This is a genomic window from Acidovorax sp. WCS2018Noco2-16 (assembly GCF_031843945.1).
In the GTDB taxonomy this organism is placed as follows: domain Bacteria; phylum Pseudomonadota; class Gammaproteobacteria; order Burkholderiales; family Burkholderiaceae_C; genus Paracidovorax.
Genome location: NZ_JAVTJJ010000003.1, coordinates 282,193 through 339,863 on the forward strand (window position 1 = coordinate 282,193; position 57,671 = coordinate 339,863).

Annotated in this window: 41 protein-coding genes, 3 pseudogenes and 1 riboswitch (2 of these 45 only partly in view); of the genes and pseudogenes, 25 read left to right on the forward strand and 19 right to left on the reverse strand. The window is 67.7% G+C overall.

What is annotated here, in order from left to right; translation table 11 throughout:
- The 3 genes from RQI28_RS10790 to mnmG all read right to left on the reverse strand — a co-directional run.
- Window positions 1-371: the 5' portion of a LysE family transporter gene (locus RQI28_RS10790; RefSeq protein WP_311222138.1), read on the reverse strand. Its footprint begins 244 nt before the window's first position; only the first 371 of its 615 coding nucleotides appear in the window; the start codon lies at window positions 369-371; the stop codon falls past the left edge of the window.
- 97 nt (window positions 372-468) lie between these two features.
- Window positions 469-1,137, reverse strand: a complete 669-nt coding sequence (gene rsmG, locus RQI28_RS10795; protein WP_311222139.1) for a 16S rRNA (guanine(527)-N(7))-methyltransferase RsmG — start codon at window positions 1,135-1,137, stop codon at window positions 469-471.
- On the reverse strand, window positions 1,134-3,116 hold the full coding sequence (mnmG, locus tag RQI28_RS10800; protein WP_311222140.1) for a tRNA uridine-5-carboxymethylaminomethyl(34) synthesis enzyme MnmG: 1,983 nt from the start codon (window positions 3,114-3,116) through the stop codon (window positions 1,134-1,136). Before mnmG ends, rsmG begins: the two co-directional genes overlap by 4 nt.
- Window positions 3,117-3,296: 180 nt before the next feature.
- Between mnmG and RQI28_RS10805 the strand changes: the two genes are divergently transcribed.
- The 3 genes from RQI28_RS10805 (at window position 3,297) to gstA (ending at window position 5,278) form a co-directional block, all read left to right on the forward strand.
- Window positions 3,297-3,893, forward strand: a complete 597-nt coding sequence (locus RQI28_RS10805; RefSeq protein ID WP_311222141.1) for an NAD(P)H-dependent oxidoreductase — start codon at window positions 3,297-3,299, stop codon at window positions 3,891-3,893.
- Window positions 3,894-4,094: 201 nt separating this feature from the next.
- A complete protein-coding gene (locus RQI28_RS10810) occupies window positions 4,095-4,514 on the forward strand; it encodes a BLUF domain-containing protein (RefSeq protein ID WP_311222142.1) in 420 nt (139 codons plus the stop codon).
- A 155-nt stretch (window positions 4,515-4,669) separates the two neighbouring features.
- The gene (gstA, locus tag RQI28_RS10815) at window positions 4,670-5,278 is read left to right on the forward strand and encodes a glutathione transferase GstA (RefSeq protein WP_311222143.1); all 609 of its coding nucleotides are present in this window, start codon (window positions 4,670-4,672) and stop codon (window positions 5,276-5,278) included.
- Here gstA and RQI28_RS10820 read toward each other — a convergent pair.
- From RQI28_RS10820 to RQI28_RS10830, 3 genes and pseudogenes are all read right to left on the reverse strand, one after another.
- Window positions 5,279-6,131, reverse strand: a pseudogene (locus tag RQI28_RS10820) (ABC transporter permease subunit).
- A gap of 30 nt (window positions 6,132-6,161) precedes the next feature.
- Window positions 6,162-6,985, reverse strand: a pseudogene (locus RQI28_RS10825) (taurine ABC transporter ATP-binding protein).
- An 18-nt stretch (window positions 6,986-7,003) separates the two neighbouring features.
- Window positions 7,004-7,318, reverse strand: coding sequence for a hypothetical protein (locus tag RQI28_RS10830; protein ID WP_404976886.1), 315 nt, complete (start codon window positions 7,316-7,318; stop codon window positions 7,004-7,006).
- A 348-nt stretch (window positions 7,319-7,666) separates the two neighbouring features.
- Here RQI28_RS10830 and RQI28_RS10835 point away from each other — a divergent pair, with 348 nt between their 5' ends.
- Window positions 7,667-8,785 (forward strand): alkene reductase, encoded by a 1,119-nt coding sequence (locus RQI28_RS10835; RefSeq protein WP_311222144.1) that lies wholly within the window; start codon window positions 7,667-7,669, stop codon window positions 8,783-8,785.
- A gap of 208 nt (window positions 8,786-8,993) precedes the next feature.
- Here the strand turns inward: RQI28_RS10835 and RQI28_RS10840 are convergent, their stop codons facing one another.
- Window positions 8,994-10,658, reverse strand: a complete 1,665-nt coding sequence (locus RQI28_RS10840; protein ID WP_311222145.1) for a methyl-accepting chemotaxis protein — start codon at window positions 10,656-10,658, stop codon at window positions 8,994-8,996.
- Between the two features lie 138 nt (window positions 10,659-10,796).
- Entirely contained in the window at window positions 10,797-13,085 is a 2,289-nt protein-coding gene (locus tag RQI28_RS10845; RefSeq protein ID WP_311222146.1) for a heavy metal translocating P-type ATPase, read from the reverse strand.
- A 132-nt stretch (window positions 13,086-13,217) separates the two neighbouring features.
- On the opposite strand from RQI28_RS10845, the gene RQI28_RS10850 reads away from it, so the two are divergent.
- From RQI28_RS10850 to RQI28_RS10885, 8 genes are all read left to right on the forward strand, one after another.
- Entirely contained in the window at window positions 13,218-13,415 is a 198-nt protein-coding gene (locus RQI28_RS10850; RefSeq protein WP_311222147.1) for a cation transporter, read from the forward strand.
- The gene (gene cueR / locus RQI28_RS10855; protein WP_311222148.1) at window positions 13,412-13,882 is read left to right on the forward strand and encodes a Cu(I)-responsive transcriptional regulator; all 471 of its coding nucleotides are present in this window, start codon (window positions 13,412-13,414) and stop codon (window positions 13,880-13,882) included. The genes RQI28_RS10850 and cueR overlap by 4 nt, the downstream gene beginning before the upstream one ends.
- Before the next feature lie 127 nt (window positions 13,883-14,009).
- Window positions 14,010-15,617, forward strand: coding sequence for a class I SAM-dependent DNA methyltransferase (locus RQI28_RS10860; RefSeq protein ID WP_311222149.1), 1,608 nt, complete (start codon window positions 14,010-14,012; stop codon window positions 15,615-15,617).
- Window positions 15,614-17,293 (forward strand): restriction endonuclease subunit S, encoded by a 1,680-nt coding sequence (locus RQI28_RS10865; protein WP_311222150.1) that lies wholly within the window; start codon window positions 15,614-15,616, stop codon window positions 17,291-17,293. Before RQI28_RS10860 ends, RQI28_RS10865 begins: the two co-directional genes overlap by 4 nt.
- A 24-nt stretch (window positions 17,294-17,317) precedes the next feature.
- A complete protein-coding gene (locus tag RQI28_RS10870) occupies window positions 17,318-18,955 on the forward strand; it encodes an ATP-binding protein (protein ID WP_311222151.1) in 1,638 nt (545 codons plus the stop codon).
- 211 nt (window positions 18,956-19,166) lie between these two features.
- On the forward strand, window positions 19,167-22,577 hold the full coding sequence (locus RQI28_RS10875) for a DEAD/DEAH box helicase family protein (protein WP_404976897.1): 3,411 nt from the start codon (window positions 19,167-19,169) through the stop codon (window positions 22,575-22,577).
- 13 nt (window positions 22,578-22,590) lie between these two features.
- A complete protein-coding gene (locus RQI28_RS10880) occupies window positions 22,591-23,379 on the forward strand; it encodes an enoyl-CoA hydratase-related protein (RefSeq protein WP_311222153.1) in 789 nt (262 codons plus the stop codon).
- Between the two features lie 137 nt (window positions 23,380-23,516).
- Window positions 23,517-24,707, forward strand: a complete 1,191-nt coding sequence (locus RQI28_RS10885; RefSeq protein WP_311222154.1) for an acetyl-CoA C-acyltransferase family protein — start codon at window positions 23,517-23,519, stop codon at window positions 24,705-24,707.
- Between the two features lie 151 nt (window positions 24,708-24,858).
- Here RQI28_RS10885 and RQI28_RS10890 read toward each other — a convergent pair whose 3' ends face one another.
- Window positions 24,859-25,107: a DUF3297 family protein gene (locus tag RQI28_RS10890; protein ID WP_311222155.1), complete on the reverse strand. Its 249-nt coding sequence runs from the start codon at window positions 25,105-25,107 to the stop codon at window positions 24,859-24,861.
- 288 nt (window positions 25,108-25,395) lie between these two features.
- Between RQI28_RS10890 and RQI28_RS10895 the strand changes: the two genes are divergently transcribed.
- Window positions 25,396-25,869 carry a hypothetical protein gene (locus tag RQI28_RS10895; protein WP_311222156.1) on the forward strand — a complete coding sequence of 158 codons (474 nt, stop codon included), beginning with the start codon at window positions 25,396-25,398 and terminating at the stop codon, window positions 25,867-25,869.
- A 90-nt stretch (window positions 25,870-25,959) separates the two neighbouring features.
- On the opposite strand, the gene RQI28_RS10900 is transcribed toward RQI28_RS10895, so the two are convergent.
- From RQI28_RS10900 to RQI28_RS10910, 3 genes are all read right to left on the reverse strand, one after another.
- Complete coding sequence (locus RQI28_RS10900) at window positions 25,960-26,304, reverse strand: hypothetical protein (RefSeq protein ID WP_311222157.1); 345 nt, start codon at window positions 26,302-26,304, stop codon at window positions 25,960-25,962.
- A gap of 93 nt (window positions 26,305-26,397) precedes the next feature.
- Window positions 26,398-29,136 (reverse strand): methionine synthase, encoded by a 2,739-nt coding sequence (gene metH, locus RQI28_RS10905; protein WP_311222158.1) that lies wholly within the window; start codon window positions 29,134-29,136, stop codon window positions 26,398-26,400.
- A 32-nt stretch (window positions 29,137-29,168) separates the two neighbouring features.
- Window positions 29,169-29,271, reverse strand: a riboswitch (S-adenosyl-L-homocysteine riboswitch).
- Window positions 29,272-29,308: 37 nt separating this feature from the next.
- On the reverse strand, window positions 29,309-30,064 hold the full coding sequence (locus tag RQI28_RS10910; RefSeq protein WP_311222159.1) for a hypothetical protein: 756 nt from the start codon (window positions 30,062-30,064) through the stop codon (window positions 29,309-29,311).
- A 556-nt stretch (window positions 30,065-30,620) separates the two neighbouring features.
- On the opposite strand from RQI28_RS10910, the gene RQI28_RS10915 reads away from it, so the two are divergent.
- From RQI28_RS10915 to RQI28_RS10945, 7 genes are read left to right on the forward strand one after another with little or no spacing between them, the layout of a single operon-like run.
- Window positions 30,621-34,940 (forward strand): WGR and DUF4132 domain-containing protein, encoded by a 4,320-nt coding sequence (locus tag RQI28_RS10915; protein ID WP_311222160.1) that lies wholly within the window; start codon window positions 30,621-30,623, stop codon window positions 34,938-34,940.
- Window positions 34,937-38,413, forward strand: a complete 3,477-nt coding sequence (locus tag RQI28_RS10920) for a DUF4132 domain-containing protein (protein WP_311222161.1) — start codon at window positions 34,937-34,939, stop codon at window positions 38,411-38,413. Before RQI28_RS10915 ends, RQI28_RS10920 begins: the two co-directional genes overlap by 4 nt.
- A 37-nt stretch (window positions 38,414-38,450) precedes the next feature.
- Window positions 38,451-39,590: an AAA family ATPase gene (locus RQI28_RS10925; protein WP_311222162.1), complete on the forward strand. Its 1,140-nt coding sequence runs from the start codon at window positions 38,451-38,453 to the stop codon at window positions 39,588-39,590.
- 45 nt (window positions 39,591-39,635) lie between these two features.
- Window positions 39,636-40,181, forward strand: a complete 546-nt coding sequence (locus RQI28_RS10930) for a CbrC family protein (RefSeq protein ID WP_311222163.1) — start codon at window positions 39,636-39,638, stop codon at window positions 40,179-40,181.
- 12 nt (window positions 40,182-40,193) lie between these two features.
- Window positions 40,194-42,641, forward strand: coding sequence for a DUF5682 family protein (locus RQI28_RS10935; RefSeq protein WP_311222164.1), 2,448 nt, complete (start codon window positions 40,194-40,196; stop codon window positions 42,639-42,641).
- A gap of 7 nt (window positions 42,642-42,648) precedes the next feature.
- Window positions 42,649-43,773: a VWA domain-containing protein gene (locus RQI28_RS10940; RefSeq protein ID WP_311222165.1), complete on the forward strand. Its 1,125-nt coding sequence runs from the start codon at window positions 42,649-42,651 to the stop codon at window positions 43,771-43,773.
- 1 nt (window position 43,774) lies between these two features.
- Complete coding sequence (locus tag RQI28_RS10945) at window positions 43,775-46,063, forward strand: SWIM zinc finger family protein (protein WP_311222166.1); 2,289 nt, start codon at window positions 43,775-43,777, stop codon at window positions 46,061-46,063.
- A 436-nt stretch (window positions 46,064-46,499) separates the two neighbouring features.
- Here the strand turns inward: RQI28_RS10945 and RQI28_RS10950 are convergent, their stop codons facing one another.
- Window positions 46,500-47,864 carry an aminotransferase class V-fold PLP-dependent enzyme gene (locus RQI28_RS10950; protein ID WP_311222167.1) on the reverse strand — a complete coding sequence of 455 codons (1,365 nt, stop codon included), beginning with the start codon at window positions 47,862-47,864 and terminating at the stop codon, window positions 46,500-46,502.
- Window positions 47,864-48,778, reverse strand: a complete 915-nt coding sequence (locus tag RQI28_RS10955; protein WP_311222168.1) for an amino acid ABC transporter substrate-binding protein — start codon at window positions 48,776-48,778, stop codon at window positions 47,864-47,866. The genes RQI28_RS10950 and RQI28_RS10955 overlap by 1 nt, the downstream gene beginning before the upstream one ends.
- A 148-nt stretch (window positions 48,779-48,926) precedes the next feature.
- Here RQI28_RS10955 and RQI28_RS10960 point away from each other — a divergent pair, with 148 nt between their 5' ends.
- The gene (locus tag RQI28_RS10960; protein ID WP_311222169.1) at window positions 48,927-49,892 is read left to right on the forward strand and encodes a LysR family transcriptional regulator; all 966 of its coding nucleotides are present in this window, start codon (window positions 48,927-48,929) and stop codon (window positions 49,890-49,892) included.
- Between the two features lie 60 nt (window positions 49,893-49,952).
- Here the strand turns inward: RQI28_RS10960 and chrA are convergent, their stop codons facing one another.
- On the reverse strand, window positions 49,953-51,338 hold the full coding sequence (gene chrA / locus RQI28_RS10965; protein ID WP_311222170.1) for a chromate efflux transporter: 1,386 nt from the start codon (window positions 51,336-51,338) through the stop codon (window positions 49,953-49,955).
- A 124-nt stretch (window positions 51,339-51,462) separates the two neighbouring features.
- Entirely contained in the window at window positions 51,463-52,371 is a 909-nt protein-coding gene (locus RQI28_RS10970; protein ID WP_311222171.1) for a LysR family transcriptional regulator, read from the reverse strand.
- A 78-nt stretch (window positions 52,372-52,449) separates the two neighbouring features.
- Here RQI28_RS10970 and RQI28_RS10975 point away from each other — a divergent pair, with 78 nt between their 5' ends.
- Window positions 52,450-53,349, forward strand: coding sequence for an aldo/keto reductase family oxidoreductase (locus RQI28_RS10975; protein ID WP_311222172.1), 900 nt, complete (start codon window positions 52,450-52,452; stop codon window positions 53,347-53,349).
- A gap of 82 nt (window positions 53,350-53,431) precedes the next feature.
- On the opposite strand, the pseudogene RQI28_RS10980 reads toward RQI28_RS10975, so the two are convergent.
- A pseudogene (locus RQI28_RS10980) lies at window positions 53,432-54,325 on the reverse strand (rhodanese-like domain-containing protein); the annotation flags it as partial.
- Window positions 54,326-54,620: 295 nt separating this feature from the next.
- Here RQI28_RS10980 and RQI28_RS10985 point away from each other — a divergent pair.
- The 3 genes from RQI28_RS10985 to RQI28_RS10995 are packed head-to-tail and all read left to right on the forward strand — an operon-like array spanning window position 54,621 to window position 57,037.
- Window positions 54,621-55,631, forward strand: a complete 1,011-nt coding sequence (locus RQI28_RS10985; RefSeq protein WP_311222173.1) for an EamA family transporter — start codon at window positions 54,621-54,623, stop codon at window positions 55,629-55,631.
- Window positions 55,632-55,637: 6 nt separating this feature from the next.
- Window positions 55,638-56,483 carry an ureidoglycolate lyase gene (locus RQI28_RS10990; RefSeq protein ID WP_311222174.1) on the forward strand — a complete coding sequence of 282 codons (846 nt, stop codon included), beginning with the start codon at window positions 55,638-55,640 and terminating at the stop codon, window positions 56,481-56,483.
- 38 nt (window positions 56,484-56,521) lie between these two features.
- The gene (locus RQI28_RS10995) at window positions 56,522-57,037 is read left to right on the forward strand and encodes a hypothetical protein (RefSeq protein WP_311222175.1); all 516 of its coding nucleotides are present in this window, start codon (window positions 56,522-56,524) and stop codon (window positions 57,035-57,037) included.
- Between the two features lie 16 nt (window positions 57,038-57,053).
- Here RQI28_RS10995 and RQI28_RS11000 read toward each other — a convergent pair whose 3' ends face one another.
- Together RQI28_RS11000 and fmdA are read right to left on the reverse strand one after the other, a co-directional pair.
- Window positions 57,054-57,413, reverse strand: a complete 360-nt coding sequence (locus RQI28_RS11000) for a zinc ribbon domain-containing protein (protein WP_311222176.1) — start codon at window positions 57,411-57,413, stop codon at window positions 57,054-57,056.
- A gap of 18 nt (window positions 57,414-57,431) precedes the next feature.
- Window positions 57,432-57,671, reverse strand: the 3' portion of a protein-coding gene (fmdA, locus tag RQI28_RS11005) for a formamidase (protein ID WP_311222177.1). 993 nt of this gene lie beyond the right edge of the window; 240 of the gene's 1,233 nt are visible here — the last part of the coding sequence; its start codon lies off the right edge, out of view; it ends in the stop codon at window positions 57,432-57,434.

Consider the following 57,671-nt stretch of genomic DNA (forward strand, 5'->3'; position numbering starts at 1 on the left):
ATGGCCTTGGGGTTCAGCAACGTGATGACCGCCGCCTGACGAAAGTATTGGCGCGGGTGAATGGTGATGGCAGGCGCGTCGCCCGGCTTGGCGGTCAGCAGCTTCCAGCCCAGCCAGGCGAGATACGCGGCGCCCAGCCACTGCACGGCATGGAAGGCTGTTGGGTAAGTGGACAGCAGCGCGGCGACCCCCGCCACTGCCAGCCACATCAACACCTGGTCACCGGCGATCACGCCCAGGGTAGCAGCCACACCGCCATGCATGCCGCCTTTGCCGGTGGAGGTGATGAGCGCCAGATTGCCCGGGCCGGGGATGGCCAGAAACAGCACGATGGCGGCAACGAACGCGCCATAGTCAGCGACTCCAAACATCAGACACCCCCTTGCGCGAAACGGATGCCGAGTTTACGCGACCGATCTGCGTGTGACGGTTGCGCGGTGTAAGGCTGACGCAGCGACGGGTGGATTTTCACGCGGACGCGCGACGCATCCAGACGATGCAGCGCTCGGCGTCCAGCCCGGGAACGGTCAATGGTTCCACGTGAAACACAGACACGGTGGGCGGCAGCGTGGCGATTTCGTCGGCCGGATGCTTGCCCTTCATCGCAAGCCAGACGCCATCGGCCGCGAGCGCCGCGCCTGACCACGTGGTGAAGTCAGGCAACGAGGCAAAGGCACGGCAGCTGACCACATCGAACGGCTGCGCCAAGCTTTCTACCCGCGCATGCAGGCCGTGCAGGTTGGGAAGGCGCAGGGTAGCGGCCGTCTGCTGAATGAAGGCGGCCTTCTTGGCCACCGTGTCCACACAGCTCACATCCACTGCCGGGCAGCAGATGGCGAACACCACGCCCGGCAGACCGCCGCCGGAGCCGACATCGAGCAAACGCGCCCCGCCCTGCCCCGTGGGCCTTTGGGCCAGATGGCGCTGCAAGGGTGCTACGGCGGCCAGGCTGTCCAGCAGATGATGCGTCAGCATCTCCTGCGGGTCACGCACCGAGGTCAGGTTGTAGACCTTGTTCCACTTTTGCAGCAGCGCCAGGAATTCAAGCAGTTGCTGCTGCTGGTGCTCAGACAGTTCGAGCCCCAGGGTCTGTGCGCCCCGTTGCAGCGGCTCTTGAAGCGGGTGACCCTGGCTCATGCCGCAGCTTCCGTTTCCGCAGCATGCACCGCAAAACCCTTGAAGCCGCTTTTCTTCAAATGCACCAGCAGCAAGGAGATGGCTGCGGGCGTCACGCCCGAGATGCGCGATGCCTGGCCCAACGTCTCTGGCCGATGCTTTTGCAGTTTCTGGCGCACTTCGATGGACAGTGCGGGCACCTGCAGATAGTCCAGCGCATCAGGCAATCGCAGGGCTTCGAAATGGGCAGAGCGCTGCACCTCGTCCTTCTGGCGGTCTATGTAGCCGGAGTACTTGGCGGCAATTTCCACCTGTTCGACCACTGGAACGCTCAGATCACCCAGCGTTTCACGTGAAACATCGGTCGATTGGAATTTGCCGCCATCCAGGCTCATCAGGCTTTGGTAAGCCACATCGGGGCGGCGCAGCAGATCGAACAGGTTGTATTCGTGCTCGATGGCCTTGCCCAGTACGCGCTCTGATTCGCTTGCGGCCAGGTTGCGCGGGTTCACCCAGGTGCTCTTGAGGCGCTCTGTTTCACGTGAAACAGCATCACGCTTGCGGCTGAAGGCATCCCACCTTGCGTCGTCCACCAGACCCATGCGGCGCCCTGCTTCGGTCAGGCGCAGGTCGGCGTTGTCTTCGCGCAGCTGCAGGCGGAACTCGGCCCTGCTGGTAAACATGCGGTAGGGCTCGGTCACGCCCTTGGTAATGAGGTCGTCCACCATCACGCCCAGATAGGCCTCGTCGCGGCCCGGCATCCAAGGCGCTTCTCCTCGGCATTGCAGGGCGGCGTTGATGCCGGCGAACAGGCCCTGCGCGGCGGCCTCTTCGTAGCCCGTGGTGCCATTGATCTGTCCGGCGAAGTACAAGCCTTGGATTTGCCGCGTCTCGAAGCTGCTCTTGAGCGATCGCGGGTCGAAGTAGTCGTATTCGATGGCGTAGCCCGGGCGCAGGATATGGGCGTTCTCCAGCCCTTTCATGCTGCGCACCAGGTCGTACTGAACGTCGAACGGCAAGCTGGTGGAGATGCCGTTGGGGTAGAACTCGTGCGTGGTCAGCCCTTCGGGCTCCAGAAAGATCTGGTGGCTGTCCTTGTCGGCGAAGCGATTGATCTTGTCTTCCACACTAGGGCAATAGCGCGGACCCACGCCCTCGATCTTGCCGGTGAACATGGGGCTGCGGTCGAAGCCCGAGCGGATGATCTCGTGCGTGCGCTCGTTGGTGTGGGTGGTCCAGCAGGGCATCTGGCGCGGGTGCATGTCCGCGTGGCCCATGAAGCTGAAGACCGGCACGGTGCCTTCGTTCAGCCCGCCGGGCATGCCGTCGCCTGGTTGCTCTTCGCACTGAGAGAAGTCGATGCTGCGCCCGTCGATGCGCGGCGGCGTGCCTGTCTTCAGTCGTCCTTGCGGCAGCTGCAGCTCTTTCAATCGCGCTGACAGGCTCACGGCCGGCGGGTCGCCTGCGCGGCCGGCGGCATAGTTGTTCAGGCCCACGTGGATCTTGCCGTCCAGGAAGGTGCCGGCTGTCAACACCACGGCGCGCGCGCGAAAGGAAATGCCGACCTGCGTGACGGCGCCCACGACGCGGTCGCCAGAACCTGTGGATTCAACCATCAGATCGTCCACCGCCTGCTGGAACAGCCACAGATTGGGCTGATTTTCCAGCATGCGGCGGATGGCGGCCTTGTACAGCACGCGGTCGGCCTGCGCCCGGGTGGCGCGCACGGCCGGCCCTTTGGAGCCATTGAGGATGCGAAACTGGATGCCTCCCTCGTCCGTAGCAAGGGCCATCGCCCCACCCAGGGCATCTACTTCCTTGACCAAGTGGCCCTTGCCGATGCCGCCGATGCTGGGGTTGCAGCTCATCTGCCCCAGGGTTTCGATGTTGTGCGTGAGCAGCAGCGTTTTGCTGCCCATACGGGCGGCCGCCAGCGCAGCTTCAGTGCCGGCATGGCCGCCGCCGACGACGATGACATCAAATTCCTGTGGGTACAACATGGTGCTTCACTCCGGGCCGGCAGCTTGCGGCCCTCTTCAATCCAAGGGGTAACCGGGGATTTTCCCACGTTGCCTTATTTCTGTCCGCACCAGGGCTGCAGCCGCTGTTTCACGTGAAACAAAAGCGGTGCTGCGATTGCAGGATTCCTGTCGGCACTGCGTGCTTCAATGCCGAGCATCATGCAAAAACTACTCGTCTTCGCGGGCAGCACCCGCTCTCAGTCCTTCAACCGCCGGCTGGCGCATGCCGCCGCCGATCTGGCATGCGACCTGGGTGCGCAAGCTACCGTACTGGAGCTGTCGGACTACGACATCCCAATGTACAACGCCGACCTGGAAGCCCAAGGTACACCGCCCGACGTGGTGCGGCTCAAGGAGGCCCTGCACGCGCATGCCGGCTGGGTCATCTGCTCGCCGGAATACAACGGCAGCTACACCGCGTTGCTGAAGAACACGCTCGACTGGGCATCCAGCCCCGTGGCTGGTCATGCCAAGTGGAGCGATGGCACCCTGCCCTTCCGTGGCAAGGTCGTGGGCATGCTGAGTGCTTCCAACGGCGGCCTGGGTGGTTTGCGGTCTCAAGGCCATCTGGCGCCTCTGCTGCTGAATCTGGAATGCTGGGTGGCACCTCAGACGTTCGCGCTGTCCCAGGCAGCCACGGCGTTCGATGAGGCCGGTGCTTTGGTGCACGAATCTCACAGAATCCGGGTGACTGCCGTGTTGAAGCAGTTGATCTGGGCGGCCCAGCGGTTGCAGGTGGTTGCAAATGAGGCATAACCGTGCAATGAGGCGGTAGCGCCCGCACAGCGGTGCTTTGGTGCTATCAAAACAGAGATCGATGGCCGGTGTTAACGCTACCTGTGCAAATCCCGGCATCAGCGGGAAGATTGTGTCGCACGGGGCGGGGTGATTGCTGCGAACATGGGGACTCCTCTTTCGCACCTAACTCGCTGCACTTTGCCCATTACCGTCCCCTTCATGCCCCATCCTGTGCTCTCGCAGTTTCTCTACACCAGCCTTCTTTGCGCCGATGTGCCCGCGACGTGCGTTGCCGATATCGTGCGCCATGCTCGCCAGGCGAATGCGGTGCTGGGAATGACGGGCATTTTGGTGTTTGATGGCCAGGCGTTCTGCCAATATGTGGAAGGGCCAAAGGAATCGACCGATGCCCTGCTGCAGCGGTTACAGCGCGATTCGCGCCACACCCGCTTCACCTTGCAGCACCAAGGCAGCTCGGTGAGCGTGCGGCGCTTTGGCCAATGGTCGATGGGATACGCACTGGCGGCCGATCTGGAGCCGCTGGAGCGCCTGCACCCACTGCGGGGGCCGGCAGCGGTCGATGCGCTGCAGTCGATGATTCCCGATCTCGATCTGGGCCCTGTCCAATTCGCAGGCTGATCCCCTTGTGAGGGTGGGGTAGCCGCTGTCTGTCGCCACGCCAGGGCGCCGTCCTTCGCCCTTGGCCTGCACCAAGACGCGCTTCGCGCTAGCATGTTGGGCGTTGCCTTTCTTCCTTTCACAGACCGCTTTACCGGCCCTTTCGGGCTCGACACATGAAACTCTATTACAGCCCCGGCGCCTGCTCGCTTTCCGCCCATATCGCCCTGCATGAAGCCGGCCTGGCCTGCACGCCCGTGCTCGCTTCGACCAAAAGCCACAAGCTGCAGGACGGCACCGATTACTACGAAATCAACCCCCTGGGCTACGTGCCCCTGCTGGAGCTGGACGACGGCACCCGCCTGCGCGAAGGCCCGGCCATCGTGCAATACATCGCGGACCAAGCCCCGCACAAGAATCTGGCGCCGGCCAACGGCACGCTGGCGCGCTACCGCCTGCAGGAATGGCTGAACTTCATCGGCACCGAACTGCACAAGGGTTTCGGCCCCTTGTTCAACCCGGCCACGCCAGAAGAGTTCAAGACGGCCAGCCGCGAGAAGCTGTTGTCGCGCCTGAAGTGGGTCGACGGCCAACTGGAGGGCCGTGACTGGTTGATGGGCGAGCATTTCTCCGTCGCCGACGGCTATCTGTTCACGGTGGCTGGCTGGGGCAAGCACACCGGCGTGGACATCACCAGCTTCGCCAACCTGTCGGCCTATGTGGCCCGCGTGGGTGCCCGTCCAGGTGTGCAGGCGGCGCTCAAGGCCGAAGGCCTGCTGAAGTAATCAGTTGAGGAAGAACAGGGGCGCGGGGGTATCCATCACACCCCGCCCCTTCCAGGGCACGGCGCGGGCTTCTACCCAGCGCATGCCCAGATCGAATGTCCAGGCCACCAAGCCGATGACCAGAATGCTGGCCACCACCAGGTCGGTGCGCAGGAAGTTGGAGGCATTGAGCACCATCTGCCCAATGCCGACCGTCGCTGCCACCATTTCGGCGGCCACCAGCGTGGTCCAGCCAAAGCCGATGGCGATGCGCAAGCCCACCAAAATTTCCGGCAACGCGGCCGGCACGATTACGTGCTGCACCAGTTGCCAGCGGCTTGCGCCCAGCGACAGCACAGCGTTGATCTGTTCCACGCTCCCGCTGCGCACGCCGGCCCTTGCCGCCAGGGCGATGGGCGCGAAGCGGGCCAGGTAGATCAGCAGGATCTTGGCGGTCTCGTCAATGCCGAACCAGATCACCATCAGTGGCAGATAGGCCAGCGGCGGCAGCGGCCGGCAGAACTCGATCGGCGGGTCGAACACGCCACGTGCCACCCGGCTCACGCCCATCGCGATGCCGACCGGCATGGCGCTCCACTGCAGGTGGCGCCACAGCGGCTGTCCACCTTGAATGCGGCCATCCCAGGCGTCGCGCAGCGCCCCAGCACCGCACCGGGTACGGCAAAAACAAAGGCTTGACCCACTGCAACTGGGTGGCCAGCCACCACAGCAGCACCAGCGCGGCGATGCAGCCGGCGCTCAACGCCCGGCTGGGCCCCTGGCCGGGCTGCCGGAAGGCCGCGACGGTGCGCAAGGGGGGCGTTGGCTCCGTGGGGCGCGATGGTGCAGGCGTATACACCCCGGCCCCGATCATCAGAGCGCCTTCAGACATGGGCTGGCTCCGTCACTTCGCGCTCCCCACTGGCTGTAACGGCGCCACCTCGTCCAGCACCCGCTCACCCCACGCGCTGAAATCGGCGCGCGACTTCACCGCCCGCGCCGGCTGCCCGCCCCAGAAGTCGTGGTTGAACGCCAGCGCATGCTGCCAGGCAATGCGCCCGGGGCGCGGCGTCATCACCACCAGGCGCGACGCGAGAAACAGCGCCTCTTCCACGTCGTGGGGGATGAAGAAAATCGTCTTGCCTGTGCCCTGCCACAGCCGCAGCACCAGCTCTTGCAATGACTCACGCGAGATGGCGTCCAGCGCGCTGAAGGGCTCGACCATCAGCAACACCTGCGGGTCACTGTCCAGCGCCCGTGCGATGCCCACGCACTGCGGCATGCCGTCCGACAGCTGCCGCACGGGCGACTGTACAAAGCTGTCCAGCTCCACCTGCGCCAGCTGCTCGACCGCGAACCGCTGCGGTGTTTCACGTGAAACGCCGCGCAGTCGCAGCCCCAGAGCCACGTTGCCGATCACGTTCAGCCAGGGCATGAGCGCGTGCTGTTGGAACACTACGCCGCACTGGGCCCCGGCCCGGTCACTGGCTGGCCGTCGGGCGCGATGTTGCCGGCCGATGCGTCGGTGAAGCCGGCCATGCAGTTGAGCAGCGTCGTCTTGCCGCAGCCCGAGGCGCCCAGCGCCACCACCAGTTCGCCGCTGGCAATGTCCAGATCCACGTCCTGCAGCGCCGGCTCTGTGCCACCGGCGTACTGCACGCTCAGGCCACGAATGGCGATGGCGCCGGCACTTCCATGTGCACCGGCGGCTCCTCGATCAGCGGGCACGCTGCACCCAGGTGGGGTTCACGCCGACAGCGCAGCCGCAAAGGGCGACGAGCCGGCCTCGCCGATGTGGATGGCTCCGGATGCCGGCGCTCGCGCGATCTCAGCCCCGCTGCCCAGTTCACGGTAGCTCACCTGGTAGCCGGTGCGGCGCTCCACCTCCTTCGTTTCCTGCGCGTAGCGCCAGGGCACCACTATGTCCTGATAGCCGATGACGACTTTCTTCTTGGCCTGGGCCAGCGCGGGGCCGCCCGACAACAGGGCGCCGGCCAGCAGCAGTGCCGCCTGCAAGGTGGTGCGGCGGCGAGCGGTGGAATGCAGTGGTGCGGATGGCATGAGCGGACTCCCTCTGATGGCTTGAATAGCTGGTTTTGGGTGTCTCGGCGAGTGCCCCGACGGGTAGCCGACGGAGCGATGCCGGAAATTCGAGAAATGTGCAGCCCGTTCGCCCAAGCGCCGCTTGCAAGCATGCTTACGCGCGCAGCAGATAAGCAAAATAGCCGTCCAGCGCTTATCCCGTGGGCGCAGGATGCTGCAAATTTCCTAGCACGCATCGCATAACCTGTGGCGGCGCCGTCCCACTGCAGACATTGCGCATTGGGGTTAACGTGAGTGCCTCGACAGCGATGGCGCGCGCGCCACGCTGCAACCCTCAACCCCTCCATCACCACAGGAAGAAGTTCGATGTCCGACACGCTTTTCGATCCCGTCCAGGCCGGCGACCTACAGCTGGCCAACCGCGTTGCCATGGCGCCGCTCACGCGCAACCGCTCGCCCAATGCCGTGCCGCGCGACATCACCGCCACCTACTACGCCCAGCGCGCCAGCGCCGGCCTGTTGATCACCGAGGCCACCGCCATCAGCCACCAGGGCCAGGGCTATGCCGACGTGCCGGGCCTCTACGGCACCGACCAGCTCGACGGCTGGAAGAAGGTGACCGCGGCCGTGCACGAGCGCGGCGGCAAGATCGTCACGCAGCTGTGGCACGTGGGCCGCATCTCGCACGTCGATCTGCAACCGGACGGCGGCCAGCCCGTGGCGCCCTCGGCCATCACGGCCAAGGCCAAGACCTATCTGGTGGACCGCGCATCGGGCAAGGGCCAGTTCGTGCCCACGTCGGAGCCCCGCGCGCTGGACGCGTCCGAGCTGCCCGGCATCGTGCATGACTTCGCCGCCGCCGCGCGCAATGCGGTGGAAACGGCCGGCTTCGATGGCGTGGAACTGCACGGCGCCAACGGCTACCTGCTGGACCAGTTCCTGAAGACGGGCGCCAACCAGCGCACCGACGACTACGGCGGCAGCATCGAAAACCGTGCCCGCCTGCTGCTGGAAGCCACCCGTGCAGTGGTGGACGCGGTGGGCGGCGGCAAGGTCGGCATTCGCCTGTCGCCCGTCACGCCCGCCAACGACATCGAAGACGCCGACCCGCAGCCGCTGTTCGACTATGTGATCCGCCAGCTGGCACCGTTGGGCTTGGCTTATGTGCACGTCATTGAAGGCGCCACGGGCGGGCCGCGCGACGTCGAGGGTCGCCCCTTCGACTACGCCGCGCTCAAAGCCGCGTACCGCGAAGCCGGCGGCAAGGGCGCCTGGGTGGTCAATAACGCCTACGACCGCGCGCTGGCGCTGGAGGCGGTGCAAAGCGGCCGCGCCGACATCGTGGCCTTCGGCAAGGCCTACATCTCCAACCCCGATCTGGTCGAGCGCCTGCGTCAAGACGCACCGTTGAATGCCTGGGACCAAGCCACCTTCTACGGCGGCGGCGAAAAGGGTTACACCGACTACCCAACGCTTCAGGGTTGATGGTGGTGGATGCGGGCCGCTGTACTGGCAACGCCAGGATCGGCTCGCAAAAATTCAAGCAAAATCGGTCTCTAGCGCTTATTGCATAAGCGCTAGTAGCTATAAAAAATATAGCAAACAGACCAAGGCCAAGAGTAATGGCACCAACAAAAAAGCAGACCCTGAGGTCTGCTTTTTTGATGTCCAAAGCGCCGGGCGCGGCGGGACTTCAGGCCGCTGCCAGCAGCGTCTGCCCGCGTCCTCCCCCGCCCAGGCGGGCCGAGGGGGCGGACGACGCTGCGGACAGCGTGCCCATGTGCGGAGCGGCGTCGTCGCCCAGATGGAACTGCTGCACGATCTGCGACAGCCGCGCGGCCTGCTCGCGCAGGGACTCGGCAGCGGCGGCGGACTCTTCCACCAGCGCCGCGTTCTGCTGCGTCATGCGGTCGATCTCGCCCACCGAGCCGTTCACCTGGCCGATGCCGCCGGCTTGCTCGGTGGCGGCGGAATTGATCTCGCCAATGATGTCGGAGACACGCTGCACGCTGTCCACGATCTCCGTCATGGCCTTGCCCGCGTCTTCCACGTGGCGCACGCCGCCGTTCACGGCCGTCACGCTGGAGCTGATCAGCCCCTTGATCTCCTTGGCCGCTTCGGCACTGCGCTGCGCCAGGCTGCGCACTTCGCCGGCCACCACCGCAAAGCCCCGGCCCTGCTCGCCCGCGCGGGCCGCTTCCACGGCGGCGTTCAGCGCCAGGATGTTGGTCTGGAAGGCAATGCCGTCGATCACGCCGATGATGTCGCCGATCTTGCGGCTGGAGGTCGAGATCTCGTGCATGCTGGAAATCGCCTGCTGCACCACCGAGCCGCTGCGCGTGGCAATGCCCGACGCCGAGCTGACCAGCTGGTTGGCCACCTGCGACGACGACGCCGTCTGCTGCACCGTGGCGGTCAGCTGCGACAGCGAGCCCACGGCTTCCTGCGCGTTGCTGGCCGTCTGCTCGGTGCGGGCCGACAGGTCCTGGTTGCCTGTGGCGATCTCGGCGCTGGCCGTGGCGATGTTGCCGCTTGCGTCGCGCACCTGCGCCACCAGGGCACTCAGGCGGCTTTGCATGTCCACCAGCGAACGCTGCAGGTCGGCCACCTCGTCGCTGCCATCGACCTGCAGGCGCTGCGACAGATCACCGCCGGCAATCGACTGCGCCAGGCTGCGCGCGGCCACCATGGGGCGCACGATGGACACCATGTTCAAGAGCGTCAGCGGCACCACCACCAGCACGGTGATCAGCACTGCCAGCAAAAAGAGCCACTTGGTCTGGCTGGAGATGCTGTTTTGCTGCTCGATCACGCCCTGCACTTCGGCGCGCAGGCGCGTGTCCAGCGCGGCCAGCTGCTTGTCGGCCTCGGCAAACTCGGCGATGGCCTTGCCGCTCATGCGGTTGGCGATGGTGGCGGTGTCGTAGCCGCCGGCTTCCAGCTGGCGCGCCACATGCGCGAACTGGTCGCGGTAGCTGTCCAGACGCTTGCCGATGTTGGCGGCCGTGTCGCCCTCGGCGCCCGCCGACGTCTGCTGCAGGTCGGCCGTGACCTTCTTGGCACGATCGAGCGCGGCCAGCCATTGCGTGCGCGAAGCCTTCACACCTTCGGGCTTCTCGTACTGGATGATCATGTCTTTCTCGTTCCCGCGGATGGCGCCCATCTCGCCGCGCAGCTGCGCCAGGTGGCCGATCGCCGTGTGTTCGTTGGCGATGAATTCCTCACTCATGTCGTGAATGCGGAACATGCCCAGCATGCCCGCGCCACCCAGCAGCCCGAGAAGCACCAGCACCACGCCGATGGCGCCGATCATCCGGAACCGGATGGTGAAACGCCGCATGAGGCCGAAGATATTCATGTTTGTCGTCCTTGAATTTGTTGTGGAAGGTCGGCACGCAAACCTCCTGGCCTGCCTGCCATGTCGCGCGAATTACGTCACAGCGCAACAATTGGTTGCAGTTTGCCAGACAAGCGAGTGGAAAGGCGAATGTAAGTTTCAAAGACGCCAGCGCTTCAATAGCAATGCGTTGGCCATCACACTCACAGAACTCGCTGCCATGGCCGCGCCCGCCATCACCGGGCTCAAATAGCCCAGCGCGGCCAGCGGAATGCCGGCCACGTTGTAGACAAAGGCCCAGAACAGGTTCTGGCGGATCTTCGCCACCGTGCGGGCTGAAATGTCCAGCGCCGCGGCCACCAGGCGCGGGTCACCCCGCATCAGCGTGATGCCGGCGGCATGCATGGCGACGTCGGTGCCGTTGCCCATCGCCAGGCCCACGTCGGCGGCGGCCAGCGCCGGCGCGTCGTTCACCCCGTCGCCCACCATCGCGACGATGCTGGGGCCTTGGCCCTTTCCTGGGTGCTTCGCTTCGCGCAACAGCGCGATCTGCGCTGCCTTGCCTTCGGGCAGCACCTCGGCCAGCACCTCGCCCGCTGCCGGGTCCAGCCCCAGGCGGCGGGCCATCGCGTCGGCGGCGCCCCGGTTGTCGCCCGAAATCATCACCGTGCGCAGGCCCCGTGCGCGCAGGGTGGCCAGCGCCTCGCGTGCGCCGGGCTTGGGCTCGTCGCCAAAGGCCAGTACGGCGCGCAGGCCCCAGCTGCCGTCCGGCGCGGCTTCTGCCACGGCCGATACCGTGGCGCCCTCGGCCTGCAGGGCGGCAGCGCGGTGGGCCAGCGGGCCCAGCGGCGCGGCCAGTTCCTGCATCCACCGCAGGCTGCCGACCACCCAGCGGCGCCCGTCCACCGTGCCCTCGGTGCCCCGGCCGGGCACGGCGCGCACGGCGGTGGCGGCGGGCGCTGCCACGCCCTGCGCGCGCGCGGCCTCCATCACGGCGCGGGCCAGCGGGTGTTCGCTGCCGGCCTGCACGCCGGCTACGGCGGCCAGCACGGCAGCTTCATCCTGGCCGGGCGACACCGCTAGCGCCGTCAGCCGGGGGCGGCCCACGGTCAGCGTCCCCGTCTTGTCGAAGGCGACGGTGTCTACGCGGTGGGCGCGCTCCAGCGCCTCGGCGTCCTTGATCAGAATGCCTTCGCGCGCCGCCGCGCCCGTGCCGGCCATGATGGCGGCGGGCGTGGCCAGCCCCAGCGCGCAGGGGCAGGCGATCACCAGCACCGCCACGGCATGCACCAGCGCCGCCTCAAAGCCTGCGCCTGCCGCCAGCCAGCCCAGCAGCGTGGCCAGCGCAATCACCAGCACCACGGGCACAAAGACCGCCGCAACGCGGTCCACCAGCCGCTGGATGGGCGCCTTGGCGGCCTGCGCGTCTTCTACCAGGCGGATGATGCGCGCCAGCACCGTTTCGGCGCCCACGGCGGTCACCCGCAACAGCACCCGCCCGTCGCCGTTGACCGAGCCGCCCGTCAGCGCATCGCCGGCCGCGCGCGCCACGGGCAGCGGCTCGCCGGTCAGCATCGATTCGTCCACCTGCGTGTCGCCCTCTTCCACCGTGCCGTCGACCGGCACGCGCTCGCCCGGCCGCACCACGATGCGGTCGCCCGCCATCACCTCGGCCACGGGCACGTCCACCTCGCCGTCCCGTCCCATCAGGTGCACCACCTCGGGCCGCAACGCGTGCAGCGCGCGAATGGCGGCCGTCGTTTGCCGCTTGGCCCGCGCCTCCAGCCACTTTCCCAGCAGCACCAGGGTGATGACCACGGCCGAGGCCTCGAAATAGAGATGCGGTGCGTGGCCCGGCGCTGCCGTGAGCCACAGCCATAACGACAGCCCGAAGCCCGCGCTGGTGCCCAGCGCCACCAGCAGATCCATGTTGCCCGACAGCGCCCGCGCCGCATGCCAGCCCGCGCGGTAAAAGCGCGCGCCCAGAATGAACTGCACCGGCGCGGCCAGCGCGAACTGCAGCCAGGCCGGCAGCATGCCGTGCGGCCCGAAGACAGCGGCCGCCGCCCCGGGGAACACGCCCAGCAGCATGGGCAGCACCAACGGCGCCGACAACGCCAGGCCTGCTGCCACCGGCCCGAAGCCGGCCCAGGGCGATGCGTCTTCCTTCGCTGCATCGGCCGCCTGGTCTTCGAGAGAGCGCGGCTCGTAGCCCGCATTGCGCACGGCGCGGCGCAGCAGCGCGTCCATGCTGGCGTCACTTGCTGTGGGCGCGTACGTGACCTGCGCGCGCTCGGTCGCCAGGTTCACCGTGGCGCCCTGCACGCCGGGCACCTTGCGCAGGGCGCGCTCCACGCGGCCGACGCAGCTCGCGCAGGTCATGCCGGCAATGCCCAAGTCGAGCGTGGCGGGGGCGGTCTGGGGGGCGGGTGTGGTCACAGCGTTCATGGCCGCATCTTGAACCTTGACGCCATGGCAAGGTCAAGGCCGTGTCCGGCACACGGCGGGGCTTGACTCTGCCACGATGGCAAGGTTGAACATCTGGTTTCATTCCGTCCGATCGAACAAAGGAGTACCCCCATGCAACACACCCTTCAAGTCCAGGGCATGACCTGTGGCCACTGCGAACGCGCCGTCGTGCACGCCGTGCGCCAGGTCGACACCGAAGCCACCGTGCAGGTCGACCTGCCCACCGGCCGCGTGGTGGTGGAAAGCGACCACGCCCGCGAGGCGCTGGCCGCTGCCATCACCGAAGAGGGCTACACGGTCGCCGCATGAGCCGCGCGCTGCCCTTGCGTTCTGCCAGCCGCACCGCCGTGGCGACGGCGCCCGCCTTCGGCTGGCCCGTGCCCATCAGCACGGCGGCCGAGCGCGCCGGCGTGTCGCCACGCATGCTGCGCCACTACGAATCGCTGGGCCTGCTGACCAGCGTGGCCCGCACTGACAGCGGCTATCGGCAGTACACCGAGGCGGACGTGCACACCCTGCGCTTCATCCGCCGCGCGCGCGATTTGGGCTTTTCCATCCAGGAAATCGCCACCCTGCTGGGCCTGTGGCAAGACCAGCAACGCGCCAGCAGTCAGGTCAAGCAGATCGCCCAGGCCCACATCGACGACCTGGGCCAGCGCATCGCGGCCATGCAGGGGATGCAGCGGTCGCTGCAGGCGCTGGTGGGCTGCTGCCAGGGGGATGGGCGGCCGGACTGCCCGATCCTGGATGACTTGGCGGGGCCGGTGGCGCATTGATTTACTATGTTTTTGATAGCTGCTTGCGTTTGATGGATGAGCGCTAGAGGCCTAAAGCGCTAAAAAATCCGTAATTCCCGTGGCCGTGGCAGACTCGCCGCTTTGCTTTTGCTTGCGCGCGCCTCCTATGCTTACCGGTGAACTAAGAAACAAGGTCGATCAGGTCTGGAACGCGTTCTGGTCCGGCGGCATCGCCAACCCTATCGAAGTCATTGAGCAGATCACCTACCTGCTCTTTTTGCGCGCACTCGACAGCGACCAAACCCGCGAAGACAACAAGGCCCTGCGCCTCAAAACCCAGCCCGTGCGCCTCATTCCCGCCGGGCTTGATGCACAAGGCCGCCCGCACGACGACATGCGCTGGTCCCGCTTCAAGAACATGGCACCCGCCGACATGTTTGACGTGCTCAGCAACCAGGTCTTCCCCTTCCTGCGCGGCCTGCAAACGTCCGGCGGCCCCGCAGCCGAAACCGCCTTTGCCCGCCACATGCAGGGCGCCCGCTTCACCATCCCCACGCCCGGCCTGCTGGCCAAGGTGGTGGACCTGCTCGACACCATTCCGCTCGACGACCGCGACACCAAGGGCGACCTGTACGAATACATGCTCGGCAAAATCGCCTCTGCCGGGCAAAACGGCCAGTTCCGCACCCCGCGCCACATCATCGATTTGATGGTGGCGCTCACCGCCCCCACGCCCCAAGACACCATCTGCGACCCAGCATCGGGCACATGCGGATTTTTAGTGGCCGCAGGCGAATACCTGCGCCGCACTTACCCCGACATGCTGCGCGTGCCCGCGCAAAACGCGCACTTCCACAGCGGCATGTTCCACGGGTATGACTTTGACAACACCATGCTGCGCATCGGCAGCATGAACATGGTGCTGCACGGCGTGGAACACCCCGCCATTGAGTACCGCGATTCGCTTTCGGAAGGCGCCGCAGGCGACGCCGGTGCCTACAGCCTCATCCTGGCCAACCCGCCATTTGCCGGCAGCCTGGACCACGAGAGCACGGCCAAAGACCTGCAAAGCATCGTCAAAACCAAAAAGACCGAGCTGCTCTTTCTGGCTCTCTTCCTGCGACTGCTCAAAACCGGCGGCCGCGCCGCGGTGATCGTGCCCGACGGCGTGCTGTTCGGCAGCAGCAAGGCCCATAAGGAGCTGCGCCGCAAGCTGGTGGAAGAGCAAAAGCTCGACGCCGTCATCAGCCTGCCTGGCGGCGTGTTCAAGCCGTATGCGGGCGTCAGCACCGCCATCCTGCTCTTCACCAAAACCATGAGCGGCGGCACCGACCACGTGTGGTTCTACGACATGAAGGCCGACGGCTGGAGCCTGGACGACAAGCGCCAGCCGCTGCTGGAGTCAAGCCTTTTAGGCCTCCAGCGCTTTGTGGACAAGCGCAACCAGCTATCAGAAGCAGAGCACGCCAAAAACAACCTGCCCGACGTGCTGGAGCGCTGGCGCTCTCTCCAAACCGTTCGGGCTGAGCCTGTCGAAGCCGGGGCGCAACCCCACCGCTCCCCCGAACTCACCCGCCCCCGCACCGCGCAGAGCTTTTGCGTGCCCAAGGCCGACATTGAGGCCAACGGCTATGACCTGAGCATCAACCGGTACAAGGAAGTGGTGCATGAGCAGGTGAAGCACCGGACGCCGGGGGAAGTCTTGGCGGAGTTGAGGGCGCTGGAAGACGAGATTGCGCGGGGGATGGGGGTGTTGGAGGGGATGTTGAAGTGAGCGCTCCTACCGCCCGCCTTGGTGACTTCGTAGACATCCTTTCTGGATTCGCTTTCGACGCTGCCAATTTTTTCGATGAAGGTGACATTGCGCTCATCAGAATTCGCGATGTAGTTCGCGGCCGATCAAGCACTTTCTATCGAGGCGACTACGAATCTAAATACCTGATTCAACGCGGCGAAATCCTGATTGGGATGGATGGAGAGTTCAATCGTGCGCGCTGGCAGTCTGCGCCCGCGCTCTTAAATCAGCGGGTTTGCAAGATTAAATCAAGCAGCCCAAAGCTCTCCGACGAATACCTTTTTCATTTTTTGCCTTCTGCGTTGAAGGCAATTGAAGACACGACTTCGTTTGTCACCGTCAAACATCTCTCCGCAAAGCAGATCAAGGACATTTCGATACCGCTACCACTGGTCGAAGAACAACGCCGCATCGCCGCCATCCTCGACCAAGCCGAAACCCTCCGAACCCAACGTCGCACTGCCCTGGCCCTGCTCGACAGCCTCACCCAGTCCCTCTTTCTCGATATGTTTGGGGACCCGGTGGCGAATCCGAAGGGATGGCCCACGCCGAAGTTTGGGGAAGTTGGCAAACTTGATCGCGGCATCTCGAAGCATCGCCCACGCAACGCGCCTGAGCTTCTCGGTGGCAAACACCCACTAATACAGACCGGAGAAGTTGCTAACTGCGATGGCTACATACGCAGTTACACGAGTACCTATTCGGACTTGGGACTACGGCAAAGCAAGATGTGGCCAGCAGGCACGCTTTGCATCACGATTGCAGCCAACATCGCGAAAACTGGAATCTTGACTTTTGACGCCTGCTTCCCCGATAGCGTGGTCGGCTTTCAAGCAGATGACCCTGCTACGGTCGAATACGTCCGAGTGTGGCTTTCTTTTCTACAGAAGGCCCTCGAAGAATCCGCACCTGAGTCAGCACAGAAGAACATCAATCTCGCGATATTGCGCGGACTGAGCATCCCGTTGCCTCCCCTCCCCCTCCGACAAACCTTCGCCACCCGCATCGCCTCCATCGAAGCCCTCAAAGCCACCCACCGCCGCGCCCTGGCCGCGCTGGATGCGCTGTTTGCCTCGCTACAGCAGCGAGCCTTCAGTGGTGAGTTGACTCCGGCTGCTAGACGCGCTTCAGCCCAAAGCCTTGCGCAATTGCAGCAACTGGAAGCGTCCATCGGCCAGGAGGCATTAATCTTTATTGCCAAGCGCATGCCCGATGGCGATCTCTACAACTCCCTCAAGGCGATCTACTTTGCGGACAGGCACCATCTGGAGCACCACGGGCGCCAGATTTACAACGAGACCTACAGCGCACTACGCCATGGCCCGGTGCCACAGGCAGCGTACGACGCCACGCAGGTGCTCATTGGGAAGCTGATGTTCAGCAACTTTGATGACGCCGCTGTGCACGCTGCACTGCGCCGCAAAGGCGATACGCTCACCGCGCTGCGCGACTCAGATTTCAGCAAGCTCAGCCGGGCAGTCATGGAGAGCCTGGAATGGGGCATCCGCTACTGCCGCGACATGAAGTTCGGGCAGACCAAGACGGCATCCCACGACAGCGCCTACGAGCGCACTCCCAAGAACGAGGCGATCCCGCTGCAATACATCATCGATACGTTGCCCCCCGAAGCCCGCCAGCGCCACTGGGGTCTTTAGGCACCACCGTCCAGGCTCACACCAGTGCCCACTTCCGTCGCCCAGCTCCACCAATGGCTGCTTGAACCCGAAGGCCAGCGCCTGGAGTTCAAGGAGGCCAAGCAGCGCTACGACTTTGAAAAGCTGCTCAAGTACTGCGTGGCCCTGGCCAATGAGGGCGGTGGCTCCATGGTGTTGGGTGTGACGGACATGCGGCCCCGGCGCATTGTGGGCACCCAGGCTTTCGAGGAGCCGGGCCGCACCGAGGCAGGCTTGCACACACGGCTGGGGCACCGCATTCCGGTGGAAGAGCTGTTGCTGCCCGAAGGGCGCGTGGTGATCATTCACGTTCCGCCACGCCTGCCGGGCACAGCATGGGAGATCGATGGCCGTTACTTCAAGCGCGCAGGTGACGACCTGGCAGCCCTCGGCGGTCAGGAACTGAGAGCTATGTTTGCCGAAACAGGCCCCGACTTTTCAGCCCAGCCTTGCCCCGGTGCCACGCTGGTCGACCTGGAGCCCGAATCCATCGCCCTGTTCCGCGAACGCTGGGCCAAAAGGAGCGGTGACCCGCGAAGGCGCGAGTTAGGCGACCTGCAAACGTTGCGCGATGCTGAACTGCTGGTGGAGGGCGACCAGGTGAGCTATGCGGCGCTCATCTTGTTTGGCACGCGCGCGGGCCTCACGCGGTGGCTGGCGCAGGCCGAACTGGTGTTCGAATACCGCTCGTCCGAAGCCGCTGGCCCGGCGGCCGACCGCGAGGAATACCGCGCAGGCTTCTTCGCCTGGCAAGACGCGCTGTGGAAAAAGATCAACCTGCGCAATGACCGGCAGAGCTACCAGGACGATTTCTTTCGCATGGACCTGCCCACGTTTGACGAGGTGCCCGTGCGCGAGGCCTTACTGAACGCGGTGGCCCACCGTGACTACCGCCTGGGCGGCTCCATCTTTGTGCGCCAATTTGCCAAGCGGCTGGAGGTGGTGAGCCCCGGCGGCCTGCCGCCCGGTATCACGCCCGAGAACATCATTGACCAGCAATACCCCCGCAACCGCCGCTTGGCCGAGGCATTGGGGCGCTGCGGGCTGATCGAGCGATCCGGCCAAGGCCTGAACCTGATGATGGAAAGCGCCGTGCGCCAGGGCAAGCCCCTGCCCAGCTTTGCGGGCACGGCTGCGCATGAGGTGCGGTTGACGTTGGAGGGCGGTGTGCGCAACCCGGCGTTTGTGCGGTTTATGGAGCGGCTGGGGGAAGAGACGCTGCGCAGTTTTTCGACGCTGGACTACCTGGCGTTGGAATGCCTGGAGCAGGGGAAACCGCTCAGCCCCACATTGAAAGAGCGCTTGCCCGGTTTGATGGCCGCTGGCGCTGTCGAGTCCATGGGAAGAGGCCGAGGCACCCGCTACATCCTCTCAGAAGCGCTGTACGCATCCTTGGGAGCCAAAGGAACCTACACCCGCCAACGGGGCCTGGACCGCGACACGAACAAGGCCCTGCTGCTGAAGCATCTGATGAAGCAAGGCGAACAAGGCGCCCCCGTGTCAGAACTTCAGCAGGTGCTACCCACACACTCTGCGAGTGCGTTGCGGGATCTTCTGCTGGAATTGCGGGCGGAAAACAAACTGGCGCTAAAAGGCGAGCGTCGCTGGGCTCGCTGGTATGCAATAACGCATAAAAGTCTTTAGCAGTGCTTTAGAGAACAAAAAATATTGTTCAAAAACAATGACTTATATAAGCTATTTAAAGCAATTTTTCCCATGCAAGGCTTTAGATAGCGGTTTAAACCCATTACAACAACGGGTTGGATACCAGTGACTGGATGACAAAGAGGGAGTCCCCGTGAGCAGCGCCCTATCGAATTTCGCCTTCCTGCAACCCGACTGGCCCGATCTGCTGATGGAGGCCCGCCGCGCCGAGGCCGCCGCCCACGCCGACCCGCGCACCGCCTGCTTCTACGCCCGCCGCACGCTGGAGCTGGCGGTGGCCTGGCTGTACCAGGCGGAAGGCGGCCGGGGTGGCAGCCTTCGCATGCCTTACAAAGCCGATCTGTCAGCCTTTTTATTCGAGCCCAGTTTTCAGCAACTGGTAGGCCCTGCGGTGCACGCCAAGATGGATGTGATTCGCCGCCTGGGCAACCAGGCAGTGCACCACGCCCGGCCGGTGCCGCCGCAAGACGCGCTGGCCGCGCTGCGCGAGCTGTTCCATGTGGCCTTCTGGCTGGCGCAGCACTACGCGCGCCGGGTGTCTGACCGGCCCGCTGTGGCGCTGCAGTTCCGCGCCGATCTGCTGCCCCGGCCTGCCGCTATCGACACTGCCCATGAGCAGGCCGCCAGCCGGGCAGCGCAGGCCGCTGCACAAGAGGCACTGGCTAAGCAGGCCCAAGCCCTGGCCGAGCGTGATGCCGCACTGCGTGAAGCGGCCACCCGCAATGCCGAGCTGGACGCAGAGCTGGCCCGCTACCGCGCCGAGATAGCCGCGGCCAAGGCCGCCAACGCCGCACAGCCCGCACAAGCCCACGACTACAACGAGGCCGCCACGCGCGACCTGTTCATCGACCTGCTGCTCAAAGAAGCCGGCTGGGCACTGAACCAGTCACGCGACCGCGAGTTTGAAGTCCAGGGCATGCCGAACGGCGAAGGCAAAGGCTTTGTCGACTATGTGCTTTGGAGCGGCGAACAACCGTTGGCCATCGTGGAAGCCAAGCGCACCCGCCGCAGTGCCAAAGAGGGCGAACAGCAGGCCCGCCTGTACGCCGATTGTCTGGAAAAGCGCACCGGCCACCGCCCCGTGATCTACGGCACCAATGGCTACGAGCACTGGATGTGGGACGACACCACCAGCCCGCCGCGCCCAGTACAAGGCTTTCACACACGCGATGAACTGGAGCTGATGGCCCAGCGCCGCACCATGCGCAAGCCGCTGGCCGGCCTGCCCATTGCGGCGGGCATTGTGGAGCGCCACTACCAGCAGCGCGCCATCCGCCGCATTGCCGAAACGTTTGAGCGCGACCAGCACCGAAAGGCGCTGGTGGTGATGGCGACCGGTGCGGGCAAAACCCGCACGGTGATTGCGTTGGTGGATTTGCTGATGCGCGCCAACTGGGCCAAGCGCGTGCTGTTTCTGGCCGACCGCGTCGCGCTGGTGAACCAGGCGGTCAACGCCTTCAAGGCCCACCTGCCCGACGCTGCGCCGGTGAACCTGGTGACAGACCGCGCCACTGAGGGACGGGTCTACGTGTCCACTTACCCCACGATGATGGGACTCATCAACGAGGGCGCGGGGAGTAAGCAACGCCGCTTTGGCATAGGCCACTTCGACCTGATCGTGGTGGACGAGGCGCATCGCTCCATCTACCAAAAGTACCGCGCCATCTTCAGCTACTTCGACGCCCTGCTGGTGGGCCTGACGGCTACGCCCAAGGACGAGATCGACCGCAACACCTACAGCCTGTTCGATCTGGAAAGCGGCGTGCCCACCGATGCCTATGGGCTGGATGACGCGATTGCCGAGGGCTACCTGGCCCCACCACGAGCCATCTCGGTACCGTTGAAATTCCAGCGCGAAGGTATTCGCTACAACGACCTGAGCGACGACGAAAAAGAACAGTGGGACGCACTGGAGTGGGACGAAGAAAGCGGTGAAGCACCTGATGAGGTGAGTGCAGAGGCCGTGAACCAATGGTTGTTCAACACCGACACGGTGGACAAGATGCTGGCCCTGTTGAGGGAGCGCGGCCACAAGGTGGCGGGGGGCGACCGCCTAGGCAAGACCATCATCTTCGCCAAGAACCAGAAGCACGCCGAGTTCATCCAGCAACGCTTTGATGCGAACTACCCGGAGTATCGGGGCGAGTTTGCGCGCACCATCACCTTCAAGACCGAATACGCGCAGTCGGTAATCGACGACTTTGCGCAGAAAGACCGCGCGCCCCACATCGCCATCTCGGTGGACATGCTGGACACTGGCATCGATGTGCCCGAGGTGGTGAATCTGGTGTTCTTCAAGATCGTGCGCTCCAAGGCCAAGTTCTGGCAGATGGTGGGGCGCGGCACACGGCTGTGCAAAGAGCTGTATGGGCCGGGGCAGGACAAGAAGGATTTCTTCATCTTCGACTTCTGCCAAAACCTGGAGTTTTTCAGCCAGGAACTGGAAGGCAGCGAAGGCGCGCTGGCGCAGCCGCTGTCGCAACGGCTGTTCAATGCCCGGCTGGAGCTGATTGGCCTGCTGGACCAGCGCCAAACAACCTACGGCGTGGCCGAAGAAGCGCTTCAGTCGCCTGTGCTGACCGAAGCTGCCATTCGCAGTGACACCGCTGCGCTGCTGCAAAGCATGGTGGCGGGCATGTCACTAGCCAACTTTGTGGTCCGCCCGCAGCGCCGGTGGGTAGAGGCATGGGCACAGCCTGAAGCCTGGAGGCGACCTACACCGGAACAACTGTCCGACGTGGCTACGCACCTGTCAGGCCTGCCCACAGCGGTGCGGGATGACGACGAGGACGCCAAGCGCTTTGACGCGCTGCTGCTGAGCACGCAGCTGACCCTGCTGCGCAGCGAACCCGGTCTGGACCGCCTGCAAACCAAGGTGCAACAACTGGCGAGCAGCCTGCTGGAGCTGGCCAATGTGCCCAGCGTGCGCGAACACCTGCTGCTGATCGACGCCGTGGCAGGTGACGAATGGTGGCAGGACGTGACGCTGCCCCTGCTGGAGCAGGTGCGGCGCAAGCTGCGCAGCCTCATCAAGCTCATCGAGAAAAGCAGCCGCAAAGTGGTCTACACGAACTTTGCAGATGCCATCGGTGAGACAACTGAAGTGAATTTGCCTCTGGTCGCCAGTGCGGTAGATTTCGAGCGTTTTCGCGCCAAGGCCAAGGTCTTCCTGCGCGCCCATGAAGACCGACTGGCACTGCACAAGCTGCGCCGCAACCAGCCCCTGACCGCTGCGGACCTGCAAGAGCTGGAAGGCCTGCTGCACGAGGCAGGTGGCACGCACGGTGACATCCAGCGCGCCGTTGTGCTGCACAACAGCCTGCCGGTGTTTGTGCGCTCTTTGGTAGGCCTGGACAGAGACGCAGCCATGGCCGCATTTGCCAATCTGATTGCGGCAGGTACTGCCAGCGCCAGTCAACTGCAGTTCGTGGAAGAAATCGTGCAACACCTGACGGAGCACGGCGCCATGCCCGCAGCGCGGTTGTACGAGTCACCGTTTACCGATATCCACGTCCAGGGGCCTGACGGTCTTTTTGACGTACAGAATGTGGAGCAGCTTTTCTTCGCCTTGGAACAATTCGAGTTGCCGAAAGCGGCTTAGAAAGAAACGCCATATGCAACCTACCAGCATCGCCCCTTTGCAGTTTGATCGCACCGGCGCCATCGCCACCCTGCGGTTCAACCGCCCCGACGCACTCAACGCCGTCGACGTGCCCATGGCCTGCGCCTTGCGCGACGCCGCCCGCAGCATCGCCGCCGACCCCAGCGTGCGCGCCGTGGTGCTGTGCGGCGCGGGCAAGGGCTTCATGGCGGGGGGTGATCTGGGCACGTTGCGCGCGGACCCGGCGCAGGGCGCAGCCGACCTGCTGGGCCCGCTGAACGAAGCCGTCACGCTGCTGTCTTCCATCGACACGCCGGTGATCGCCCAGGTGCATGGCGTGGCGGCAGGCGCGGGCATGAGCCTGATGCTCCTGGCCGATTTCATCCTGATGGCCGAAGGCACGCGGCTGAACCTGGCATACATCAACCTGGGCACCAGTTGCGACGTGGGCGCGTCGTGGACGCTGCCGCGCCAGGTCGGGTTGCGCCACGCGCTGGAGATCGCGCTGCTGGGCGACACGCTCACCGCCGATGACGCGCTGCGTCTGGGCCTGGTCAACCGCGTGTTGCCTGCAGCCGAGCTGGAAGGCGCTGTGCAGCAACTGGCCGAGCGCCTGGCGGCCGGCCCGACCGTGGCGCTGGGCCACATGCGCCGGCTGATGCGCACGAGCTTCGACCGCGACCTGACCGAGCAGTTGGCGGCCGAGACCCGTGCCTTCCAGGCCTGCGCCCGCACGGCCGACCTGCCTGCCGGCATCGAGGCATTCTTCGCCAAGGCCAAGCCGCAATTCCAGGGTCGCTGAAGCGCACCGCGCGGGCGGCCCTGACACGCAGGCGCCAGGCGGGCGGCGCCCGCTGGCCTACCATCACAGGCTGCGCCTCAAAGCCCGCCGGCCGCCGGCAGGCCCTCTGTTTCTCACCCCCTTCGGAGCCCTTCGCCATGACCCACCGCGACGTCTTCATCGCCAGCATCGCCCGCACCGCCATCGGCACTTTCGGCGGCGCGCTCAAGGACATTCCCAACACCCAACTGGCCACCACCGCTGTGCGCGCCGCCATCGAACGCAGCGGCCTGCCGGCCGACGCCATCGGCCACGTGGTGATGGGCAACGTCATTCCCACCGACACGAAAGACGCGTACCTTGCGCGCGTGGCCGCCATCGACGCCGGCTGCCCGGTGGAAACGCCCGCCTTCAACGTCAACCGCCTGTGCGGATCGGGGTTGCAGGCCATCGTGTCGGCGGCGCAGGCCATCGCTTTAGGCGACTGCGACGTGGCCATCGGCGGCGGCAGCGAATCGATGAGCCGGGGCCCCTACTTCGACACCGCCGCGCGCTGGGGCGCCCGCATGGGCGACGCGAAGAGCATCGACTACATGCTGGGCATCCTGCACGACCCGTGGCAGAAGATGCACATGGGCATCACCGCCGAAAACGTGGCCGAGCGCTACCGCATCAGCCGCGAGCAGCAAGACCAGCTGGCCGCCGAAAGCCAGCGCCGCGCGGCTGCCGCCATCGAGGCGGGCTACTTCAAGGAACAGATCGTTCCGGTCGACATCCCCGGCCGCAAGGGCGCGGTGACGCTGTTCGACACCGACGAGCACGTGCGCGCCGCCACCACGGCCGAGGCGCTGGCCGGCATGAAGCCGGCGTTCAAGAAAGACGGCGGCACCGTGACGGCGGGCAACGCCTCGGGCATCAACGACGGCGCCGCGGCCGTGGTGCTGGTGGCGGGCGACCGCGTCGCCGCGCTGAACGCCCGGCCGCTGGCGCGCCTGGTTGGTTACGCGCATGCCGGCGTGGACCCGGCCTACATGGGAATCGGCCCGGTACCCGCCACGCGCGCGGTGCTGCAGCGCACGGGCCTGAAGATTCAGGACATGGACGTGATCGAAGCCAACGAGGCCTTCGCCGCCCAGGCCTGCGCGGTGATCCAGGAACTGGGGCTGGACCCTGCCAAGGTCAACCCGAACGGCTCGGGCATCTCGCTGGGCCACCCCGTGGGTGCCACGGGTGCCATCATCACCACCAAGGCGATTGCCGAGCTGCACCGCACAGGTGGGCGTTACGCCCTGGTGACGATGTGCATCGGCGGCGGGCAGGGCATTGCGGCGGTGTTCGAGCGGGTGTGAGGCGGCAGCCAGGCATCGATACGAAAGTTCAAGCCTTTTTGGCCTGTAGCGCTTGATGGATAAGCGCTAGCAGCTATCAAAATGATAGCGATCAAGATGAAAAGCCTGCAGCGCCACCACGGCATCGCGTGGCGTTGCAGGCAGGCGCTGCTTACTTGTAGAACGCTTCCACCGTGCCCTTGAGCGTGATCATCAGCGGCCTGCCCTTGCGGTCCACCGTCTTGCCAGCGGGCACTTTCACCCAGCCTTCGCTGACGCAGTATTCCTCGACGTCGGAGCGTTCCTTGCCATTCAGGCGGATACCGATGTCGTGCTCGAACACGGCGGGAATGTGGAACTTGCTGCGCGGATCGACGGACAGGTGGTCGGGCAGTTCGGGGCGTTGCGTAGCGTCGGTCACAGCGGTCTTTTCTCTCTACTAGGGGTACGAAAAACGGGGCGGGGCCAGGTCCGCCGATTGTGGGGCCACGGGTGTTGATCTCAAAAACTACTGTTTTGATAGCAATGAATTGAAGTCTACCAAGCGGTAGGCAGCAAAAACACGCATGTTCATGACTTTGCGCCGATACTGCCCCCGGCAGTTTCGAGGTGTAGGCGGCTTTGCGGTGGTGCGCATGGCCGACCATCCCGAGGCCTGCGATCTGGCTCAGGAATAGATCGTGAATGCGTTGCTTGAAGGGACATGTCCATGCGCACCATCGTCTTCGCCTTGTCGTTCGTGATAGCCGTTGTGCTGGTGATGTCGGGGCAGCAGTGGACCCGGGGTACTCCGGGCGCGAGCACATTCGCTGCTCTTTCTCTCTTCAAGGTGCTGGGCTGGCTCGCCTGCATGGTGGCACTGCTGGCCTTGCTGGGGTACCGCCCCGCGCGGGGCGCCCGTGCGCCTGGACTGCACTGGATCACCGAAGGCCTGCGTGACAGGGCGCCTTTGCTGGCCATGGTCGGGTGTGCCGCAATCATCCTGCACATGCTCATCGGCAGCGTGAGCAGCGGCTCCATCGCCTCCCTGATGAGATACCCCGTGAAATGGAACACTCACCCAACGGCGTTCACCATCCATTTCATCCTGTGGGCGTCTTTGGGCGGGCTGTTGGGCTGGCGCCTGCCCCGCAAGATGCTGCGCAAGTATCAGCAGACCGAAAAGGATGAGTGGGCGGATTGACGCGGCTGCGGCCGGCGCGGCCTGCGGGTGTCCGCGTCGATGGACGATCTTCGACAGAACGCGGTCACCGCGTTCCTGCCGCAGCCCGCCTCAGTCCTTGAAGTGCCACCAGCCGGCGATGAGGCTGATCACGAACCCCACCGCTCCAACCGGCAGCGCCGGGGACAGGATTTCGCCCCAGGTACCGCGCATTCCCGAACCGATGGCCCCCACCACCATCAGTCCGATGCCGGCCACAAAAAGACAGAGAAGTCCCAAGCCCTTCATGCCGTCCGAGCCGTCGCTGTCGCTGACGCGGAACCAGCGGACCAGCACCATGGGGATGGCGGCGACTGCGAACATCCAGCTGGGAACAGAGTTTCCAGGACGCGCGTCCCAAGACAACAGGACCGCTGCCACGGCGACGAAAAACAAGACGGCCAGAACGCTTTTCATGGGTTGGATGATCTTGAGACTGGGCGCGGACTCAAGGCCATGGATGGCGACCCACGCTGGTCGCGTCCCATGGCTGTCGGCGCCGCAAACGCATCACAAATTCGGCGCCAGCAGCCGCGCCAGCACGGCCTCGTCCATGCCCCGCCGCGCGGCCATGTCGTGCAGCTGGTCTTCGCCGATCTTGCCGACGTTGAAGTACACGCTGTCGGGGTGGCCCAGGTAGAAGCCGCTCACGCTGGCGGCCGGCATCATGGCCAGGCTTTCCGTCAGGGTCATGCCGACCTCGCCGCACTGCAGCACGTTGAACAGCTCGCTCTTGGCGCTGTGGTCGGGGCAGGCCGGGTAGCCGGGCGCGGGACGGATGCCCGCGTACTTTTCGGCAATCATGTCGTCGTTGCTCAATGCTTCGCCGGCAGCGTAGCCCCACAGGTCGGTGCGCACGCGGTGGTGCAAGGCTTCGGCAAAGGCTTCGGCCAAGCGGTCGGCCAGGCTCTTGAATAGGATGGCGGAGTAGTCGTCCAGCGCGTCGATGAACGCCTTTTCCTTCTTCTCGATCCCTAAGCCCGCCGTCACGGCGAACATGCCGGCATAGTCGGCGATGCCGCTGGCCTTGGGCGCGACGAAGTCGGCCAGGCAGCGGCTGGGCCGGGTCACGCCGTCGATGGTGTGCTTTTCGGCTTGCTGGCGCATGCCGTACCAGGTCATTGCGACCTCGGTGCGCGTCTCGTCGGTGTAGAACTCGATGTCGTCGTCGTTCACGCTGTTGGCGGGGTACAGGCCCATCACGCCGCTGGCGGTGAGCCAGCGGCCTTCGATGATCTTTTTCAGCATGGCCTGCGCGTCGGCGAACACGCGCATGGCCTCTACGCCCACGACCTCGTCGGTCAGGATGGCGGGGTACGGCCCGGCCAGGTCCCAGGTCTGGAAGAACGGGCCCCAGTCGATGTAGCGGGCCAGCTCGGCCAGGTCGAAGTTCTTGAACACGCGCCGGCCCAGCGCGCGCGGCACGGTGGGCTTGAACGCAGCCCAGTCCACCGGGGTCTTGTTGGCGCGGATCTTGGCCAGCGACCACAGCGGGGTCTGCTTCTTGTTGGCGTGCTGCGTGCGCACCTTGTCGTAGTCGGCGTTGAGTTCGTCGACATAGTTCTGCACGCCGTCGCCCAGCAGGCTCTGCGCCACGCTCACGCTGCGCGATGCGTCGGGCACGTAGACCACAGGGCCTTCGTAGTGGGGCGCGATCTTCACCGCCGTGTGAACGCGGCTGGTAGTGGCGCCGCCGATGAGCAGCGGGATCTTCTTGATGCGGAAGTGGTCGTCCTTTTGCATCTCACCGGCCACGTACTGCATTTCTTCCAGGCTCGGCGTGATCAGGCCCGACAGGCCCACGATGTCCGCCCCTTCGACCTTGGCGCGCGCCAAAATTTCGTGGCAGGGCACCATCACGCCCATGTTCACCACCTCGAAGTTGTTGCATTGCAAGACGACGGTGACGATGTTCTTGCCGATGTCGTGCACATCGCCTTTGACGGTGGCGATGATGATCTTGCCCTTGCTGCGCACGTCGCGCCCGGCCAGCTCGTCCTGGCGCTTTTCTTCCTCGATGTAGGGGATCAGGTGGGCCACGGCGGACTTCATCACGCGCGCGCTCTTCACCACCTGGGGCAAGAACATCTTGCCGGCGCCGAACAGGTCGCCCACGATGTTCATGCCGTCCATCAGTGGGCCTTCGATCACGTGCAGCGGGCGCCCGCCCTTGGCCAGCACGATCTGGTAAGCCTCTTCGGTGTCTTCGACGATGAAGTCGGTGATGCCATGCACCAGCGCATGCGACAGGCGCTCACCCACGGTCTTGGGGGCCTCGGGCGTGCCGCGCCATTCCAGGCGCTTGCTCTCGTCCTTGGCACCGCTCTTGGCGGTCTCGGCCACCTCGACCAGGCGCTCGCCCGCATCGGGGCGGCGGTTGAGCACCACGTCCTCCACGCGCTCGCGCAGCGTGGGCTCCAGGTCGTCGTACACGCCGACCATACCGGCGTTGACGATGCCCATGTCCATGCCCGCCTTGATGGCGTGGTACAGGAACACGGTGTGAATGGCCTCGCGCACCGGGTCGTTGCCGCGAAAGCTGAAGCTCACGTTGGAGACGCCGCCCGAGACCTTGGCGCCGGGCAGGCTCTGCTTGATCCAGCGCACGGCCTCGATGAAGTCGACCGCGTAGTTGTTGTGCTCCTCGATGCCGGTGGCCACCGCGAAGATGTTGGGGTCGAAGATGATGTCCTCGGGCGGAAAGCCCACCTCGTCGACCAGCACACGGTAGGCGCGCTCGCAGATCTCGATCTTGCGCTCGTAGGTGTCGGCCTGGCCCTTCTCGTCGAAGGCCATGACCACGGCAGCGGCGCCATAGCGGCGCACCAGGCGTGCCTCGTGCTTGAACTTGTCGATGCCCTCCTTCATGGAGATGGAGTTGACGATGCCCTTGCCCTGCACGCAGCGCAGGCCGGCCTCGATCACCTCCCACTTGGAGCTGTCGACCATGATGGGTACGCGCGCGATGTCGGGCTCGGAGGCAATGAGCTGCAGAAAGCGCACCATGGCCGCCTTGCTGTCGAGCATGGCCTCGTCCATGTTGATGTCGATGACCTGGGCGCCGTTCTCCACCTGCTGGCGGGCGACGGCCAGGGCTTCTTCGTACTGCCCGTTCAGGATCATGCGGGCGAAGGCCTTGGAGCCGGTGACGTTGGTGCGCTCGCCGATGTTGACGAACAGCGTGCCCTCGCCAATGGAGACGGGCTCCAGGCCGGACAGCTTCATGGGAGGGACGGAAACAGCGGACATCAGGCTCACCTGTGCAATCGGTTCGGGGATGAAACAGGTGAGCGTCGTTGGGTGCAAGGCCACTGCCAGCCCGAGCCTGACGCCGCCATGTCCTTGATCGGGAATTGGGCGGGCGCTGCAACGCTCCTCGGGGGCGGCGAATTTTAAGCGCCGCCGCACCCCGCGCGGTTTTTCAGCGCACCGGCAGGAACTGCAGAAAGGTGCCGCCCATCAGCCCCTGCACGTAGCTGATGGCCGCGCGCCGGTACTTCTCGGCCACCACGCCGGCCAGCAGGTCCAGCCGGGCGATGACCTTGCCGAACTCGCGCTCGAAGCTCAGGTTGCGTGCATCGGCGGTGATTTCGTCGGCCAGCAGCAAAGGCCTGCCCGCCGCGTCGCGCCGCTGCGCGATCAGCCACACGGCGCTTTCCACGTTGCGCGCGGCGTTGTAGAGGTGCTGCGCGTCCAGGCTGTCGATCAGGAAGAACTCGGTCTTGCCGCCATGCGCGGTGACGATCATGTCGGCCGTGGCGTAGATGACCGCTGCCACGCGGTCGCCGGTGAATTCAGGGCTGAGCGCCAGGGCCAGCGCGGCAATGTCCTGGCGGCCCTGCAGCGGCGGCCAGGCCTCGCGCTGCTCGATGGCGGTGCGCACGCGCTGGCCCGCCAGGATGCGGCCCGGCAACTGGCCGGGAGCCTGGCCCTTGCGCCATTCGGCCGGGTTGCGGCGGTAGAGCTTGTCCATCAGCAGATAGAGGCTGTCCAGGTTGGCGCGCATGCCCAGCGTGGCCATGCGGTTCACGTCGGACTGCGCCAGCTCGGTGGGCGCCACGGCAGCGGCCTGCACTTCGCCGCGCGCGGTGGGCGCGGGCGTGCCGCAGCCGGCCAGCGCGGTTGCGGCGAGCGCGCAGCCCTGCCCCAGCAGGCATCGGCGGGAAGGAAAAGGCATCAGCATGTGCGCCGCATTATCGACACGCCCGGCCCGCGCACTGCCTTCTGCATAGCCGGCTAAGAATCGTTGAAAAACTTATCAGCGCGCAGGAACTGCACCACCGCCAGCAGGCGGGCGAGCCCCTGGTGCCGCTGGACGGCAGCAAGGCCGCGAAGCATCGCAAGATGGCCCTGCCCGGCGCCGAGTCGGTACCTGGACGCCGCGCGCCGCTACCTGGCGTGGGAAACCGGGCTGATCCGGACTCCTTGCCATGCGCACCTCTTTTGCTTCCCGTCGCTCTTGCGCTGCCCACCGCGGCGGCCTTCCTTCTTTTGCTGGCGGGAATCGCGCATACCGACGCCACGCTCGACAAGATTGCCAACGGAGTCACCGGCCGGGCTGCTTTTCCATCAAGGTCTTGCATGCCGTGACGGCCATTGGACCGTTTCTGTTGCTACATTTTCTGACGCTTCCGCTTGCTATGGCGTCACGCTTGCCCACTATGCTTGCCTGCTTCTGCGGGGCAGGCTGTCCCCGGGGTCCCTGGCATTTCTGACAAAGGAAGAGCAAAGGCATGCGTCGTTTCGAGCTGATCGAGGGCAATTCCAGCAAGTTCTGGGAAATTGAGCAGGCAGGCAGTGAACTGAACATCCGATGGGGCCGTATCGGCACCGCGGGCCAGAGTCAGACCAAATCCTTCGACGATGGCCCCAAGGCCGCCACCGCGCTGAACAAGCTGGTGAGCGAGAAGACCAGCAAGGGCTACAAGGAGGCTGGCGTGGCGGCCGAGGCCAGCATCGGCAAGACCGAGGCCCCGCCCCAGGTGAAGTCACCCGCGCCTGCGGCGCAGGCCGACAAGCGGGCCCAGACCAGTGTGCCAACGGCGAGCCGCGCGGCTTCTACCCCTGCGGCGGCGGAGCCGGTCCCGCCCGCCGAAAGCCTCGATGCGCAGTGCGAGCGTGCCTACGAAGCCGCGCGCCTGCAGATCGCCGACGGCACGCTCAAGGTGGGCGAGAAGCTCTCGGCTGCCGGGCTCAAGCGGCAGTACGGAGTGAGCGAGCAGGGCGCGGCCATGGCCTTCGACCGGCTCAAGTCCAGCGGCGTGATCTATGGCTGGGGCGCCACGGCCGAGGTGCGTGAGGACTCGGCCGAGTACGCCCGCAAGATGGGTGACTGGGCCGCGGCGATGGCGGCCCATGCGGCCGCGGCGGGCTCCGGCGCCTCGGGGCCGGCCTGCGACGATCCGGTGCCCGAAGGCATGCCGCCCTGGCTGGCGCAGGGCGAGCCGCTGCGGATCACGCCTGAGATGCAGGTCGCGGCCTTTGCCTCGCGCCGTTTCCCCAAGGCCGTGAGGTCCACCAGCCCGGCGGCGGCCTGGCTGCTGGTCAAGCAGAAGACGCAGGCCACCCTGGACATCAGCGCCAGCGACGCCGCCTTGCGTGCTGCCGCGCAGCGCGTGCTGGACCGTCTGCAACTCATCGAGCCGCCCGAAGATGCCGAGGCCGACGCGCTGCTGCTGAGCTTGGCGCTGCACACCACCGGTTACTACGGCGACAGCGAGCCCGGTGAGGCGGTGGTCGACTATCTGGTCGCGCGCTACGGCCTGCCGCGGGCGGTGGACATCTGGCTTGCCGCGCAGCGCGTGCAGGTCAAGACCGATTACGACCACAAGACCAAGACGCGCAGCAGCAGCCTCGCGTCTACCGTGACCCATGCGGTGAGCAATGGCTGGCGCGGCCCGCTGGGCCAGGCCGAATCGGCCCTGCGCAGTCACCTGGCCGCGGCCGGCGAGGCCGACTGGACCACCTGCGCCGACCGCATCGAAGCCGCCTTGCCGCAACTGCTGCCCGCTCGCCAGCCCGTGCTGGCGCTGCTGCTGCCGGACCGGCCCGAGCTGTCGAACGCCCTGGCGCTTCGCCTGGGTGCCGAGAAGGACACGCCGGAGACGCTGCACTGGCTGCTGCTGACCGCCACCGACCCGGCGGCCATAGCGCAGGCGGCGAAGGTGCGCACCAGCTATTCCACCAGCTTCTGGGGCCACACGCAGATGGTGGCCACCGCCGTGCTGGAGCGTGGCGTGGAGGCCATCGCCGTGCTGGAAAAGGGCGCCGCCACCGACGAAGCCGGGGACGCGCTCGCCGCCATCGGCATGCCCGAGGCGGTCACGGCGCTGGCCAAGGTGGCCAGCAGTTCCAAGAGCGCGCTCGCGCGCCTGTCGCTGGCGGTGGACCGCTGGCCCCAGGCGGCTTTGGTCGCGCTGTCGCGTCTGGTCGCCGCCGGCGGCAAGGACGCCGGGCTGCTCACGCCCAGTCTCACTCGCCTGCTGCGCGCGCACGCCGGCCTGGTGGACGGCCTGCGGCCTTGGCTGGACGCGGGCGCGCGGGCCGCCATCGAGCGGCAGCTGGCGCTGCTGGAAGGCCCGGCGGACGTGGCGGATGCCGCAGAGCTGCCCGGCGTGCTGGCGGCACCGCCCTGGCTGGCCAAGGTGCAGAAGAAGGCCGCGGGTGTCTTCACGCTGGAGCCGCTGGCGCTGGAGCCGGTCGAACAATGGGCGCCCGGTGCGCGCGACGCCGTGCGGCAATCTGTCACCTCGTGGCAGGCCCAGCGCTACGCCACCGCGCGCGCCGACGTGCAGGTGCTGCTCAAGGAACTGGGCTTCGAGGCCAAGGCCAAGAAGATGGCGGAGGAAGAGCAGCTCAAGCTGCTGCAGGCGGCCTACGAAACACAGGACGATGTCGATGACGCGCTGATCCAGGGCATCGTGCAGCGCAGCGAGAGCCGCGAGAAGGAACTGCTCGCCACCACCCAGGACCCGATCCTCGACGCGGCGCGTGAAGGCATCCGCAGCGGCAACGCCGCCCAGCTCATCGCTGCCTGGCGCGCCATGCTGGCGGGGCGCAAACAGCAGCGCTATTACTTCTTCTGGTTCGCGGGCGACTTCGTCACGCAGCTGCCGGAGCCCTTGGGCGTGCCCTTCTGGAACGCGGTGGCCGGCGAGGCCGAGACGCAGGGCGTTGAATTCGTCATGGCCCATTTCGGCCTGCCGGCGCTGGCGGGCCTGCAGGCAGTGGTGCGCACCAAGCCGGGCGAGAACCTGGCCGTGGCGCTGAACTACGGTGCCGTACCGTTGGCCGCGCCAGCGGCGCGCGCCTTCGCCAAGCTCAAGTCCACCCGGGAGGCCGGCCGCGCCTGGCTGCTCAAATACCCCGAACACGCGGCCTGCGGCCTGATCGCGCCGGCGCTGGGCAAGGTCGGCGAGGCGCGCGACTGCGCGGGCTCGGCCCTGCGCCTGCTGCAGGCCCAGGGCCATGCCGACTTGCTGCTGGACGTGGCGGCACGCTACGGAGATGCTGCAGTGGTGGATGCGCTGCGCGCCGTGCTGGCTGAAAGCCCGCTGGACCGCTTCCCGACCAAGCGGGTCAAGCTGCCTCCGTGGTGGCAGCCCAGCGGCTGGCGCCGGCCTGTGCTCGCCAACGGCAAGGCCCTGCCCGACGAGGCTGTGGCGCACCTGGGCCAGATGCTCACGTTTCCCACCAACGAAGAGGTCTATGGCGGCATCGCCGTGGTGAAGGAGGCATGCCAGAGCGATTCGCTGGCCGACTTCGGCTGGGACGTCTTCAGCGCCTGGCTCGAAGCCAGCGCGCCCGGCAAGGAGAACTGGGCGCTCACCGCTCTGGGCCTCTTCGGCAACGACGACGTGGCGCGCAAGCTCACGCCCTTCATCCGCACCTGGCCCGGCGAGGCCGCGCACGCGCGCGCCGTCACGGGACTGGACGTGCTGGCCGCCATCGGCACCGACGTCGCGCTGATGCTGCTCAACGGCATCGCGCAGAAGGTCAAGTTCAAGGGCCTGCAGGACAAGGCGCGCGAGAAGATCCATGCCATCGCCGAGGCGCGCGGCCTGAGCACCGAAGAGCTCGAAGACCGCCTGGCGCCGGACCTGGATCTGGACGAGCAGGGCACGCTGCGGCTGGATTTCGGTGCGCGCGCCTTCAAGGTCGGCTTCGACGAAACGCTCAAGCCCTATGTTCGAGAGCTGGACGCGCACGGTACGCCCGGTGCCCGCCTGCCCGACTTGCCCAAGCCCAAGAAGACCGACGACGCGGCCATGGCGAAAGAGGCGACCGAGCGCTTCAAGCTGCTCAAGAAGGACGCGCGCACCATCGCCAGCCAGCAGCTGCTGCGCCTGGAAGTGGCCATGTGCACGCGCCGGCGCTGGACGCCGCAGGTTTTCCGTGCGTTCCTGGTCGAGCATCCGCTGGTGCGCCATCTGGTGCAGCGCCTGATCTGGGGCGTGTACGACGTGCAGGACGGTGGCAGCTACGGCGGCGGGCTGAAGGCCTGTTTTCGCGTGGCCGAAGACGGCAGTTTCACCACGGCTGACGACGACGCCTTCGACCTGCCCGAAGGCGACAACATCCGCATCGGCGTGCCGCATGCGCTGGAACTGCCCGCTGCCGACGCCGCGGCCTTCGGCCAGGTCTTTGCCGACTACGAACTGCTGCAGCCCTTCGCGCAGATCGGCCGCGACACCTACACGCTGAGTGACGCCGAGCGCGAGGCCGACAAGCTCGAACGCTGGAAGGGCGCCAAGGTGCCCACGGGCCGCGTGCTGGGTCTGGTCAACAAGGGCTGGCGCCGCGGCACCGCACAGGACGGCGGCGGCATCTGGTACTTCCTCAAGCCGGTGGGCGCGAGCAAGGTGATCGAGCTGTACCTGGACCCCGGCATCATCGTCGGCATGGTCGACGAGTACCCCGAGCAGGAACTGGGCGAGATCAAGGTCGGGCCGTCCGGCAGCTGGGGCGAGATCCAGAAGCCCGAAGCCTTCAGCGCGCTCGATCCGATTTCGGCCAGCGAGTTGATCCGCGACCTGGAGGCCCTGCGGGCATGAGCGCGGGGCCGCCTCCCTCCGTGTCGGGCGCATTCGCGCTGCCGCCAGAGTTGCGCGCCGCGTTGCCGCCCGGCGACCCCGAAGCCAGGGCGCTGCCCAAGGCCAGCCAGATCACAGCCCTGCGCAAGCGCGTGCTCGACAAGGGCGCGGCCTTCTTCCTGCACGCCGAGCTGCCCGCGCCGCTGAGGGTGCAGCCTGCAGATATGCGCGCCTGGCTGGAACAACAGCTGGAGGCGGCCGATGCGCGCCTGATGGGTCTGGCGGTGCAGTGCTTTCGCCAGCAGGCCGGCAGTGGCAGCGACGATCCCGCAGAGAGCCTCGTCCATTGGCTGGTGCTGCAGCACGGCTTGGCGCTGGCCTTCCAGACCCTGCTGCAGGCCGCGCTCTGGCGCTGCGAACCCGGCCAGTTGCTGTTGCGGCAACACGGGCCTTTGCCGCAGTGGCGCCATGCCTTGAGCGGCGGCCCTCCGGGCTCGCTGTGGCAGATGCGGGGCCATTGGCTGCAGGCCGAGTCGTCCGTGCGCGCCGACTGCCTTGCGCAGTTGAAGGCCGGCTGGCTGCAGTTGCCGCTGCATGCGCGAGCCCATTTCGCCATGGCGCTGCCGGGCCTGCAGCCGATGGCCCAGGGCCTCATCGACGACGCCTCGGCCGAGCAGCGCGAACGCACCGGCGCTTGGTTGCACTGGGCCGCCGGCCATGCGCTGACCGAGATCGCCGGCAATGGCGTGCCATTGCTGGGCCAGTCGAGCCTGCTGGCGCTGCTGGTGCGCGAGCACGGCCCGGCCCTGCTGCCGACGCTGATCGCCGTGAGCGCAGCGCAGCGCGACGAGGCCCTGGGCTGGGCGCTGGCCGCGTACGACGACGTGCCGGCCTGCGCCGCGCTGGCACGTCTGGCGGCCCGCGACGCGCGCAGCGCCAAGGCCCTGCGCTGGGCCTGCGAGCAATGGCCGGAAACGGCCTTGCATGCGCTGCTGCAGGTGCTGGACGACGGCACGTTGCCAAAGGGCGGCGCGGCGCGCCTCACGCCCTTGCTGCGCACCCTGGCCGGCCTGCTGGGGGAGCGCCTGCCCGCGCTGATGCAGGCGCTGGCAGCGCCCGCGCGGCGCCTGCTCGCGCCCATGGTCGATGCCGCAGGTTCGATGGGAGAAGCTGCGCCCCGCGAGCAGTGGCCGGCCGTGCTGGCCGATCCACCCTGGACGCGCCCCGCCGCGCCCGTGCCAGCGCCGCTGCCCGGGCTGCCTGTGCCCGAACTGCCTCCCGTGCAGGACTGGGGCCGCGAGTCGCGCGAGGCCTGGATCGAACGCGACCGGCCGTACGTCTACACCCAGCCCGGTGAGGCGGAAAAGGCGCTGGCCGAATGGCTCGCGGGCTGGACGCCGCAGGCCGTGGCCCAGGCCGACAGCGAGCCCGCGCTGGCACAGCGCCTGATCGATGAGTGGCGGCGCCAATCGGAAGACGCAGACCCTGCGCGCCGCTCGCATGGCCAGTTCGTGGCCGTCCACGCGGCCCCTAGCTTGCCGCCCCGCCTGGCGGTGGCTTTTTGGAATGGCGTGGTCAGCGAGCTGAGCCAGCCGCGCGCCGGTGGCATCGTCGCGCGGCATGGCGTGGCCGCATTGCCGGGCCTGCTGAACGCCATGCGCAACGGCGAAGACGAACACTGTGCCGCCCAGTACCTTGGCGCGGTGGAACTGGCGCCGCTGATGGCGCAGGCCCTGGCCCGCCGGCCGGCCCGACGTGCCATGGTGCGCGACTGGCTGCGGCGTTTTCCTGCCCATGCCGCCGCCGGGCTGCTGCCGGCCGCTTTGGGCGAGGCCGGCGAGCCGCGCGAGCAGGCCCGTGCAGCGCTGCGCACACTGGCTGCCATGGGGCAGGCCGATGCGGTGCGCAACGCTGCACGGCGCTACGACCGGGCCGACGTACTGACCGCAGCCGAAGCCCTGCTGTCGCAAGACCCGCTGCAGGACTTTCCTGCGCGCATCCACGCGCGCAGCAAGCTACCCGCGTTCTGGCAGCCGGCCGGTTGGCGCCGTCCGCGCCTGCGCGAAGGGGGAGCCGCGTTGCCCGAAGAGGTCCTGCATCCCCTGGGCCTGATGCTGAGTTTCGCGGCCGACCTGCCGCAGCGCTACGCGGGCCTGGAACAGGTGTTGGCCGCCTGCGAGCCGCAGAGCGTGGCCGATTTCGCCTGGGACGCCTGCGCGGCCTGGGAAGCAGCCGGCATGCCCGCGCCGGGCAGCTGGGCCGTGCGCGCACTGGGTGTGGTGGGCACCGAGGACACGGCACGCCAACTGGGCGCGCTGGCGCGTCGCTGGAGCGCCCCGGGCGCGGGCGGCACGGCCACGCGCATCGGCTGGGTGCTGGAGGCGCTGGCCCGCCTGGGCAGCGACGCGGCGCTGCTGCAGCTGGACGCGCAGGCCCGCCGCAACCGCATCGTGGCCGTGCGCGAGCAGGCCGCGCTGCGCCTGGCCGAAGCCGCCGAAGCGCGCGGCCTGAGCCCCGAGCACCTGCAGGACCGTGTGGTGCCCGACCTGGGCCTGGACGCGCGGGGCAGCCTGCGGCTGGACTTCGGCCCGCGCCAGTTCGTGGTTGGCTTCGACGAAGCCCTGGTACCCCATGTGCATGATTGGGTGGATGGCCGCGCCGGCCCTCGCCTGGCCAGCGCGCCACGACCGCGTGCGAGCGACGACCCGGCGCTGGCGGCCGACGCCGTGGCCCGCTTCAAGGCCCTGAAGCAGGATGCCGAGACGGTGGCGAGCCAGCAGCCCGCGCGACTGGAGCGTGCGATGTGCGAAGGCCGGCGCTGGTCGCCCGAGGCCTTTCGCCCGTTCCTGGCCGGCCATCCGCTGATGCGGCACCTCGTCGAGCGGCTGGTGTGGGGCGTGGTGTTTGACGAAAAGCTGCCGCCCGGCCAGCTGCCCGTGCTGCAGGGCGCCTTTCGCGTGAACGCCGAAGGCGGGTGGGTGGATGCGAAGGACGACGCTTTCGTGCCGCCCGCCGAAGGCCCGGGCGCCAGCAATGCCGACCGACGTCCCTGGTTTGTGGTGCTGGCCCATCCGTTGCAGCTCGATGCGCCGCAGATCGCGGGCTTCACGCAGCAGCTGAGCGACTACGAGCTGATCCAGCCCTTCGAGCAACTACAGCGCGCCGTGCATCGCCCCACCGAGGCCGAACAGAACCAGCGGGCGCTCACGCGGTGGGCCGGCAAGCAGGCCTGGCCCGGCCCGCTGTGGGGCCTGGAGGCGCGCGGCTGGCTGCGCGGCCATGGTGATGGCGGCATCTACACGCATGCCGTTCGCCGGCTGCCGGGCGGCGGCGCGCTCACGCTGCACTTCGGGCCGGGCCTGGACCGCCAACAGCGCAGCGACCGCGACCAGGCGCAGACCTTGGGCGAGCTGCACCATGGCGGACCGCTGTCGGGCCTGTCGCCCCTGGCCTTCAGCGAAGCGGTGCGGGACCTGGAATCCATCGCGCGCTGACCCCCTTTCTTTTCAAGACCTTCACCTGCAACCCGCCATGGCCACCTCCCGCAAGTCTTCCGCCGCCCACGCCGAGCCATCGTCGCTGCAGCGCCCGCCGGCCGAGATCCAGCACGCCGCACAGCTGGCCCGACTGCTGGCGCAGGACGGCGCGAACCCGCGCCCGCCCGGCTGGCAGCTGAGCCTGAAGGCCGCGCGCAGCTTCATCCTGGGCGATGCGGCGCTGGGCATCGAGCCCAAGATCGTCGCGCCCGTCGCCAGCATCGAGCGCATGCTGGTCACGCTGGCCACCGGCCGTGGCCTGATGCTGGTGGGCGAGCCCGGCACGGCCAAGTCGATGCTGTCGGAATTGCTGGCGGCGGCCATCAGCGGCACGTCCACGCTCACCATCCAGGGTGGTGCGTCGATCACCGAAGACCAGATCAAATACGGCTGGAACTACGCGCTGCTGATCAACGAAGGCCCGAGCCCGCGCGCGCTGGTGCCGGCGCCGCTGTACCAGGGCATGCAGGCCGGGCAGGTGGTGCGCTTCGAGGAAATCACGCGCGCCCCGCTGGAGGTGCAGGACTGCCTGCTGGGCATGCTGTCGGACCGCGTGATGGCCGTGCCGGAACTCGCGGGCGAGCACGGCATGCTCTACGCGCGCGAGGGCTTCAACATCATCGCCACGGCCAACACGCGCGACCGCGGCGTGAACGAGATGAGCGCCGCGCTCAAGCGCCGCTTCGACTTCGAGACTGTCTTCCCCATCCTCGACTTTGATCGCGAGCTGACGCTGGTGCAGGAATCGTCCGCGCGCCTGCTGGCGCAAAGCGGCATTCCGAAGACGGTGCCACAGCCCGTGCTGGAATTGCTGGTCAGCACCTTCCGCGACCTGCGCGGCGCGGTCGACGGCAAGGGCGCAGCAACGGGCGGCGATGGCGCCATGGACCGACTGACCGCCGTGATGTCCACGGCCGAGGCTGTCAACGTGGCCCATGCCGTGGGCGTGCGCGCCTGGTTCCTCGAGCAGCGCGAAGGCTCGCCGCAGGACCTGGTCGACTGCATCGCCGGCACGGTGGTCAAGGACAACGCCGACGACCGCGCCAAGCTGCGCCGCTACTTCGAGCAGAAGGCGGCCAAGCGCGAGGGCGCACATTGGCGGGCTTACTACGAGGCACGGCATCGCCTGCCCTGACGCGGCGCCCAGCGCCGGATTCGCTCTCCATCCCGACGAGATTGCATGACGCCCCTGCCCCGCTTCCGCTACCACCCCGACCCGCTTGCCACCGGCTGCGTGAGAGCAGCCGACACAGTGTGCGAATGCTGCGGGCAGGCGCGCGGCTTCATCTATACCGGCCCCGCGTACTCGGAAGACGAGTACCAGGACTGCATCTGTCCCTGGTGCATCGCCGACGGCTCGGCCCACGCGCGGCTGGACGTGAGCTTCACCGACAGCGAGGGCATCGGTGGCTACGGCGGCTGGGACGCCGTCGTAGCCGCGGTGATCGACGAGGTGAGCTGCCGCACGCCCGGCTTCTACGGCTGGCAGCAGGAACAGTGGTGGACGCACTGCGGCGACGCCGCGCAGTTCATGGGCCGCGCGGGCCAGGCCGAACTGCTGCAGGCCGGCGCGCAGGCGATGGACGCGATCCAGGCGAACACCGGGCTGCAGGGCGAGCCCTGGGAGCGCTTCTTCCGCGCGCTGGACAAGGACGGATCGCCCACGGCCTACCTGTTTCGCTGCCGGCATTGCGGACAGTGGGGCGGCTACCAGGACTGCGACTGAGCCTTGGACCGCGTGCCGCCCCTGATCCTCGGCGTTCGCCACCACAGCCCCGCCTGCGCGCGGCTGGTGGCGCAGCGCATCCGCGCGCTGAAGCCGGCCCATGTGCTCATCGAAGGCCCGGCGGATTTCAACGCCCGGCTGGACGAGCTCGCACTGCCGCATCGGCTGCCCATCGCCATCTACAGCTACTTCTCGCATGACGAGGCGCACCGCGGGTCGTGGTCGCCGCTGGCCGAGCATTCGCCCGAATGGCAGGCGCTGCAGGAGGGGCGGCGCGTGGGCGCGCAAGTGCGCTTCATCGACCTGCCGGCCTGGCACGACGCCTTTTCGCGTATGGAGAACCGCTATGCCGATGTGGCCGACGCCGAGCATGAAGCGCGCGCCGAGGCCTACGAAGATGCGCTGACCGACGCGCTGTCGGTGCAGGGCCGCGACGCGCTGTGGGACCACCTGTTCGAGGACGGGAGTGACGGCGATGAACTCGCGCAGCGTCTGGCCACCTATTTCGACCATCTGCGGCCCGACGGCGACCCGGGCTCGCTGGGCAACCAGGCACGCGAGCAGATGATGGCGCGCTGGATCGCCTGGGCCATGGCGCAGCGCGACGGGCTGGTGCTGGTGGTGTGCGGCGGCTACCACGCACCGGCGCTGGCGCGGCTGTGGACGGGCTGTTCGGGCGAGATGCCCGAGACGCCCGCGCCGTCCGGTCTGGCGCACGAGGGCATCGCGGCGGCGCCTGCCACCGCGCCGCGCTTCGGCTCCTACCTCGTGCCCTACACCTTCAAGCGCCTCGATGCCTTTGCCGGCTATGCCTCGGGCATGCCCTCTCCGGCCTACTACCAGTGGGTGTGGGAGCACGGCATCGAAGGCGCCGCGGCCCGCGCGCTGGAGCGCGTGGTGCGCCGCCTGCGCGAGAAGAAGCTGCCCGCGTCCACCGCCGACCTCATGGCCGTGCACCTGCGCGCGCTGGGCCTGGCAAGGCTGCGCGGCCATGCGCAGCCGCTGCGCAGCGACTGGCTTGATGCGCTGGCCGGCGCGCTGGTCAAGACCGCGCTCGACGCACCACTGCCCTGGACCTACCGCGGGCCGATGCGCACCGGCACCGACCCTGCGCTGGTCGAGGCGATGGATGTGCTGGCCGGCGACGGCGTGGGGCAGCTGGCGCCCGGCACACCGCAGCCGCCGCTGGTGGACGCCGTGCGCACCGAACTCGCCGCGCTGGGCATTGCGCTGCGCGGCACGCTGCAGCTCGATCTGCTCAGCAACACCGAGCGCGCGAAGAGCCGCACGCTGCACCGCCTGCGCATCCTGGGCCTGCCTGGCGTCGTGCGCAGCCGCGGACCCCAGCAGGCGCTGTCGGGTGAGCGCACCGAGGTCTGGCAATTGACCGAGCCCTTCGAGCAGCAGGCCGCGCTGATCGAGGCCGGCGCCTGGGGCGCCACGCTGGTCGACGCGGCGCGCGCCAGGCTCGAAGACGAGCTGCGCCGTGCGCAAGGCCGCATCGTGCCGCTGGCCGAAGGTTTGAACCAAGCCGCCTGGGCCGGCCTGGCCGCGCTCAGCGACCGGCTGCTGCGCGAGCTGCAGGCATCCATTGCAAGCGAGCCCCGCTTCGAGGCCCTGGCACCTGCGCTGGGGCTGCTGCAGACGCTGCTGCGCCATGGCCAGATGCTGGGCATGGCCGACGCGCCAGTGCTGCGCGTGGTCATCACCGCCGGCTTCGACCGCGCGCTGTGGCTGCTGGAGCCCCCGGCCGCCATTGCGCCGGCCGACCTGGACGACCACCTGCAGGGCCATATCGCGCTGCGCCGCATCGTGGCGGACGAAGTGGCTGACGCCGAAGCCGCCGTCGGGTCGGGCCGGCCGGACCACGCCGCGCTCGGCATCGAACCCGCCCGTGCCGTCGCGGTGTGGCAGCGCAAGGCCGCCGACGCGGCGGCCGCGCCCGTCAGCCGCGGCGCGGCGCTGGGCGCGTCCTTGAGTCTGGCCGCGCGTGGCGTGGACAGCGGCGCCAACGTGGCGGATGCGATGGCCCTGCTGGGCGCCATGCCCGCACCGGTGCTCGGCGACGCACTCACGGGCCTGCTCGCCCTCGCCCGAGAAACCCTGTCGTCCGAGCCCGCCTTCGCCGCCGGCATGGACCGTCGGGTGCAGGCGCTGGACAACGCCGACTTCGTGCAGGCCCTGCCCAGCCTGCGCGCCGCCTTCGCCTGGCTGCCGCCGCAGGAGCGCGGTGCCCTCGCCGATCAGGTGCTGGGGCTGCACGGCGCCCAGGGCGTGTCGCGGCGGGCCTTGACGCAGCCTTTCGCGGCCGGAAACTCGTCGCAAGCTTGGGCGGCAGCGCACGCGGCCGAGGCATCTGCCCTCGCGGCCTTGCAGGCGTGGGGTATCGCATCCGCCGAAGTCCTGGCGATGGCACCGGGCGATGAGCCCAGCGGCACGCGCCCGAAGAACGCAAACTGAAGAACTCATGGCCCTGGAAATTCCTTCCGCCCTCCAACGCTGGCGCCTGCTGCTCGGCGATCCAGCCGAGTCGGCCTGCGGTTCGCTGAGTGCCGACTGCCAAGCTGCCGACGCGGCCCTGGAGTGGCTGTACGGCCGCGATGGCGAGCGTGCCTCGCGCGGCGAGCGCAGTGCGGGCCTGGGTCCGTCGGCGCTCAGCGTGCCGGACTGGATCAACACCATCCACGCGCTCTTTCCCAAGGAGGTGATCGAACGCCTGGAGCGGGACGCGGTGGAACGCTTCGGCATCGACGAGGTGGTGACCAACCTCGACGTGCTCGAGCGCATCGAGCCGTCCGAATCGCTGCTGCGCGCGGTGCTGCACACCAAGCACCTGATGAACCCCGAGGTGCTGGCTGCGGCGCGCAAGCTGGTGGCCGAGGTGGTGCGCCGCATCATGGAGAAGATGGCCACCGAGGTACGCCAGGCCTTCAGCGGCACGCGCGACCGGCGCCGCCGCTCGCGCATGAAGATCGCACGCAACTTCGACTTCAAGCGCACCATCGCCAGCAACCTGCACCGATACGATCCGGCGCGAAAGCGGCTGTACCTGGAAACGCCCCTCTTCAACAGCCGCACGCGCCGCCACGTGGAGCCGTGGGACGTCATCCTGCTGATCGACCAGAGCGGCTCGATGGTCGATTCGGTGATCCACAGCGCCGTGATGGCCGCGTGCCTGTGGCAGCTGCCGGGCATGCGCACGCGGCTGGTGGCCTTCGACACGGCGGTGGTCGATCTGACGGCTGACGTGTCCGACCCGGTGGAGCTGCTGATGAAGGTGCAGTTGGGCGGCGGCACCGACATTGCCCAGGCCGTGGCCTATGCGCAGTCGTTGATCGCCAACCCGGGCAAGAGCATCGTGGTGCTGGTCAGCGACTTCTATGAAGGCGGCAATGAGAGCGAACTGGTGCGGCGCGTGAAGGCGCTGGTCGAATCGGGCGCCAAGGTGCTGGGCCTGGCCGCGCTCGATTCCAAGGCCGAGCCGGCTTTCGACCGCGAGATGGCAGCGCGGCTGGTGCGCGAGGGTGCGCAGGTGGGCGCGATGACACCGGGTCAACTGGCGGGCTGGCTGGCCGAAAAAGTGCAGGGCTGAGATGCAGATTCCCGCCAGCATTCCCGCAGCGCCCGGTCCGCTGCGCGCCGACCTCCTCGAACTCACGCCCGAGGCGCTGACGGCGCTGGCCAATGCAGGCTTCGTCAAGCGCGCGCAAAAGGATGTGGCCGCCGGGCTGCTGCCGCGGCTGGAGGTGGATGCCGACGGCACCGTCGCCGCGCACTTCGACGATGGCGTGCTCACCCGCCTGCCGCCGGGGCGCACGCTGCGCGACGCGGCCTGCACCTGCCCAGCCAGCAGCATGTGCCGGCATCGCGTGATGCTGGTGCTGGCCTACCAGGCGCAGGCGGGCGGCGCGGCCTTGGCGGCATCGTCGGCGGCGCAGGCTGCGGGCGAGGCCGAGGCTGCCGCGGATGCCACGAGTGCTGCGGCCGAGGTCCAGGCGGGCGCCCTGCCCTCAGGGGCGGCCCGGCCCGCGAACGCTTCGCCCGACGCTGCCTTCAGTGGCTGGAGCCCGGCCCATTTCGACGACGCCGCTCTGGCTGCGAGCTTCGCCCCCGCGGTGCTGGAGCAGGCGGCCAGGCTCGCGGCTGCGCGCCCGGTGATCGCGGTGCAGCCCGGCCACGGCGCGCACGCGGCGCCGGTGGCGCGCCTGCCGCTGTGCAGCGTGCGCTTCTTCTCGCGCAGCTCGCTCGTGCATGCACGGTGCGACTGCCAGCAAGGCAGCGGCTGTGCCCATGTGGTGCTGGCGGTGTGGGCCTTCCGTGAGGCCGGCGAGTGGCGGCCGGGCGAAGCCGAGCGCATGGTCGCGCTGTCGCCGCGCCGTGCCGAGGGCTCGGCGGCGGAGGGCGTCGTCGCCACGCGCTGGCTGGACGGCGAGGCGGCGCAGGCCGCGCGCGCGCAGCTCGACGCCCTGCTGCTCGCGCTGTGGCTCGAAGGCTCGGGGCAGCCTCTGATGGCGCTGTCGGCACGCGTCGAGGCCCTGCGCGCGCAGCTGCAATCGCTGGGCTGGCGCTGGGTCGAGGACGGCCTCGACGAGCTCTGGATGCTGCTGCAGGCACAGCAGGCGCGCAGCAGCCGGTTCGACGCCCAGCGCCTGCTGGACGTGGCGGCCGAGTTGTGGGCGCGGCCCCGTGCGGCCGCACACGTACAGGCGCCAACGATGCCGGGCGCTGCACCACCGCCGCTGCATGCCAGCCAGATCCTGGGCCTGGGCGTGAAGGGCGAAGTGGCACTGAGCCACCTGCGGCTGGTGTCCCTGGGCGCCGTGCTCTGGTCCGACGATGAAGGCGAGGGCGCCGACGTGCTGCTGGCCGACCCCGACACGCAGAGCGTCACGGTGCTGGAGCGGCAATGGCCGCGCACCGCCGATGCAGTGGCCGGCGGCACGCCCGCGCCACTCACGGGCCGGCGCGTGGCGGGTTTTCCGCTGCGCCAGCTCGCGGCCGGCCAGATCATCACCAAGACCGCCTTGCGCCGCGCCAACGGCCGCATCGACATCACCGCCGGCGCGCGCCAGACCGGGGTGATGCCGCTGTCGCCCACTTCCTGGGACGCGCTTCGCGCGCCGCTGCGCCAGGGCTCGGTGCGCGATCTGATGGCACAGCTGAAGAACAGCCTGCCCGAGTTCGTGCTGCCGCGCCAGGCGGCCAGCGGCGCCGCAGCGGGCTCGGCGGGTGCCTTGCACGTGCTGGCCTGCGAAGGCCTGCGGGTGCAAGGCAGCCACTGGGATGCCGCCGCGCAGGTGCTGCACGTGCAACTGCGGGCCTGCGGCGGTGAGGCGACTGCGGCCGATGCGCATGCCGATGTGCCGGCCGATCCGTCTGCCGATGAAGTGCTGCATTTGGCCCTGCCGCACCGCGCCGCCGCGCCGGGCGCCGTCGATGCGCTGGCGCGCGCCGTGGCGGGTGAGTGGGGCGCCCTGCGCGCCGTGGCCGGCACGGTGCGGCTGGAGGGCGGTCTGGCGCGGATGCAGCCACTGGCGCTGCTCACGGCGCAGCGGGCGGTGGTGCTGCAGGTGGAGGCGCCCGCGACGCAAGCGCTGGCGCTGCAGGCTCGCCCCACGCCGTGCTCGGCGCGCAGCGCGCTGGTGCACGACACGCGGGCCCTGCTGGCGCAATGGCTGCGCCAGGGCCTGCGGCACCAGGGCGGCGGCCTGGCAGCGCGCGTCGAGGCGCAAGTCACGGCCCTTCAGCAGGCGGGCCTGGGTCGTTGCGCCACGCAGCTGCAGGCCGTGCCTACGACGTTGCGCAGTGCCAACCGCGCAGCCTTGCTGCCGCAACTGTGCACGCTGAGCCTGCTGCTGCAAGCTGTGGCGCAGGCCGGCTAGGCATCTGTGGGGCAGAAGGGGGGCGCCAAGATCGACGCAGTCCAGGTCGGTTGCATGCTGACGCGGCGCCAGGCCTGCTGGGCAACCTGTCGTGTGCTGCAAAGATCCAAGGCATGCCGTGCTGCGCCCCGGCATGGGCGCTCCCATCCCGTGGTGCGCGCCAGCACCGTGCGCTTTGAAGACAGCGCCCGCGGACATCGACCTGCGGGCGAAGAGCCGGTCCCACAGGCTGATCTGCGTTGAATCTTCCAGCTTGCTGCTCTACGAGCTGCAGAACCAGCCCGCGCTGCTGGCAGGGCCGGGCTGCGCCGCTCGCAGGTGAGAAGGCATCACAGCGGGTGGTGACGGACGGCAGGCCCATGCCCATCATTTGCTATTAAAATAATAGCTACTTGCGCTTGATGTATAAGCGCTGGAGCCCTATTTCATGCTTGAATCAGCCGCCACCCGAGTGTGCGCGAACGATGTCCTGTGTCACGCGCAGAAAGGCGTCCACGTCGTCAGCCGTATGGCAGTGCAGCGGCGACACGCGCACCGCGCCCTGCAACCCGAACGATTCGAGCATGCGGCGTGAATACAGGCTGGCCACGCTGCGCTCGTAGACCGTCACGCCGCGCAGGCCGTATTCGTGCACGGCCTGCGTGCATTCCACGCCGTCGATGCCAATGGCGATGATCAGGTCGCGCAGCGTCAGGTCGTCATGGTCGAGGAACACCTGCACGCCGGGTTGCGTGCGCAAACCCGGAGGCGCATCGCCATCGCCGCCCTCAAGCAGCCGCGCCAGCAAAGCCCGTTCATGCAGCGCGATGCGCTCGATGCCGGCGGCGAACAGCGCGCGGCGGTTGGGCGCACCGGCATCGGCGCCCGCCGTGCCGGGCAGTTCGTGCAAGGCCTGTTCACCCAGCCAGCACACGTAATCGGCGATCTCTGTGACCACGGCGAACTGCCCGGGCGACGAGCTGCCCAGGTCCCAGAAGCCTTCCGGCTTGGCCGACAGCTTGTGGTGCGGCAGTGCGGCCGCGCGGTCCGACAGCCAGGCGAGGCCCGAGCCACGGCAGCCGAAGAACTTGTAGGGCGCCAGGTTGATGCCGTCCACCGGCGTCTTGCGCAGGTCGATCAGGCCGTGAGGCGCGTGCTGCACGGCATCCACCAGGATGTAGAGGTCGGGCTTGATGGCGCGGGCTTGGGCCACGATGCGTTCCAGATCGAGCTTGGCGCCCGAGATGTTCGACGCGTAGATCACGTTCAGCAGCGTGGTGCCTTCGTCCACCAGGCGGGTGATGGCCTCCACGTCCACGCCGCCCGTGGCCGGGTTGCTGGGCGCCACGCGCAACTCGCGCCCGGTCTCTTGCGCATAGCGCTCCATCGCGTCGTAGGAGGACGGGTGTTCCAGCACCGTGGTGACCAGGTTGGTACCCGGCACGTTCAGCGCGATGGCGCGCACCATCTCGAACATGGCGCCCGATGCGGTGAGCGCGGCGTGCACGCTGCCGCCTTGCACGTTCAACATCATGCGCAGGTCGTCGGTGCCGGTGGACTGAATGGCCTGCAGCTCGCGCGCCACGGGGTGGATGCGCTCGGTGTTGTCGGGCACGGCGTCCACCAGCGCCAAGCGCTCCACCGCCGCCTTCAGTCGGAACGAGCCGCCCGCGTTGTCGAAGTACATGCGCGGGCGGCCCGCATGGTCGGCATCGACCTGCAAAAAGCGCGCGCGTACCTCGCGCATCAGCGTTGGTGGAAACAAGTTGCCCTGTGGGTAATGGGCCGGAGAGGAGTCGCCCAAAGCGTCGCTCACCGCCATCACACGCCCTTCTTGCTCGGGTTGCGGTAGGCCTCGCGCACGGCCTCCGTCATGGGGAAGTTCAGGTTCACGTTGGCAGGCGGAATGGGCTGGGTGAACCAGCGCGTGTACAGGCGTTCCATCTCGCCGCTCTTCATGAGTTCGGTCACAGTCTCGTCCACCAGCGCCTCGAACTGCGGGTCGTTCTTGCGGAACATGATCCCGTACGGCTCCTGGCGCAGCACCACGTCGCGCAGCATGCGGTAGTCGCCCGGGTTGGGCGACGTGGCGATCAGGCCGGCCAGCTGCACGTCGTCTAGTACGTAAGCGTCTGCGCGGCCGTTGGCCATCAGCAAAAAGGCGTCTGCCGTGTCCTTGCCGGTGACTTCACGCACGTCCACCGCCTCGGTGCGCTTGTAGGTGCGCAGCAACTGCACGGACGTGCTGCCCGCCACGGTGGCCACCGTCTTGCCCGTCAGATCGGCCAGCGAGTTGATGCCCGAATCCTTCTTCACCGCCACGGTGATGCCGGCCACGAAATGGCTGGGCGCGAACGCCACCTGCTGTTGGCGCACCACCGAATTGGTGGTGGTGGCGCAGTCCATGTCCACGGTGCCGTTCTGCATCAGCGGAATGCGGTTGAGCGAGTTGAGCAGCGTGTACTGCACGCGCAGCGCCGGCAGGCCCAGCTTGGCCTTCACCGCGTCCACGATCTTCAGGCAGATGTCGTTGGAAAACCCCACCGGATCGCCATTGCCCCGCGGCGTGTACGAGAACGGAATGGAGCTGTCGCGGCTGCCGATGTGGATCACGCCGGTCTGCTTGATGCGGGCCAGAGTGTCGATGTCCTGCGCATGGGCGGCGCCGGGGCCGAGCAGGCAGGCGCCCAGCAGGGCGGCCAGGGCGTTGAGGGGCAGGCGGCGTGAGGAGGTCATGGCGGGCGTTCCTTTCAAGGGATAAGGCCGTGTGTCGGAGCGATGACACGGAGGGTGCAGGCCATTGTGAAAGTCGGGTTACTTTTCAAAAAGCGATTTTTTGTGCTGGAATCAAGTGAGCAAAAGTGATGAGTGGCGAAAAGTGATGATGACCTTCAAGCAACTGGAAGCGCTGTACTGGATTGGCCAACTGGGCGGCTTTGCGCCGGCCGCGCGCAAGCTGCACACCTCGCAGTCGGCCGTGTCCAAGCGCGTGCACGAGCTGGAGCAGCTCTTCGACACGCCCCTGTTCGACCGCACGCAGCGCACCGCTCGCCTGACCGAAAAGGGCGAGGAGATGTTCATGCTGGCGCGCAAGCTGCTGCGCGACCGCGACGCCGCCGTGGAGCAGTTCGGCAAGCCCGAGGTGATCGAGCGGCGCCTGCGCATCGGCGTGACCGAACTCACCGCCATGACCTGGCTGCCGCGCCTGGTGGCCCTGGTGCGCCAGCACTACCCCAAGGTGACGCTGGAGCCTGACGTGGATGGCAGCCTGCCCCTGCGCGACAAGCTGCTGGCCGACGGGCTCGACCTCATCATCGTGCCGGACGCATTCGCCGACACGCGCCTGCCCGCCACGTTGGTGGGCCAGGTCGACAGTGCCTGGATGTGCCGCCCCGGCACCGTGCCTGCCGGCATCGTGCGCCTGCACGAACTGGCCGGCCATCGCCTGCTGGTGCAGGGCAACGCATCCGGCACCGGGCGCCTGTACGACGCCTGGCTGCGCGAGCGCGGCGTGGAGCCGGCCGATTCGCTGGTGGTGAGCAACCTGGTGGCGCTCATCGGCCTGACCATCTCCGGCCTGGGCGTGAGCTACCTGCCCCGCCAGTGCCTTGCGCCCCTGGTGGCCGCGGGCCAGTTGGCCGAGATCGACGTGCAGCCCCCACTGCCGCCCGTGCCCTACGTGGCGATGGTGCAGGGCAGCCACCGCAGTGCGCTGGTGGCCTCGGTCATCATGCTGGCGCAGTCGTGCTGCGATTTCACGCGGGCGTTCCAGGCAGTGCAGGCCGCAGCGGGTGGGGTGGACGCAGCGGACCTGGCGCACGCGCGGCCGGTTGCGGCAGCGCCCGGCTGACGCCGGCGATCCGCCGTCGCCGTGCTGCGGCGCACGGACCGCAGGGCCGTCAAGGCCCGCTCAACCGCCCGCCAGCCGCATCGCCGCGCCGGCCGCACCCGCCAGCGCCAGCACCGGCATCACGCCCCAGCGCAGCCGGAACAGCGCCAGCGCCGCCAGCACGCCGATGCCGGCGGAGGCGGCATCGAAGCGCCCGCCCAGGCCTTGCGGCCACAGCACGTGGTAGGCGAAGAACACCGCCAGGTTCAGGATCACGCCCACCACCGCGGCGGTGATGCCCCGCAGCGGCGCGGTGAACTTCAGCTGGCCATGGGTCGATTCGATGAACGGCCCGCCCAGCAGGATGAACACGAACGAGGGCAGGAAGGTGAAGAACGTCACCACCGTGGCCGCCACCGCGCCGGCGAGAAAGAGCGACTCGGGCCCGAAGATTGCCCGCGTCCACCCGCCCACGAAAGCCACGAAAGACACCACCATGATGAGCGGCCCGGGCGTTGTCTCGCCCAGGGCCAGCCCGTCGATCATCTGGGCTGCCGTCAGCCACTGGAAATGGTCCACCGCGCCCTGGTACACGTACGGCAGCACGGCATAGGCACCGCCGAAGGTCATCAGCGCTGCTTTGGTGAAGAACCAGCCCATCTGCACCAGCACCGAATCCACGCCGTACGCGGCACACAGCCCGCCCATGGCCGCCAGCCACAGCGCCACGCCCAGGCCCAGCACGTTGCGAAAGCGCGGCCAGGCGAACACGGCATGCGCGGGCACCGGCGTGTCGTCGTCGATCAGCGCGGGCGCCCGCCGCGCGCCTGTCGCCCCGTGGGCCGGGCCCGCGGAAAAGGCCGCAGGCGACACCTTGCCGCCCACGTGGCCCACTGCCGCCGCCAGCAGCACGATCACGGGAAACGGCACCTGCAGCGCAAAGATGGCGATGAACGCGGCCACGGCGATGCTCCAGAGCCACGCGTTCTTCAGCGTGCGCGAGCCCACGCGCCAGGCCGCCTGCGCCACCAGGGCCGTCACCGCCGGCTTGATGCCGTAGAACACCCCGGCGACCAACGGCACGTCGCCATGCGCGAGGTACAGCCAGGAAACCCCCACCAGAATGAAGAGCGAAGGCAGCACGAAGAGCGCGCCCGCGACGATGCCGCCCCAGGTGCGGTGCAGCAGCCAGCCAATGTACGTCGCCAGCTGCTGGGCTTCGGGGCCGGGCAGCAGCATGCAGTAGTTGAGCGCGTGCAGAAAACGCCTCTCCGAGATCCAGCGCCGCCGGTCCACCAGCTCTGCGTGCATCAGCGCGATCTGCCCTGCCGGCCCGCCAAAGCTGATGAAGCCGAGCTTGAGCCAGAAGCGCCAGGCCTCGGCCAGACCCAGGGGGGCAGGGCGCGCTGGCTCGGCGGTGTCATCAGTGTCGACGGTGTCGGCGGGGGGCGTCACGACCACGGGCATGCGGCTCTCCTGAATGCGGGTTGGATGGAATGCGCGGGCGCTGGCCGCCGCACCGGAGCGAGTGGCCCGGGTGGATGGGCCGGTGGTGACAGCCCGGAAGGGCGTCCGCACGCGTGCACCACGGTCAGCGGGTGGAGGGGTGTGCACGAACGAAATCCGCGAAGGCCCGCAGCGGGGCCGGAACCAGCCGGTGCCCCGGGTAATACAGAAACGGCCCGGAAAAAGGCGGCCACCAGTCGCGCAGCACCGGCTGCAGGGCGCCGCTGTCCAGGTGCGGCTGCAGCCAGTCCTGGAACAGGTAGACCAGGCCCATGCCGGCCACGGCCGCGTCCACGGCCAGGTCGGCGGCCGAGCCGGCTTGCACGACGAGGGCCGGCGCCGGGTCCACCTCCAGCCTGTCGCTGCCGCGCTCGAATGTCCACCCGGGCATGGACCCGCTGTGGAAGCGCACCCGCAGGCAGGCGTGGTCCAGCAGGTCGCGCGGGTGCTGTGGCGTGCCGCGCCGCGCCAGGTAGTCGGGCGAGGCGGCGCAGGCTAAGTGCTGCACGCGGGGGCCGATGGGCACGGCGATCATGTCCTGCTCCAGCCGCTCGCCATACCGGATGCCCGCATCGCAGCCGGCCGCCAGCACGTCGACGAAGCTGTCCTCGGCCACCACTTCCAGCAGGATGTCGGGGTACGCAGCGCGGAAGTCCGCAACGATGCCTGGCAACACCAGCTTCAGCGCCGCGACCGGCACGTTTAGCCGCAGCGTGCCGGCAGGCTGCTGCCGGAAATCGTTCACCACCTCCAGCGCGGCTTCCACTTCGCGCAGCGCGGGCGAGAGGCGCTCCAGCAGCCGCTGGCCGGCTTCGGTCGGCGCGACGCTGCGCGTGGTGCGGTGCAGCAGGCGCACGCCCAGCTGTGTTTCCAGCCGCCGCACGGCGTCGCTGACGGCGGAGGCCGACACCCCGCTCTGACGCGCGCCGCCGCGAAACCCCTGCGCCTTCACCACGGCGACAAAGGCGTTCAGATCACTCAGGTTGGCTTTCATTGTCCGGAATTCTGCACGGGGCGTGCGGCGCGGGCGGGCTTATCGCCGGCCGCAGGCCTTCCTAGACTGGCTCCACACATGAAAGGCACTTCCGTGCAACGCATCGACACCACCGACACCTTCACCCTGGGCGACCGCACCGTTCGCCGCCTGGGCTACGGCGCCATGCAACTGGCCGGCCCCGGCGTCTTCGGTCCGCCGAAGGACCGCGCAGGCGCACTGGCCGTGCTGCGCGCCGCCGTGGACAGCGGCGTGAACCACATCGACACCAGCGACTTCTACGGGCCGCACGTCACCAACCAGCTGATCCGCGAAGCACTCAGCCCGTACGGCGACGACCTCACCATCGCCACCAAGGTCGGCGCCCGGCGCGACGCGCAAGGCGCCTGGCTCTCCGCCGCCACGCCCGAGGCGCTGACCCAGGCCGTGCACGACAACCTGCGCCACCTGGGGCTGCACGTGCTGCAGGTGGTCAACTTTCGCGCCATGTTCGACACCTTCGGCCCGGCGGAAGGCTCGATCGAAGCGCCTCTGGCCGTGCTGGCCGGGCTGCAACAGCGAGGCCTCATACGCCATATCGGCCTGAGCAACGTGACCCCCACGCAAGTGGACGAGGCCCGCCGCCTCTGCCCCATCGTGTGCGTGCAGAACCAGTACAACCTGACGCACCGTGGCGACGATGCGCTGATCGACCGGCTGGCGCGGGACGGCATCGCTTACGTGCCGTTCTTCCCCATGGGCGGATTCAGCCCGTTGCAATCGGCCGCGCTGTCTGATGTTGCGCGGCACGTCGGCGCCACACCGCTGCAGGTCGCCCTGGCGTGGCTGTTGCAACGGTCGCCCAACCTTCTGCTGATTCCGGGAACCTCGTCCGTGGACCATCTCCGGCAAAACCTGGCCGCAGCCGCCGTGGTGCTGCCGTCAGACGCCATTGCCCGGCTGAACCAAGCTGTCGCCCCCGCAGGCCCGCAGCATTGAGGGCTGCGCGCCGGCGAAAAGCCCTTGCCGCCCTTGCCGCCCTCGCCACCCGTGGCGGCGGGGCCATTGCAAGGATGAACGCTCAACCCGGCGTTGGCAGCAGCCGGATGCCGGTCGCACCTTCGCGCTCCAGCTGCGCCACCAGGCCCAGCTCCCAGTCCAGGTACTGCTGGAATCCTGCATCGCGCAACGCCAGGTCGCTGTGCGCATAGGGGCTGTACCAATGGTCGTTGTCGCCGGTGAGCACGCCCTCGTCGCCCGCGGCCACCGGCAGGCCGGCGGCCGCCCAGGCGGCGGTGCCGCCGGCAATGGCCCGCGCGTCGCGACCGGTGCGCGCTGCCAGCTCGGCCGCCACGGTGCGCGCCAGCAGGCCGTCAGGTGACGTGATGAGCACCGTGTGGCCCTCGGGCAGGTCGGCCACGAAGTGCGCCAGGCGGTCGGGCACGGCGAAGCGGGCGCCAGGAATGTGGCGCTTTTCAAAGGCAGCGCGGCGGTCTACGTCGAACACGGTGGCATGGCCGGCCTGCACCAGCGCGTCGGCCTGCTGGGGCGACGCCAGCGGGGTGGGTGCGTGCAGGGCCAGCACGCGCACGCGCACGGGCTCGGGGCCGGCGACCTGGGTGGCGCGCTCGGGCGGCGTGTAGACCGCCACCTCCCAGCCGCCCAGCTGCGCCAGCCAGGCGGCGGTGGTCAGGGCTCGCACGCCGTCCCAGTCGGCCAGCACGATGCGCGCACCGCGCGCGGCGGCGTATTCGTCGGTGGCCTGCACCAGCTGGTCGCCGGGCGCCCAGCGCCAGCCTTCCAGGTGGCCGGCTTCGTATTCGCCCTGCGTGCGCACGTCGAAGCGGTACAGCGTGCGCTCCTCCCTTTCGGATTCGAAGCGCTGCAGCGTGGCGGTGTCGATGCGCAGCACGCCGGCGCGTGCGGCCACGGCAGCGGCGCGTTCGCGGGCGGCGGCCAGGGTGGCGGGTGCGGGTGGCCGCGCCTCGCCGACCTGGCCGGCAACCTGCAGGCCGAGCGGCCGCGCTACGCCCAGGCCATCAAGACAGCCGGGCTGTCGCTGCGTTGACGCGCCAGCCTCTTTTAATGGTCAAAAGTGCCCGCAGCGCTTATTTGATAAGCGCAAGCAGCTATTAAATCAATAGCAAAATAAAAAGGAGTGCTGGAAGAAGGCATGCGAGCACAGCGACGGCACCGGCCTGCAAGTTGTCGTACAACTGCCTAGAATGCACCGTTTTGGGGCGATTGGCGCTCCGAGCGAAAGTGCTGCCTTGTCCTCTTCCCCCTCTGGCGCGCCTGCCGCGGCCGCGCCGCGCCACGTTTTTACCCAACGCAGCACCGTGTTTTTGCTGGCGCTGCTGTGTTGCCTGCTGTGGGGCAGTTCGTTCCCGGCCATCAAGTCGGGCTACGCGCTGCTGGGCATTGCGGGTGACGACATTCCGTCCAAGCTGGTGTTTGCCGGCTGGCGATTCGCGGCGGCCGGCCTGCTGCTGATCGCCTGGGCTGCCGCCACCGGCCGCCGTCTGGGTGGCTGGCCACCGCGCGTGTGGGGCCAGCTGGCGGTGCTGGGGCTGGTGCAGACCAGCCTGCAGTACGTGTTTTTCTACATCGGCCTGGCGCACACGACGGGCGTCAAGAGCTCGATCATGAACGCCACTGGCACTTTTTTCAGCGTGTTGCTGGCCCACTGGATCTATCACAACGACCGCCTGACCTGGCGCAAGGCGTTGGGCTGCGGCGTAGGATTCGTCGGCGTCATGGTGGTCAACCTGGGCGGTGGTTTGGCCGGCGCGGTGCCGGGCATCGAATTCACCTTGCTGGGCGAAGGCTTCGTGGTCATCGCCGCGCTGGTGCTGGCCGTGGGCGGCATCTATGGCAAGCGCATTTCGCAGCACACCGACCCCATCGTGATGACCGGCATCCAACTGGCCGTGGGCGGCCTTGTGCTGCTGGTGGCCGGCTACGCCATGGGTGGCACGCTGGGCCACGTCACGCCGGCTTCCACCGCGCTGCTGGCCTACCTGACGGTGCTGTCTGCGCTGGCCATATCGATCTGGAGCGTGCTGCTCAAGCACAACCGGGTCAGCCTGATCACCGCGTTCAACTTCATGATTCCGGTGTTCGGCACGCTGCTGTCGGCGCTGTTCTTGAACGAGAGCATTCTGGAGTGGCGCAACGCCGTCGCGCTGGTGCTGGTGTGCTGGGGCATCTGGCTGGTCACGCAGGCGCCGGCGGATGCTGCCCCGGCAGGCGTATCAGAACGATCCGTCCGCAAGGAGTAGATATCCGTGAAACTGCTGCGATACGGCCCGATGGGCCAGGAAAGGCCCGGTCTGCTCGACGCCCAGGGCGTCATCCGCGATCTGTCGGCCCACGTGCCCGACATCGGCCCCGCGAGCCTGGGCGCTGCCGTGCTGCAGCGCCTGCGCGCGCTCGACCCGGCCAGCCTGCCTGCCGTGTCCGGCAACCCGCGCCTGGGTGCCTGCGTGGGCGGCATCGGCAAGTTCGTCTGCATCGGCCTGAACTACGCCGACCATGCCGCCGAATCCAACATGCCGATTCCGGCCGAGCCCATCGTCTTCAACAAGTGGACCTCCGCCGTGGTGGGGCCCAACGACGACGTGAAGATCCCGCGCGGCTCCGACAAGACCGACTGGGAGGTCGAGCTGGGCGTGGTGATCGGCACGGCGGCCAGCTACGTGGACGAAGCCGATGCGATGGCGCACGTCGCAGGCTATTGCGTGGTCAACGACGTGTCCGAGCGCAGCTACCAGCTCGAGCGCGGCGGCACCTGGGACAAGGGCAAGGGCTGCGACACCTTCGGCCCCACCGGCCCGTGGCTGGTGACGGCCGACGAGGTGCCCGACCCCCATGCGCTGGATCTGTGGCTGGAGGTCGACGGCCATCGCTACCAGCAGGGCAATACCCGCACGATGATCTTCAACGTGCCGCGTCTGGTGGCCTACCTGAGCCGCTTCATGACGCTGCAGCCCGGCGACGTCATCTCCACCGGCACGCCACCCGGCGCGGGCATGGGCGTGAAGCCCACACCGGTCTACCTGCGGCCCGGCCAGACCATGCGCCTGGGCATCACCGGCCTGGGCGAGCAGCGCCAGCGCACCGTCGCGGCCTGACCGCACGCCCGCAGCACCGGGTGCCGGACAATCCGGGAATGAACGACTCCCCCACCCACACGGCCATTGAGGCCGCACCCGACATGGCCGACGCGCCCATCCAGGAGGCGCGCCTGTGGCGCGACGAGCGCTGGACGGCTGAAGTCATCAAGAACGAAGACGATGACGGCTGGGCCGTGGCCATGACGCTGCACGGCGAATCCGAGCCGGCCCTGGTCGGCCCCTGGACCATGGGCCGCGACAAGAAGAACCCTAAGCCGCTGGACGCCCCGGCCTTCCACACGCTCGTCAAGACCGCCTCGGAAGTGCTGCGCCGCCACGAGCAACAACTGCATGCGCAGCTCAACAAGGAAGTGACTGTCGGCGCGGGCGCAGAGCTCGTGCGGGTGACCCTGCGCATCGTGCCGGACGAGGAATATCCGTATGCCGTGCTGACGGCGCAGGACGAATCCGGCCAGCTGCTGGGCGAGGCGCGCGTGGAGGCGAGCTTCAAGCTGGGCCAGGCCAGCGCCCAGGCGTGGATCGAGAGCGGCTATTCGGCGAGCAGATGGTAGGTCGCGTTGCCGCTGGTCAGTGGCTGATCATCCAGGGCCGCTTCGTCGGAAACGCCTTCGCCCCGTTCGCTGCCGTCACCGTGGCACCTCGCTTGGCCCCTGTGCTGCAGCACCCGCAGCCTGCCGGGTGCTTCATCCGGCCATAACTGCCCTGCTCGCTGTTGCGTGACGAGCGCGGCGCATGCTGCGCCCGCTCGTTGGTGTCGAACGCGCGGCGCTGCTCCGGGCTTACGCAGGCCAGGTGCGGGGCGCTGGTGAAGACGCGCGGCGATGCGGCGCTGCAGACCGGGCAGGCGGCGGGCTCGTTGCGCTGCGCCAGGCTGCGCAGCGCATCGAAGCCGCCGCACCCGGCGCATTGGTAGTCGTAGGTGGGCATGGCGCTCCTTGCCTTGTCTTAGATGATGTCGTGCGACAGCGGCATGTCGACGCTGCCGTCGATGAACTTCGTCGGGCCGCTCGCGTTCGGGTTGATGTCGAAGTCGAAGATGCCGGTCGGCAGCCACAGCGTGGCGCAAGAATTGGGCACGTCGACCACGCCGCTGATGTGGCCCTGCACCGGCGCAGTGCCCAGGATCGAATAGGCCTGCGCGCCTGAATAGCCGAACTTCTTCAGATACTCGATCGCGTTCAGGCA

What these genes read in the sequence shown, in the direction of transcription:
- cueR (WP_311222148.1), top strand. Translation starts at nt 13,412, where the DNA reads ATGAGCCGCGCGCTGCCCTTGCGTTCTGCCAGCCGCACCGCCGTGGCG.
- RQI28_RS10955 (WP_311222168.1), bottom strand. Translation starts at nt 48,778, where the DNA reads ATGACCTCCTCACGCCGCCTGCCCCTCAACGCCCTGGCCGCCCTGCTG.
- RQI28_RS10940 (WP_311222165.1), top strand. Translation starts at nt 42,649, where the DNA reads ATGGCCCTGGAAATTCCTTCCGCCCTCCAACGCTGGCGCCTGCTGCTC.
- RQI28_RS10860 (WP_311222149.1), top strand. Translation starts at nt 14,010, where the DNA reads ATGCTTACCGGTGAACTAAGAAACAAGGTCGATCAGGTCTGGAACGCG.
- RQI28_RS10945 (WP_311222166.1), top strand. Translation starts at nt 43,775, where the DNA reads ATGCAGATTCCCGCCAGCATTCCCGCAGCGCCCGGTCCGCTGCGCGCC.
- RQI28_RS10950 (WP_311222167.1), bottom strand. Translation starts at nt 47,864, where the DNA reads ATGGCGGTGAGCGACGCTTTGGGCGACTCCTCTCCGGCCCATTACCCA.
- RQI28_RS10900 (WP_311222157.1), bottom strand. Translation starts at nt 26,304, where the DNA reads ATGAAAAGCGTTCTGGCCGTCTTGTTTTTCGTCGCCGTGGCAGCGGTC.
- RQI28_RS10975 (WP_311222172.1), top strand. Translation starts at nt 52,450, where the DNA reads ATGAAAGGCACTTCCGTGCAACGCATCGACACCACCGACACCTTCACC.
- gstA (WP_311222143.1), top strand. Translation starts at nt 4,670, where the DNA reads ATGAAACTCTATTACAGCCCCGGCGCCTGCTCGCTTTCCGCCCATATC.
- RQI28_RS10810 (WP_311222142.1), top strand. Translation starts at nt 4,095, where the DNA reads ATGCCCCATCCTGTGCTCTCGCAGTTTCTCTACACCAGCCTTCTTTGC.
- chrA (WP_311222170.1), bottom strand. Translation starts at nt 51,338, where the DNA reads ATGCCCGTGGTCGTGACGCCCCCCGCCGACACCGTCGACACTGATGAC.
- RQI28_RS10830 (WP_404976886.1), bottom strand. Translation starts at nt 7,318, where the DNA reads ATGCCATCCGCACCACTGCATTCCACCGCTCGCCGCCGCACCACCTTG.
- RQI28_RS10875 (WP_404976897.1), top strand. Translation starts at nt 19,167, where the DNA reads ATGGAGGCCCGCCGCGCCGAGGCCGCCGCCCACGCCGACCCGCGCACC.
- RQI28_RS10960 (WP_311222169.1), top strand. Translation starts at nt 48,927, where the DNA reads ATGACCTTCAAGCAACTGGAAGCGCTGTACTGGATTGGCCAACTGGGC.
- RQI28_RS10930 (WP_311222163.1), top strand. Translation starts at nt 39,636, where the DNA reads ATGACGCCCCTGCCCCGCTTCCGCTACCACCCCGACCCGCTTGCCACC.
- rsmG (WP_311222139.1), bottom strand. Translation starts at nt 1,137, where the DNA reads ATGAGCCAGGGTCACCCGCTTCAAGAGCCGCTGCAACGGGGCGCACAG.
- RQI28_RS11000 (WP_311222176.1), bottom strand. Translation starts at nt 57,413, where the DNA reads ATGCCCACCTACGACTACCAATGCGCCGGGTGCGGCGGCTTCGATGCG.
- RQI28_RS10840 (WP_311222145.1), bottom strand. Translation starts at nt 10,658, where the DNA reads ATGAATATCTTCGGCCTCATGCGGCGTTTCACCATCCGGTTCCGGATG.
- RQI28_RS10885 (WP_311222154.1), top strand. Translation starts at nt 23,517, where the DNA reads ATGACCCACCGCGACGTCTTCATCGCCAGCATCGCCCGCACCGCCATC.
- RQI28_RS10995 (WP_311222175.1), top strand. Translation starts at nt 56,522, where the DNA reads ATGAACGACTCCCCCACCCACACGGCCATTGAGGCCGCACCCGACATG.
- RQI28_RS10925 (WP_311222162.1), top strand. Translation starts at nt 38,451, where the DNA reads ATGGCCACCTCCCGCAAGTCTTCCGCCGCCCACGCCGAGCCATCGTCG.
- RQI28_RS10850 (WP_311222147.1), top strand. Translation starts at nt 13,218, where the DNA reads ATGCAACACACCCTTCAAGTCCAGGGCATGACCTGTGGCCACTGCGAA.
- RQI28_RS10915 (WP_311222160.1), top strand. Translation starts at nt 30,621, where the DNA reads ATGCGTCGTTTCGAGCTGATCGAGGGCAATTCCAGCAAGTTCTGGGAA.
- mnmG (WP_311222140.1), bottom strand. Translation starts at nt 3,116, where the DNA reads ATGTTGTACCCACAGGAATTTGATGTCATCGTCGTCGGCGGCGGCCAT.
- RQI28_RS10895 (WP_311222156.1), top strand. Translation starts at nt 25,396, where the DNA reads ATGCGCACCATCGTCTTCGCCTTGTCGTTCGTGATAGCCGTTGTGCTG.
- RQI28_RS10910 (WP_311222159.1), bottom strand. Translation starts at nt 30,064, where the DNA reads ATGCCTTTTCCTTCCCGCCGATGCCTGCTGGGGCAGGGCTGCGCGCTC.
- RQI28_RS10920 (WP_311222161.1), top strand. Translation starts at nt 34,937, where the DNA reads ATGAGCGCGGGGCCGCCTCCCTCCGTGTCGGGCGCATTCGCGCTGCCG.
- RQI28_RS10845 (WP_311222146.1), bottom strand. Translation starts at nt 13,085, where the DNA reads ATGAACGCTGTGACCACACCCGCCCCCCAGACCGCCCCCGCCACGCTC.
- RQI28_RS10805 (WP_311222141.1), top strand. Translation starts at nt 3,297, where the DNA reads ATGCAAAAACTACTCGTCTTCGCGGGCAGCACCCGCTCTCAGTCCTTC.
- RQI28_RS10970 (WP_311222171.1), bottom strand. Translation starts at nt 52,371, where the DNA reads ATGAAAGCCAACCTGAGTGATCTGAACGCCTTTGTCGCCGTGGTGAAG.
- metH (WP_311222158.1), bottom strand. Translation starts at nt 29,136, where the DNA reads ATGTCCGCTGTTTCCGTCCCTCCCATGAAGCTGTCCGGCCTGGAGCCC.
- RQI28_RS10880 (WP_311222153.1), top strand. Translation starts at nt 22,591, where the DNA reads ATGCAACCTACCAGCATCGCCCCTTTGCAGTTTGATCGCACCGGCGCC.
- RQI28_RS10835 (WP_311222144.1), top strand. Translation starts at nt 7,667, where the DNA reads ATGTCCGACACGCTTTTCGATCCCGTCCAGGCCGGCGACCTACAGCTG.